General features: G+C 27.1%; 55 protein-coding genes and 10 tRNA genes (1 of these 65 running past the window's edge). 5 read left to right on the top strand and 60 right to left on the bottom strand.

Annotation, left to right across the window (positions count from 1 at the left end; genetic code table 11):
- The 10 genes from AYC59_RS00330 to AYC59_RS00285 form a co-directional block, all read right to left on the bottom strand.
- Window positions 1-620, bottom strand: partial view of a polysaccharide lyase 8 family protein gene (locus AYC59_RS00330; protein WP_066894012.1) — the beginning only. 1,744 nt of this gene lie to the left of the window's left edge; only the first 620 of its 2,364 coding nucleotides appear in the window; its start codon is at window positions 618-620; its stop codon lies off the left edge, out of view.
- A gap of 35 nt (window positions 621-655) precedes the next feature.
- Window positions 656-2,218 carry a type 2 periplasmic-binding domain-containing protein gene (locus AYC59_RS00325; protein WP_066894009.1) on the bottom strand — a complete coding sequence of 521 codons (1,563 nt, stop codon included), beginning with the start codon at window positions 2,216-2,218 and terminating at the stop codon, window positions 656-658.
- Between the two features lie 45 nt (window positions 2,219-2,263).
- Window positions 2,264-3,142: a carbohydrate ABC transporter permease gene (locus AYC59_RS00320; RefSeq protein WP_066894005.1), complete on the bottom strand. Its 879-nt coding sequence runs from the start codon at window positions 3,140-3,142 to the stop codon at window positions 2,264-2,266.
- A gap of 37 nt (window positions 3,143-3,179) precedes the next feature.
- A complete protein-coding gene (locus AYC59_RS00315) occupies window positions 3,180-4,085 on the bottom strand; it encodes an ABC transporter permease (protein ID WP_066894002.1) in 906 nt (301 codons plus the stop codon).
- A 31-nt stretch (window positions 4,086-4,116) separates the two neighbouring features.
- The gene (locus tag AYC59_RS00310; RefSeq protein WP_066893999.1) at window positions 4,117-5,259 is read right to left on the bottom strand and encodes an anaerobic sulfatase maturase; all 1,143 of its coding nucleotides are present in this window, start codon (window positions 5,257-5,259) and stop codon (window positions 4,117-4,119) included.
- 11 nt (window positions 5,260-5,270) lie between these two features.
- Window positions 5,271-6,710: a sulfatase family protein gene (locus AYC59_RS00305; protein WP_066893996.1), complete on the bottom strand. Its 1,440-nt coding sequence runs from the start codon at window positions 6,708-6,710 to the stop codon at window positions 5,271-5,273.
- Window positions 6,711-7,263: 553 nt separating this feature from the next.
- A complete protein-coding gene (locus AYC59_RS00300) occupies window positions 7,264-7,494 on the bottom strand; it encodes a hypothetical protein (RefSeq protein ID WP_066893993.1) in 231 nt (76 codons plus the stop codon).
- 5 nt (window positions 7,495-7,499) lie between these two features.
- The gene (gene rpsI / locus AYC59_RS00295; protein WP_066893990.1) at window positions 7,500-7,892 is read right to left on the bottom strand and encodes a 30S ribosomal protein S9; all 393 of its coding nucleotides are present in this window, start codon (window positions 7,890-7,892) and stop codon (window positions 7,500-7,502) included.
- An 11-nt stretch (window positions 7,893-7,903) separates the two neighbouring features.
- Window positions 7,904-8,338: a 50S ribosomal protein L13 gene (rplM, locus tag AYC59_RS00290; protein WP_066893987.1), complete on the bottom strand. Its 435-nt coding sequence runs from the start codon at window positions 8,336-8,338 to the stop codon at window positions 7,904-7,906.
- A 155-nt stretch (window positions 8,339-8,493) separates the two neighbouring features.
- Window positions 8,494-9,183, bottom strand: a complete 690-nt coding sequence (locus AYC59_RS00285; protein WP_156445419.1) for an IS30 family transposase — start codon at window positions 9,181-9,183, stop codon at window positions 8,494-8,496.
- 580 nt (window positions 9,184-9,763) lie between these two features.
- Between AYC59_RS00285 and AYC59_RS00280 the strand changes: the two genes are divergently transcribed.
- The gene (locus AYC59_RS00280) at window positions 9,764-10,285 is read left to right on the top strand and encodes a hypothetical protein (protein WP_066893982.1); all 522 of its coding nucleotides are present in this window, start codon (window positions 9,764-9,766) and stop codon (window positions 10,283-10,285) included.
- A 410-nt stretch (window positions 10,286-10,695) separates the two neighbouring features.
- Here AYC59_RS00280 and AYC59_RS00270 read toward each other — a convergent pair whose 3' ends face one another.
- The 3 genes from AYC59_RS00270 to AYC59_RS00260 all read right to left on the bottom strand — a co-directional run bounded on the left by AYC59_RS00270 (window position 10,696) and on the right by AYC59_RS00260 (window position 18,542).
- The gene (locus tag AYC59_RS00270) at window positions 10,696-10,962 is read right to left on the bottom strand and encodes a replication initiation protein (RefSeq protein ID WP_066893974.1); all 267 of its coding nucleotides are present in this window, start codon (window positions 10,960-10,962) and stop codon (window positions 10,696-10,698) included.
- A 264-nt stretch (window positions 10,963-11,226) separates the two neighbouring features.
- Complete coding sequence (locus AYC59_RS00265; protein WP_169792199.1) at window positions 11,227-16,242, bottom strand: autotransporter domain-containing protein; 5,016 nt, start codon at window positions 16,240-16,242, stop codon at window positions 11,227-11,229.
- A gap of 11 nt (window positions 16,243-16,253) precedes the next feature.
- Window positions 16,254-18,542 carry a hypothetical protein gene (locus tag AYC59_RS00260; RefSeq protein ID WP_066893969.1) on the bottom strand — a complete coding sequence of 763 codons (2,289 nt, stop codon included), beginning with the start codon at window positions 18,540-18,542 and terminating at the stop codon, window positions 16,254-16,256.
- 214 nt (window positions 18,543-18,756) lie between these two features.
- Here AYC59_RS00260 and AYC59_RS00255 point away from each other — a divergent pair, with 214 nt between their 5' ends.
- Both AYC59_RS00255 and ilvA read left to right on the top strand, forming a co-directional pair.
- The gene (locus tag AYC59_RS00255; protein WP_066893965.1) at window positions 18,757-19,479 is read left to right on the top strand and encodes a GntR family transcriptional regulator; all 723 of its coding nucleotides are present in this window, start codon (window positions 18,757-18,759) and stop codon (window positions 19,477-19,479) included.
- A gap of 2 nt (window positions 19,480-19,481) precedes the next feature.
- Window positions 19,482-20,690: a threonine ammonia-lyase gene (ilvA, locus tag AYC59_RS00250; protein ID WP_066893962.1), complete on the top strand. Its 1,209-nt coding sequence runs from the start codon at window positions 19,482-19,484 to the stop codon at window positions 20,688-20,690.
- Window positions 20,691-20,733: 43 nt separating this feature from the next.
- Here ilvA and AYC59_RS00245 read toward each other — a convergent pair whose 3' ends face one another.
- From AYC59_RS00245 to AYC59_RS00135, 23 genes are all read right to left on the bottom strand, one after another.
- The gene (locus tag AYC59_RS00245; protein WP_066893960.1) at window positions 20,734-21,663 is read right to left on the bottom strand and encodes an alpha/beta hydrolase; all 930 of its coding nucleotides are present in this window, start codon (window positions 21,661-21,663) and stop codon (window positions 20,734-20,736) included.
- 88 nt (window positions 21,664-21,751) lie between these two features.
- A tRNA-Phe gene (locus AYC59_RS00240) sits at window positions 21,752-21,827 on the bottom strand.
- 1 nt (window position 21,828) lies between these two features.
- Window positions 21,829-21,915: transfer RNA gene (locus AYC59_RS00235), tRNA-Ser, on the bottom strand.
- A gap of 28 nt (window positions 21,916-21,943) precedes the next feature.
- Window positions 21,944-22,018 (bottom strand) — tRNA-Glu (locus AYC59_RS00230).
- A 10-nt stretch (window positions 22,019-22,028) separates the two neighbouring features.
- Window positions 22,029-22,105: transfer RNA gene (locus AYC59_RS00225), tRNA-Ile, on the bottom strand.
- Window positions 22,106-22,110: 5 nt separating this feature from the next.
- Window positions 22,111-22,187: transfer RNA gene (locus AYC59_RS00220), tRNA-Arg, on the bottom strand.
- 39 nt (window positions 22,188-22,226) lie between these two features.
- Window positions 22,227-22,302, bottom strand: a tRNA-Lys gene (locus AYC59_RS00215).
- 4 nt (window positions 22,303-22,306) lie between these two features.
- Window positions 22,307-22,382: transfer RNA gene (locus tag AYC59_RS00210), tRNA-Gly, on the bottom strand.
- Window positions 22,383-22,402: 20 nt separating this feature from the next.
- A tRNA-Met gene (locus AYC59_RS00205) sits at window positions 22,403-22,479 on the bottom strand.
- Between the two features lie 5 nt (window positions 22,480-22,484).
- A tRNA-Leu gene (locus AYC59_RS00200) sits at window positions 22,485-22,570 on the bottom strand.
- 156 nt (window positions 22,571-22,726) lie between these two features.
- Window positions 22,727-22,803 (bottom strand) — tRNA-Met (locus tag AYC59_RS00195).
- A 116-nt stretch (window positions 22,804-22,919) separates the two neighbouring features.
- Window positions 22,920-24,647: a phospho-sugar mutase gene (locus AYC59_RS00190; RefSeq protein WP_066893957.1), complete on the bottom strand. Its 1,728-nt coding sequence runs from the start codon at window positions 24,645-24,647 to the stop codon at window positions 22,920-22,922.
- A 13-nt stretch (window positions 24,648-24,660) separates the two neighbouring features.
- On the bottom strand, window positions 24,661-25,950 hold the full coding sequence (locus AYC59_RS00185; protein WP_066893954.1) for a murein hydrolase activator EnvC family protein: 1,290 nt from the start codon (window positions 25,948-25,950) through the stop codon (window positions 24,661-24,663).
- A gap of 1 nt (window position 25,951) precedes the next feature.
- Window positions 25,952-27,001, bottom strand: a complete 1,050-nt coding sequence (locus tag AYC59_RS00180) for a cell division protein FtsX (RefSeq protein WP_066893951.1) — start codon at window positions 26,999-27,001, stop codon at window positions 25,952-25,954.
- A 13-nt stretch (window positions 27,002-27,014) separates the two neighbouring features.
- Window positions 27,015-27,941 (bottom strand): transketolase family protein, encoded by a 927-nt coding sequence (locus AYC59_RS00175; protein WP_156445418.1) that lies wholly within the window; start codon window positions 27,939-27,941, stop codon window positions 27,015-27,017.
- 7 nt (window positions 27,942-27,948) lie between these two features.
- Window positions 27,949-28,758 carry a transketolase gene (locus AYC59_RS00170; RefSeq protein ID WP_066893946.1) on the bottom strand — a complete coding sequence of 270 codons (810 nt, stop codon included), beginning with the start codon at window positions 28,756-28,758 and terminating at the stop codon, window positions 27,949-27,951.
- 14 nt (window positions 28,759-28,772) lie between these two features.
- A complete protein-coding gene (locus AYC59_RS00165) occupies window positions 28,773-30,092 on the bottom strand; it encodes an MFS transporter (protein WP_066893943.1) in 1,320 nt (439 codons plus the stop codon).
- Between the two features lie 53 nt (window positions 30,093-30,145).
- Window positions 30,146-31,063 (bottom strand): alpha/beta hydrolase, encoded by a 918-nt coding sequence (locus AYC59_RS00160; protein WP_066893940.1) that lies wholly within the window; start codon window positions 31,061-31,063, stop codon window positions 30,146-30,148.
- Window positions 31,064-31,077: 14 nt separating this feature from the next.
- Entirely contained in the window at window positions 31,078-32,226 is a 1,149-nt protein-coding gene (locus AYC59_RS00155; RefSeq protein WP_066893937.1) for a nucleotidyltransferase family protein, read from the bottom strand.
- Between the two features lie 150 nt (window positions 32,227-32,376).
- Entirely contained in the window at window positions 32,377-33,306 is a 930-nt protein-coding gene (locus AYC59_RS00150; protein ID WP_066893934.1) for an alpha/beta hydrolase, read from the bottom strand.
- Between the two features lie 112 nt (window positions 33,307-33,418).
- Window positions 33,419-34,930 carry an ABC transporter permease/substrate-binding protein gene (locus AYC59_RS00145; protein WP_066893931.1) on the bottom strand — a complete coding sequence of 504 codons (1,512 nt, stop codon included), beginning with the start codon at window positions 34,928-34,930 and terminating at the stop codon, window positions 33,419-33,421.
- Window positions 34,927-35,664 (bottom strand): ABC transporter ATP-binding protein, encoded by a 738-nt coding sequence (locus tag AYC59_RS00140; RefSeq protein ID WP_066893928.1) that lies wholly within the window; start codon window positions 35,662-35,664, stop codon window positions 34,927-34,929. The genes AYC59_RS00145 and AYC59_RS00140 overlap by 4 nt, the downstream gene beginning before the upstream one ends.
- A gap of 19 nt (window positions 35,665-35,683) precedes the next feature.
- A complete protein-coding gene (locus tag AYC59_RS00135; protein ID WP_066893925.1) occupies window positions 35,684-36,307 on the bottom strand; it encodes an alpha/beta hydrolase in 624 nt (207 codons plus the stop codon).
- Between the two features lie 54 nt (window positions 36,308-36,361).
- Between AYC59_RS00135 and AYC59_RS00130 the strand changes: the two genes are divergently transcribed.
- The gene (locus AYC59_RS00130) at window positions 36,362-36,946 is read left to right on the top strand and encodes a uracil-DNA glycosylase family protein (protein WP_066893922.1); all 585 of its coding nucleotides are present in this window, start codon (window positions 36,362-36,364) and stop codon (window positions 36,944-36,946) included.
- A gap of 18 nt (window positions 36,947-36,964) precedes the next feature.
- Here AYC59_RS00130 and truA read toward each other — a convergent pair whose 3' ends face one another.
- The 7 genes from truA to glmU are packed head-to-tail and all read right to left on the bottom strand — an operon-like array spanning window position 36,965 to window position 42,719.
- Window positions 36,965-37,699, bottom strand: a complete 735-nt coding sequence (gene truA, locus AYC59_RS00125) for a tRNA pseudouridine(38-40) synthase TruA (RefSeq protein WP_066893919.1) — start codon at window positions 37,697-37,699, stop codon at window positions 36,965-36,967.
- Window positions 37,700-38,296, bottom strand: a complete 597-nt coding sequence (locus AYC59_RS00120; protein WP_066893916.1) for an HAD-IB family hydrolase — start codon at window positions 38,294-38,296, stop codon at window positions 37,700-37,702.
- The gene (locus AYC59_RS00115) at window positions 38,274-39,338 is read right to left on the bottom strand and encodes a GspE/PulE family protein (RefSeq protein ID WP_066893913.1); all 1,065 of its coding nucleotides are present in this window, start codon (window positions 39,336-39,338) and stop codon (window positions 38,274-38,276) included. The genes AYC59_RS00120 and AYC59_RS00115 overlap by 23 nt, the downstream gene beginning before the upstream one ends.
- 26 nt (window positions 39,339-39,364) lie before the next feature.
- On the bottom strand, window positions 39,365-39,820 hold the full coding sequence (locus AYC59_RS00110; protein ID WP_082752588.1) for a viral A-type inclusion protein: 456 nt from the start codon (window positions 39,818-39,820) through the stop codon (window positions 39,365-39,367).
- Window positions 39,810-40,382: an L-threonylcarbamoyladenylate synthase gene (locus AYC59_RS00105; protein WP_066893910.1), complete on the bottom strand. Its 573-nt coding sequence runs from the start codon at window positions 40,380-40,382 to the stop codon at window positions 39,810-39,812. Before AYC59_RS00105 ends, AYC59_RS00110 begins: the two co-directional genes overlap by 11 nt.
- Window positions 40,379-41,365 carry a ribose-phosphate diphosphokinase gene (locus AYC59_RS00100; protein WP_066894050.1) on the bottom strand — a complete coding sequence of 329 codons (987 nt, stop codon included), beginning with the start codon at window positions 41,363-41,365 and terminating at the stop codon, window positions 40,379-40,381. The genes AYC59_RS00105 and AYC59_RS00100 overlap by 4 nt, the downstream gene beginning before the upstream one ends.
- Window positions 41,366-41,384: 19 nt before the next feature.
- Window positions 41,385-42,719 (bottom strand): bifunctional UDP-N-acetylglucosamine diphosphorylase/glucosamine-1-phosphate N-acetyltransferase GlmU, encoded by a 1,335-nt coding sequence (gene glmU, locus AYC59_RS00095; RefSeq protein WP_082752586.1) that lies wholly within the window; start codon window positions 42,717-42,719, stop codon window positions 41,385-41,387.
- A gap of 123 nt (window positions 42,720-42,842) precedes the next feature.
- Between glmU and AYC59_RS00090 the strand changes: the two genes are divergently transcribed.
- Window positions 42,843-43,145: a DUF6693 family protein gene (locus AYC59_RS00090; protein ID WP_066893907.1), complete on the top strand. Its 303-nt coding sequence runs from the start codon at window positions 42,843-42,845 to the stop codon at window positions 43,143-43,145.
- A gap of 289 nt (window positions 43,146-43,434) precedes the next feature.
- Here the strand turns inward: AYC59_RS00090 and tnpA are convergent, their stop codons facing one another.
- The 17 genes from tnpA to murC all read right to left on the bottom strand — a co-directional run bounded on the left by tnpA (window position 43,435) and on the right by murC (window position 57,592).
- On the bottom strand, window positions 43,435-43,881 hold the full coding sequence (tnpA, locus tag AYC59_RS00085) for an IS200/IS605 family transposase (protein ID WP_066893904.1): 447 nt from the start codon (window positions 43,879-43,881) through the stop codon (window positions 43,435-43,437).
- Window position 43,882: 1 nt separating this feature from the next.
- The gene (locus AYC59_RS00080) at window positions 43,883-44,917 is read right to left on the bottom strand and encodes a rod shape-determining protein (RefSeq protein WP_066893901.1); all 1,035 of its coding nucleotides are present in this window, start codon (window positions 44,915-44,917) and stop codon (window positions 43,883-43,885) included.
- A gap of 2 nt (window positions 44,918-44,919) precedes the next feature.
- A complete protein-coding gene (gene frr, locus AYC59_RS00075; RefSeq protein WP_066894044.1) occupies window positions 44,920-45,477 on the bottom strand; it encodes a ribosome recycling factor in 558 nt (185 codons plus the stop codon).
- 16 nt (window positions 45,478-45,493) lie between these two features.
- Window positions 45,494-46,210 (bottom strand): UMP kinase, encoded by a 717-nt coding sequence (gene pyrH, locus AYC59_RS00070; protein ID WP_066893898.1) that lies wholly within the window; start codon window positions 46,208-46,210, stop codon window positions 45,494-45,496.
- Between the two features lie 67 nt (window positions 46,211-46,277).
- Window positions 46,278-47,162 carry a translation elongation factor Ts gene (gene tsf, locus AYC59_RS00065; RefSeq protein WP_066893895.1) on the bottom strand — a complete coding sequence of 295 codons (885 nt, stop codon included), beginning with the start codon at window positions 47,160-47,162 and terminating at the stop codon, window positions 46,278-46,280.
- Window positions 47,163-47,185: 23 nt separating this feature from the next.
- Entirely contained in the window at window positions 47,186-47,956 is a 771-nt protein-coding gene (rpsB, locus tag AYC59_RS00060; protein WP_066893892.1) for a 30S ribosomal protein S2, read from the bottom strand.
- Between the two features lie 198 nt (window positions 47,957-48,154).
- Window positions 48,155-49,237, bottom strand: coding sequence for a cell division protein FtsZ (ftsZ, locus tag AYC59_RS00055; protein WP_066893890.1), 1,083 nt, complete (start codon window positions 49,235-49,237; stop codon window positions 48,155-48,157).
- A 12-nt stretch (window positions 49,238-49,249) separates the two neighbouring features.
- A complete protein-coding gene (locus AYC59_RS00050; protein WP_066893887.1) occupies window positions 49,250-49,903 on the bottom strand; it encodes a cell division protein FtsQ/DivIB in 654 nt (217 codons plus the stop codon).
- A gap of 239 nt (window positions 49,904-50,142) precedes the next feature.
- The gene (gene mnmE, locus AYC59_RS00045) at window positions 50,143-51,510 is read right to left on the bottom strand and encodes a tRNA uridine-5-carboxymethylaminomethyl(34) synthesis GTPase MnmE (protein WP_066894041.1); all 1,368 of its coding nucleotides are present in this window, start codon (window positions 51,508-51,510) and stop codon (window positions 50,143-50,145) included.
- 38 nt (window positions 51,511-51,548) lie between these two features.
- Window positions 51,549-52,304, bottom strand: a complete 756-nt coding sequence (locus AYC59_RS00040; protein ID WP_066893884.1) for a Jag family protein — start codon at window positions 52,302-52,304, stop codon at window positions 51,549-51,551.
- The gene (locus tag AYC59_RS00035; protein WP_066893881.1) at window positions 52,304-52,975 is read right to left on the bottom strand and encodes a YidC/Oxa1 family membrane protein insertase; all 672 of its coding nucleotides are present in this window, start codon (window positions 52,973-52,975) and stop codon (window positions 52,304-52,306) included. Before AYC59_RS00035 ends, AYC59_RS00040 begins: the two co-directional genes overlap by 1 nt.
- Window positions 52,976-52,990: 15 nt before the next feature.
- Window positions 52,991-53,200, bottom strand: coding sequence for a membrane protein insertion efficiency factor YidD (gene yidD, locus AYC59_RS00030; RefSeq protein WP_066893878.1), 210 nt, complete (start codon window positions 53,198-53,200; stop codon window positions 52,991-52,993).
- Complete coding sequence (gene rnpA / locus AYC59_RS00025) at window positions 53,172-53,522, bottom strand: ribonuclease P protein component (protein WP_066893875.1); 351 nt, start codon at window positions 53,520-53,522, stop codon at window positions 53,172-53,174. The genes yidD and rnpA overlap by 29 nt, the downstream gene beginning before the upstream one ends.
- A 43-nt stretch (window positions 53,523-53,565) precedes the next feature.
- The gene (gene rpmH / locus AYC59_RS00020; RefSeq protein WP_066893872.1) at window positions 53,566-53,700 is read right to left on the bottom strand and encodes a 50S ribosomal protein L34; all 135 of its coding nucleotides are present in this window, start codon (window positions 53,698-53,700) and stop codon (window positions 53,566-53,568) included.
- 96 nt (window positions 53,701-53,796) lie between these two features.
- Window positions 53,797-55,392, bottom strand: a complete 1,596-nt coding sequence (locus AYC59_RS00015; RefSeq protein WP_066893869.1) for a hypothetical protein — start codon at window positions 55,390-55,392, stop codon at window positions 53,797-53,799.
- A gap of 11 nt (window positions 55,393-55,403) precedes the next feature.
- Complete coding sequence (gene murB / locus AYC59_RS00010; protein WP_066893866.1) at window positions 55,404-56,255, bottom strand: UDP-N-acetylmuramate dehydrogenase; 852 nt, start codon at window positions 56,253-56,255, stop codon at window positions 55,404-55,406.
- Complete coding sequence (gene murC, locus AYC59_RS00005) at window positions 56,252-57,592, bottom strand: UDP-N-acetylmuramate--L-alanine ligase (protein WP_066893863.1); 1,341 nt, start codon at window positions 57,590-57,592, stop codon at window positions 56,252-56,254. The genes murB and murC overlap by 4 nt, the downstream gene beginning before the upstream one ends.
- Window positions 57,593-57,671 lie beyond the last annotated feature (79 nt).

Raw genomic sequence — 57,671 nt, 5'->3', positions numbered from 1 at the left:
GAAACTCTTTCTTTAGGTGAAGTAGAATGTTGTGCTGCCACACTTGATCCTGAATGTGTTGCCTTAGGTTGAAAATATTTTGAAGCATTTGTTAATTTAGTTATTAATTCTTTAGGTATATCACCATACATTATTACACCTATCTCATTAATACTTTTAGGGATACCTATTTCCCACTGCCACCAATTCCCAAGTTCAGGCAAATCTTCATGATATGCATTTTTATTTAACCATTCTAATGATTTAATGATAGTTTGCTTTAATTCTTCATTTTTATAATATTTACTCCCCGGCATCATATATGCTTTTGACATTGATTTTACATTTTCAAAAGAACTTAACACTTGTGCCCCATTTTTCATATTTTTTAAATCAGTAAACAAACCTTCACTATTTTCTTCTTTAATTATTTTATTTAACGCTTTTTCAGCATTAGTTTCAATTTGAACTATATATTTTTCTATATCTTTCTTAGTTTGATTATCTGGATTTTCAGGTAATCCCATAATTATTTCAAACCATTTTTTTCTTACTTTATCAAATTCATTTTTTTGATTAAAACTAAATGAAATTGAAGTAGTTAATAATATTGCTATAATAAACAATAGAATATTTTTCATTATATAACCACTCTCCTTTTTAAAGACCATTTTACCTATTTCATAAATCTTGCATAAGCTACTTTTTGGATTTCTTGAGCTCTATTTAAACCTATTTCATTTAATCTCTTAATATAGTTATCCCAATCTTTTTCTACATCTGAAACACCAAGTATCCATTTTTGTGTCATTTCTTCTGTATATGTTCTTAATTGTGTATCTATCTTTAAGAATTCTTTTGCTTCTTCTTTTGTATATTTTAAAACTGGTAAATCTTCTTGTATAACATTAGAGTTTATATATAGATCTACTGCAGCATTTTGTCCTGATAATTGTTTTTCTGCTTCTGCATCTTGGAACATACCTAATCTATATTGAGCTCCTGTTGCTCTTAATACCGCTAATGGATTCTTACCTTCTGGATCTTTTAGAATCTTATCTGTAAATACAGGTTTTCCATCTACCATATTATAGTCTTGTCCTTCTACTCCAAAATTCCATAATCTTCTTCCTGCTTCTGAATACCAGAAATCAAAGTATTTAATAAGTTCCATAGGATTTTTAGCTGCTGATGTTATACCCCAACCTCCCATATATGTTGGTCTAACAAATAATGTTTTATTATTTCCTTTATATTCTGGTGGTAACATAACAGAAAAATCAAATCCAGGTATTTTTGAAGCTAATTTATCATTATATGATCCAGTGCTTGAGAACCAGTCATTTGTAAATCCTCCTAAATTATTTGAAAGCATATAATCTCTTGAACCCATACCTCTTGTAAATACTTCTTTATCTATAAGACCTTCTTTATACCATTTAGCAAGTTGTATCATAGCTTCTTTATATTCTTGTTGTGCTGGACCATATTTAGGCATTCCTTTATCATCATACCAAACGACACTTACCTTAAATATATCTGCAAGCCCCATCATTATCTTTCTTGTAATATTTCCTCTTAAGAATAAAGGTACTTCATCTTTTTTACCATTTCCATTAGGATCCTTATCTCTAAATGCTACAAGAGTCTTATATAGTTCATCTACTGTTTTTGGTTCTTTAAGATTTAATTTTTTCAACCAATCTTTTCTTATATAATAACCTTGTGTTGTTTTTAAATTAAAGTAATCATTATAGTTAGGTATAATATATATATGTCCATCAGCTGCTATAGCATCTTTCTTATATCTAGGATTTTCTTCAAAGAATTTCTTTAAATTTGGGGCATATTTATCTATTAAATCTTCAAGAGGTATAAGTCCTCCTTCCATTCCTAAGTTTTCAAAATCAGAAACACGTTCATATGCGATTATATCTGGTAAACTTCCTGAAGATAACATTAAATTATATCCTTGAACTTCATCACTTTGATTTTGTGATGCAACCCCTACAAGTTTTATATTTGTTTCTTCAAAAGCTTTTTTAAACACAGGTAATTCCCCATCTATTGCTTTACCTTGGAAAATAGCAAATATTGTTGCTTCTCTAGGATCTTTAGTAATTAAATTTCCTGATAATTTTTCTCCCCCTGCTGTTTCTTGATTAGATTTTTCATTTTTACAACCTAATAAAGTTAATGAACAAACCAAAGCCATGATTAACATTTTTTTCATTTTCATCTTCAATTCCTCCTAAAATATTTATTTTTATTTTTGTTTTTATTTTTATCCTTTTACTGCCCCTATTGCTACACCTTTCTTAAAGAATTTTTGAATAAATGGATATATTAATAATATAGGTACAAGCGATAATACTATTACTGCATATATTATTGTTTGAGGAGAAGTAAGACTTTCAGGTGTTATTAATTGTGATGCTTCTCCTGCCATACTTTTTTCAACTATTAATTTTTTCAAAAATACTTGTAATGGAGCTTTTTTATCATCAGTAAGCAATACCATAGTCCAGAAATATCCATTCCAACGTGATATAGCATAAAATAATGAAACTGTTGTTATTGCTGAAGTTGATAATGGTAAATATATATGTGTCATTATCTTAAAATGTGAAGCCCCATCAATTCTTGCTGATTCTTCTAAAGATTTAGGTACAGATTCAAAAAATGTCTTTAAAATTATTACATTAAATGTGTTTATTGCAAATCCTAATATTACTCCACTATAACTATTTATTAATCCTAAATCTCTAAAGTTTAAATACTTAGGTATCATTCCAGGATCAAACCACATTGTTATAACAACTAAAATAATTACTACTTTTCTAAATTTTAATTCAGGTTTTGATAAAACATATGCACCTGTTATTGTAAATAACATACTTACTGTAGTCCCAACAACAGTTATAAATATAGAATTCCCATACGCTCTCCATATACCAGGAATTGCTGCTGCACTTTTAAATGCTTCAAAATTAAATCCTTTAGGAAACAAAGTAACTGCTCCAATTTCTATAAAATATGGTTTACTAAATGATGCAGAAAACACATATACTATAGGATACAGGAACATTACAGCAAAAATAGTTAATAGGATATAGTTTAACGTATAAAATATCTTCTCATCAATTCCTTTTCTTATCTTCATTCTATTTTCTCCTTTTTAACTTATAAATTTTTACAAATTACCATAAACTTGAGCTAGATACTTTTTTACTCCATTTATTAGCAGTATAAACAAGTATAAATCCTACAAGTGCATTAAATAAACCTACTGCTGTTGCAAGACCAAAATCTTGTTGCAACATACCTGTTCTATATACATAAGTGCTTATAACATCAGATGTAGAATAAGTTGCTGGTTGATAAAGTAATAATACTGTTTCAAATGCAACATTTAACATACTTCCAACTTTTAAAACTAACATAATTACAATAGTAGGTATTATACCTGGTATAGTTATATATCTTAGTTGTTTAAATTTATTTGCACCATCAATTTTTGCAGCTTCATATAACTGTTCATCAATTGTAGTAAGAGCAGCTAAATATATAACAGCATTAAATCCTGTGTTTTTCCACATATTAAGTCCTGTAAATATACCCCTAAAATATTCAGGTTTAGATAAAAAATACACTTTTTCAAATCCCATTTTTTCTAACATTAAATTAATTACTCCAGTACTTGGAGATAAAATATTTGTTGCTATACCTACAGCAACTACAGCTGCTATAAAATAGGGTATAAAAGAAGCAGTTTGTACAAAAGATTTAAATAATTTATTTTTAACTTCATTAAGCATTAATGCTATTATAATTGCAAAAGGAAATTCTAAAAATAAACTATAAATATTTATCATAAGTGTATTTTTTAAAGTCACATAGAAATATGGACTTGTTAAAAATTCAGTAAAATTCTTAAATCCAACCCAGTCACTTCCCGATATACCTTTAAATAAACTGTAATCTTTAAAAGCTATTAAAAGTCCATACATAGGTTTATATACAAATACTGCATACCATATAATAAAAGGTAACAATAACAAATACAAAGAAAGCTGATCTCTATTAAATTTGCTTTTTAACTTCATTTCTCCTCCTTAATTTATTTATAATATTTATTTATGCATTTTTAATATTTTCTTCTCTTATTTTTTTAGTTATATTAACTATTTCAATTAGTCTTTCTAAATTTTTATCTAAAAAAGATTTATATGCTGCACAAAATTTATTTTCATATTGTTTTGTATTCTCATCAAGTTCTTTATATCTTCTACATCCTCCTCTACATATCTTTAAATATTTACAACTTTTACATCTATCACTTTTTTTCAAAGAAGATATATAGAAATCGGCTGCTTTTTGATTAAACAATATCTTTTCAAAAGGTTCTTCAGTAATATTTCCTAATTTATATTCATCTAAAACATAAAAATCACAAGGATATACATCGCCATTTGATTCTACAACACTATTTACACTACAAAATCCCATCATATCACAGGATTCAGGATGACCTCCATAAAGAATTCTTATTAGATTATCAAAATACCTTATGCTTATAAAATCTCCTCTTTTAAAATCTTCATACCATAACTCAAATATATCATTTAAAAACACGCCATAATCTTCTGCTGTTAATGTATAATCTTCTTGTCCTGGTTTATTAAAATTATCAATACAAGGTATAAATTGCATATATCTAAAATCATTCTCTTTAAAAAACCTATAAACTATTTTCCCGTTTTGAGCAACCAACTTATTTATAACACACAAAATATTAAAATCTATTTTATTAAACTTTAATAATTCAGTTGCTTTCATTACCTGATCAAAGGTTCCTTTATTTCTTGCACTTTTTCTAAAAACATCATGTATTTCTTTATATCCATCTAAAGATATACCTATAAGATAATTATTCTTTTTAAATAATTCCATCCACTTACTATTTAATAAAGTCCCATTAGTCTGCATAAAAAATGATGTCTTTATATTTTTAGTATTATACATTTCTATAAATTCATGTAATTTATTATAATACTCTATTCCAACTAGTGTCGGTTCACCTCCTTGAAATATAAAATTAACCATACTTTCTGAATATTCAAATGCTTCTTTTACTAACTTTTCTAAAACATCAAATTTCATAGGTCCATAATTTCTAACTATTCTATTATCTGCAACATCATGGTAAAAACAATACTTACATCTTAAATTACAACCACTTGAATAAGGCTTTATTAATAAGTTTAGTGCTCGTCTCATAATTTCACCTCTTATCTTGTTTTATTATCTCCAGAAAATATAAATTTAGAACGATATTTACCAAAACTATCTCTAGAATAATTTCCCCATTTACCCGCAAGTTTCTTTTGACCTCCTCCATAAATAGGCAATGTTGCTCCATCAATTTCCTTATTAATATGATCTAAAAACCATTCTTCAAGTTCTAATCTCATTTTATCAATAACTTCATAATATATTTCATTATCAATTTCATTTATATTTTCATTAGGATCTTTTTCAAGATCATAAAATTCATAAGGTCCATCTGGATATCTATGAATATATTTATATTTCCTATTTCTTATCATCCTTGTAGGTCCATATTCATCATATATAACAACACTTTCATCATCGTTAATAGACTCATTATTTAAAATATCAACAAAACTTTTACCCGGATAATTAACTTTATCATCTTTATTATCCTCTATTTCTAAATATTCTAATAATGTTGATCTAATATCATAATGACTTAATACATTATCTACAAGTTCAGAATTAGTTTTACCTTCCTTATACACTATAAAAGGAACTTTAACAGATGTATCATACATATTTAAAGGACTTGTACCATTTCCTTTACCAAATATTCCATGGTGACCCATATTCATTCCATTATCACTAGTAAATATAATTAAAGTATCTTCTAGAATCTTTTTTTCTTCTAATGTTTTTAATACCCTCCCAATATTTGCATCCATTGAAGTCAGTGCTGCAAAATATCCTTTTAAAATATTTATTCTTTCTTCTTCACTACCTTCAAAAGTTTCTGAAATTTTCCAAGGATGATACGGTTCTCTTGGACACGATTCAAATTTACAACCATCATATAATTTTAGAAATTCTTTTTGATGATTTCTACTATCCCATGGTGAATGTGGAGCTGTATAGTTAATACTTAAGAAGAAAGAATTTTCATCTTCATATGTTTTATTTAAAAATTCTATTGCATAATCAGTTATTTTATCAGTTATATACTCTTCTTCATAAATTAACTCTCCATCTTTATACATAGGAGCTCCATAATAAGGACCTCCTCCCTTTTGATGAGAATACCAATGTTCAAATCCTTTTTGAGGTGTATCTGCAAGTCCCATATGCCACTTACCACTCATACAACAAATATATTTATTTTTTGATAAAATATCTACAAATGTTGATTGTCCTTGTAAATAATCTTCTGTTGTTGTTCCATTCTCCCATTCATCAAGCCAATCATGTATACCGTGTTGTGAAGGTATTCTTCCTGTAAATATAGAAGCACGTGCTGGAGAACATACAGGAGATACACAAAAGAAATTTTCAAATATTTTCCCATTTTTTGCTAATCTATCTATATTAGGTGTAATGGCATCTTTATTACCATAACAACCTAATGCCCATTCCCCTAAATCATCTGCAATAATTAATATAACATTATTTTTTTTCATAGTTAATAGCCTCTTTAAATAAAATGAATGAATAAAATTTTAATTGGAAGCGTTAATAATTTTTTATGTGTACCGTTTTCTAAAAACGTGATATTTTTTTTGTACTTTTAATATTTAATTTCAACATTTAAAGTACAAAATAAACGTAATCAGAGAGAGTATTAGTATATATACTAATAAAATTCTCTCTCCATTTTGTTAATTTTCTTCATAACTCTTCCTTTTAGAAACCGTTTTACTAATTCCAATAAAAGTATACCCCAAATATCTAATATGTCAATAGGCAAAGTAAAAAAATATCAAAAATAATTTTGTACATATTTTTATTGAATTATTATTATAAATAAAAAAGGCTGAAAAATAAATTCTCAACCTTTAATATATATTAAATATTTTATTTCTTTAAATCTGAAATATGTTTTTGTATTTCTTCCATTTTTTCTGCAGTTAATGGATAATATCTTAATAATATAACTGATACTATCCATCCAAGTATTGGAAGTCCACAGAATAAGAATATTACTGCATAGAATAATTGTGGAGTATTAGGATCTCATATTTGAGGGAATCCATTAGTATGTCCTATAAATTCTACTACAAGTCCTATTATTGTTGTTGATAAAGAAGAAATTAATTTATCTACAAATGATAATAATGTTCTCATCATACCAGGTATATATCTTCCAGTTCTGTAAGTTTCATAATCTTCATCTCCTAATACATTTACCTTATATATAAAAATCGCACAATATTGTTGTGCGATTATATATTTCAAATATTTCATAAATATTATCTTTTTGAGAATTGTGGGCTTCTTCTTGCTTTTTTCTTCCCGTATTTCTTTCTTTCAACCATACGTGAATCTCTTGTTAAGAATCCAGCTTCTCTTAAAGCAGGTTTTAATGATTCATCATTTAAAACTAATGCTCTAGCAATACCTAATCTGATTGCTCCTGCTTGTCCAGTATTTCCACCACCGTGTACATTAACTCTTACACCAAATTTATTTAATGTAGATGTTAATTCTAATGGTTGTTCAACTATTTTAGCTAAAATTTCTCTTCCTGTAAAGAATTCTCTCATATCTTTTCCATTGATTACTATTCCTGTTTCTCCTGGTACTAATATAACTCTTGCTACTGAAGTTTTTCTTCTACCTGTTCCTAAATATCTTAAACTCATCTAACTACCTCCTATATTTCCAACTTTGTAGGTTTTTGAGCTTCATTTGAATGAGTTGGTCCTACATTTAGTTTTAATCTATTAATCATTTGTCTTCCTAATTTGTTTTTTGGAAGCATTCTTTCAACAGCTTTTCTTAAAACATCAGTTGGTTTTTTAGCAAGCATTTCTTCTAAATTTCTAGTTTTTAATCCACCAGGGAATCCACTATGTCTGTAGTATTTTTTATCTGTTAATTTTTTACCTGTTACAGCAATTTTTTCAGCATTTACTACAACAACGTAATCTCCACCATCAACGTGAGGTGTATAATTTACTTTATCTTTACCCATTAATTTTTTAGCAATTTCTACTGCTACTTTTCCAAGTACTAATCCTTCAGCATCAACTAAATGCCAATTTCTTACTACTTCTTCTTTTTTTAACATTTTTGTATCTTTATTCACTTATTTTCCTCCTATTATTGTTATGTGAATAACGGTTCCTTTGTGGGAAAGGAATTTTTACTATATTAGTATATACAATTTCTAGCCTATTGTCAAGCATTTTTTCTTGATATTGTATATTCCTAAATTAAAATAATAAGTGTCACAAAATTAATTTAAATTAGATTTAAAGCACTATCATAAATGTTTTGAGAAGTTGAAGAATTAAAAATTTTTCTTGGATAGTTATTCATAAAATTTTGAATTTCTTTAACTTCTTTTTTTGTTATATTATCCATAGATACCCCTTTAGGTAAAAATCTTCTTACAAATTTGTTATTAGCCTCATTACTACCTCTTTCATTAGAACAATAAGGATGAGCAAAATACCAAATAACACCTAACTTAGCAATTTCTTTAACGTTAGCAAATTCAGTTCCATTATCAGAAGTAATAGATTTAATAAGATATTTTTTAGACTTTATAATTTTCTTTAATTCTTTGACTACATTTTCATTAGTTTTTGAATTAATAATTCTAACAATATTTAATCTAGAAACTCTTTCAGTAAGTGTTAAAATAGATTTATTAGCACCAACTCTAGTAGCTATAACAGAATCAATTTCCCAATGTCCAAGTTCTTCTCTTTTGTTAATTTCTAGAGGTCTTTCTTTTATACTTACTCCACCTAATTTTTCAACTTTTTTATTATGAACTTTTTCTTTTTTGCTTTTATATATTATTTTATTATTCTCTTTTTTATAACCCATAAATTCAAAAATATTTTTATTTATGTAATTGTATAGAGTTTGCAAAGAAAAATTAACGTAAAATTTCCTTTTAGCTAATTTAGGATTAGGATCTATTTTGTTCTAATTTCTTTATTAGTTATATTTTTTATATATTGAACATTAGAATACTGGCTAGAGTAAACAGATACTAAATTAAGCATTGAGTCTTGTTTATGTATGGTAGCACATTTAATTTCTCTTCTAATAGTTCTTTCAGACTTATTTAAAGTTTTTGCTAAATACTTAAAAGTTTTTTTCTTTTTACCAAAAAGTTTGTTTAATACATTAACTTTATTTTCTTTTAAAATGTGTTCAATAATTACTCTATATTCATATTTTAAGTGAGTATATTTCTTTACTTTATTTTAATTTAAATTTGTGTTATTATTAATCATGGATATACGGTTCCTTTCTTTATATTTGAGCATTTAAGATTGTACTGTATATCCTATTTTTTTCAACTAATTTTGTGACACTTACTATTTTAATTTAGGTTTTTTTGAAGCATTTTCATTTTTAATTGACAATTTAAAGTATATATAAAATTGATGCTTAATATTAAAAACATATATTTGACTTATAATTTTTCTAAGTGTATACTAAGTATAATAAGTTCCGGAACAAATTTATAAATTAAAGAAAAGAGATGATTAAAATGGAAAATTTTAAAAAATTAATATTACTAGGACTTATTGTAGCAACACCTGTTTTTAGTTTTGCTAATGTAAATGAAGAAACTCCAGAAATTAAACCAGTAAATATTAATACACCTAAGTTGCCAGAAGATCAACCATTAAAACCAGATTTTAAATTTGATGATGAAGACCCTCAAGGTAGAATTAGAACGGGTGCCGCTATAATAGGGGCTGTTGTTGGGGTTATTGGTGGTTCTAGTGGTGGATTAATTGGAATAGGTACTGGATTTATAGCTGGTACTGTAGCTGGTGATAATTTTGGAAGTGCACTCGAAGCAGGATTAACATATATTACAGGAGATGATTATACTAAATGGAGTGTAGATGCTCCTAAAAATATCCAAGAATTAAAGAAAAAAGATGAATTTAAAAAAGAGTCAGATAGATTAGGTGAAATTATAAAAGACAAAAATAAACAAAACGAGCTACTTGGTATTAATGGTAATGAAAAGAGCAAAAAATATGTCAATATTGAAAAATAAAATAATATATTTATTAATCGTAATTTTTTGTATTATTCATTTTCCTATAGCTGTTATCAATATATTAAGTTATCTTTTTAAAATTAATAATAATCAATTTAATTTTATTTTTTCTATAATTTCAACTATAACTATTGCTTATTTAAGTTTAAAAATTTATAAAAAAATAGATGTTAGATAATAAAAAGGAAGAATTACTCTTCCTTTTTAAATTTCTTTATATTTAACCAACCGTTTAAATTCATTGATTGTAAAAGTTTTTCTACCATAACAGTATAAATTATCTACGTAAGTTATTTTAATTTTATTATCTTCAGTTAGATTAATGTTATTAATTGTACAAGTATAAATTTCATTATTATAATTAAGTTTAAACTCTAAATCTATATATTGTTCTAAGTTATCTTTAGTTATAAACTCTTCAACCTTATTTCTATCAAATACTTTTTGGCTTTCTCTTTATCAAATCTAAACTTAAACCCTACTACTTTAGGCCTAGCACCACTAGATTTATATTTCTTTTCAACTTTAAGATTATACTCTTTAAGTTCTTCTTTGATAGGTTTTAAAACTTTTTCATCTATTTTACTTATTATGTATTTTTCTGGTATGTCTAACAATCTTCTAAATTCTTCTATATCAACATACCAGAAACCAGTGTTTCTATACTGCTTCATACTTCTATAAAATTCTTTAGTATATGTCTATTTAAATTCTACAAACTCTTCTAATTCAAATCTAATAAAGTTAGATGTTAATTAATTCAGTATATATTTAAAATCTTTATTCCAAACTCCCTCTAGTGTTTGAGTTTCTAAATTTATAATACTATTTTTATAATCTTTTATATATGTTTTATTATAAAATGTATTGTAATATGCTATTTTAAAGTGTTTTGGTTATCCCTTGATTGTTGGAATATATAATTCTTGATAAAACCATTAAAATTGATAATTTAATCCTAGTGCTAATTTTTGTGTTGTTAAATTTTTATTACCATAATTTACTCTTAAAGTTAAATTATTTGTAGGGTTAATATTTAATCCTACTCCAAATCTAAAGTCATTATCAGAAAGTTTTATAGATTCTACTTCATTTTTAATTTCTTCAAATTCAGCAGATTCAACTTTTAATTTTAATGTAGGATCTGTTAACCATTTTGTATATGAAGCATCAAAGTTTAAACCAAACATATCATTTATTTTATATGTTGCATCAAGTCCTAATCTTGCTGAAACTTTAACATTTGCTTGAGTATTGTATTTAAGACCTAATAAAGATTCATTTTCCATCTTCTTAGTTTCTGCATTGTATTTTTCTTCGTTATATTTACCAAATATAAATGTATATAGATCTAATCCTACATATGGTTTAATACTTCCTTTATCATTTATATTAAATCTATAACCACCATTTAAATGTGTAGATAAAGTAAATTGATTTTGTGTATGTTCTGTTCTTGTTTCAAACATAAAGTCTTTAACAACATTTTTAAACATAACACTTGTAGATATTATACCATCTAATTCAACATTATTTTTACTATATCTTCCAAGTAAATTTGCACCTAGTGCGTTATATTTTGTTGATGCAATATCATCTTGACTTACATCACCATTTATATATTCAGCTGTAGCAAATACTTTAGTATCATCATTTCTATAACCTAGTCCTACATTTACTCCATTTACTCTTGTATTAATATCAAATTTACCTACACTATCTTTAGTTATATTAAATTCATTTAAATTATTTGCAATAACAGTTAATTTTTTATTACCTAAATTTTGATTTAATAGTTTATTATTTTCATCTAATTTAAGACTAGAAACAGTATAAGCTGATAATAATGAATCAGCAAGAGCTTCTCCATTTATTTTCTTAGCATCTTGAACATTTGCATAAAGTATAGTATCTAGTGCATCACTTATTTTTTCAAGTGAATGTGTTCCAGGTTTTGGTTTACTTCCATCTGCTGCACCTTCTTCAGCTTTTTCAGCTAATCCTAACTCTTCTAATTTTTTATTTAATTCATCTAAGAATGGAGGTTTATCTCCACCAGGTCTTTTATCTTCTGCAGGTTTTGAGAATCCTCCAAGAAGTAATGACGCCGTAAGTTTATTATCTTTATATTCCATTGCAAGACTTAATTTTTCACTTATAGGGAAAGTACCAAGTTTAACTCTTCCTTCTATCATTTCTCTAGTAGTTTTTGCTTCAAATAATGGTTTTGATTTTCTTTGAGTAAATCTACTTACAATATTACTTACCCCTCTACTTTTAATAAGTTCTATATTAAAGTCATCTGTATATGTTAAGTCAAGCGCTGCTGCTGAGAAATTAGATTCTGGAGTAACATATGTTTTAGATCCTCTATATGGTACATATTTAGATACTGCATCACTATCAGAGTAAGAATAAACTTCTCCTTTATTTACTAATGTTCCAAATATAGACTTAAGATCTTTTACTTTTTCTTTATCTTTTATGTAAGTATGGTTAATATCTAATTTTAATTTAGCACCTTGTTCTACATAATGATTAGATTGAGATCCTCCTCTTACAATAAGAGTTCCTTCTTGTACTACTGTATCTCCTTTATATGTATTATTTCCAGATAGCATTAATGTACCCTTACCTTTTTTAACAAGACCAGCATCTAAGAATAATTCTCTTTCTTCAAATGGTAAAGATTGTAAATACTCAACTATTTTATCTTGATATTTATTACGAGCAGCCTCTTCTCCTTGCTCTTTACCTATTTTTTCTATTTCTTCAACATCTTTATCCCCAATTTTATTTCTAGAAATCATATGTTGAAGAACATCAAATGATCCTTCTATATCATTTTCAAAGTTATATACTCCTGATTTAACATCAGCTATAAAGTTTTCTGCTCCAACTTCATGAGTCAATGCTTTTACAAATCTTGCAGGCCCTTTATATGCCTTTTCTTTATCAAGTAATCCCCAACCTATATTTTCATCAACTCCATATATACCTTGAAGTAATCTCTTACCATTTTCACCTTGTAATACAGCAAAATCATCCTTTGCTGTAGTTAATAGTGTTTGTTTAATTTGATGAGCACTCATCCAAGGGAATAATTGTTGAACTTTAGCCCCAACTGCAGTAACACGTGGAGCAGCAAAACTTGAACCAAATTCTACATTTAAACCATCTTCTGGTTTTTCTATAGTTTTACCTTTATTATCTATTTTAGTAACATATACATACTCACCTTCAGCAGCTATAGCCCATAATTTAGATTCTCCAGCTCTTGTAAGTGAGAATATTGTATCTTTATGTCCATTTTTTGAAGAGTAATTTTCAACATAGATAATTTGATTTTCTATTTCTCTTTCATATTCTCTTGTATATTGTTCAGGATGTCTTCTAATATTATTTAATTCTTTAACAAGTGAAATGTAATAATCATACATACCTGTTGTAATTTTTTTCTCTTTAATAAATTTAACACCTACTGAACCTATTCCATAATTTAAGAAATTATCTTTAGAACTTGATCCATAAGGACTTAACTTACTTGCAACACCTACTACTTCTAACAGATTTTTTCTATATGAATAATCATATTTATAGTCTTTACCTTCAGCTTGAGCTTCTTTTTGACCTAAGTAATTTATCATACTAGGTACACTTCCTAAATTATTATTATATTTTAAATTAGGATCTAAGAATAAGTTTTTCTTACCTTTTGCATCAAATGAAGTTAAATCTACTTTAGCTGCATTATATGTATTACCCATTGATCTTATCATTAAGACATCATGATTTGCAGCTGAAAATTCTTTAGCATTTGATATAGCTTGTTCTAATATATTTTTTCTAAATTTAACTAATTTATCAAAATCATTTTTATTTATTTTATCTTTAGACTTAAAGTAATCATAAAGATCTAAAGCGTTAAAATATTCTCCTTGACCTTTTGAAATATTTTCATTTAAAGTTTCTTTTTCAGATTTTAACCAAGCCTGTATCATAAATCTATATAAAGGATTTTCATTATAGTAATTTGTAGCTTTTTGTTTTTCATCATCACTCATAGCTTCAAGAGCAGCAAATTCATTAAAGTTATGGTCTGCTCCATAAGACATATTAACTAATTTAATATTCTTATTTTCATCTAATATTTTAGGTAGGTAATTCCCTACTTTAGTAGGATTTACACTTCTTCCATCTTTCATCCCTATAGAAACTACATGGAAATTAATGTCAGTATAAGGGATCTTATCTTCCTCAGTTATACCTCTCATTTCCATACCTTTTTCACGTATGAAATCATAATATTTTTTCAAGTATTCACTTTTTTGATCATCTGTTAAAGTAACCTCAGTACCACCTATAGGCTTATACTTACCTTCTATAGCTGGTTGTAAGTATTGTTTTCTCATTTTATTAATATCATTTTGTATAACTTGGAACTGAACCTTATCAGGGTTAGCTTCAACTATACTAGTCATTAAAGTATCGATTAAATCATTTAATCTTTTATCAGATATTCTATTTTTATCACTTAAAGGTTTATTTCCTTCAAGACCTATAGCTGCAATTTGGTTAGCACGCCAGAAATATGAACCAGAATAACTTAATTCATCTATCATAGAACCTATAACAGTAGCTCCATGTGTTCTTTCTATAGCAGATAATTTCTTCTTATACTCTTCCTCATTTTTAGCCATATCTTGGTAATCAAATTTAGGATCTGTATAATATGGTGTTTGTCTATAAGTTCTTTTTTCTATTTCAGGTGATAAATCAAAGAATGAGTTATCTGTAACTAAAACTGTAGGTCCATTAAATCCAACAAAAGCTTCATCTTTTTTAGAATAAATAACTTTACCATCTTTTATTATTTCTCTTACTACCTTATGTTTACCTACTGTAGGTGTATCTTTAGATTCATCTAAAATTCTTGTAACAAAACGTAATCCTTCATTATTCTTTTTAGATTCATCAAATAAATGATTATCATTTTTATCTTTTTCTTTTGCCGCTTGAGTTTCACTTAATAATCTTGATACTTTATATTCATCAAAACCACCTAAAACTTCACTTCCATCACGACTAAATCTTAATGATTGTTTAGATAAATCTGATAATAGCTCATTATATTTACCATTGTAGTCTTCTATTTTATCTCCAAATACTACCTTTTTCTTTATAAATCTATCTCTTTCTGAAGTAAATCCATTAACTCTAACTCTTACATCTACTTCAAATTCTCCTACCATATCATCTAAATCTTCATATTTATAGATACTTTTATCATTTTTTTCTAATTTAACTCTACTTATATCAGGAGCTGCAACATCTAAAGAAATTCTTTTATTATCCAACCCATTTTTAAGATCTTTATATCTTGCAACATCAGGATAATATTTTTTTACAACTTCAACCGGATCTATTTCTTTAATTGATTTATTAATTTTTACAGTTCTTTCTTCTCCAGTATCAGTACTTCTTAAAGTTACATAAACAAATTTCTTGCTTTTATCAACTATAGTTTTTTGATTAATTTCTTTAGGAATACTAGTATCTGTCCCATTATATTTAGGGTTCTTTATTTTACTTATTGTAACTTCATATTTATCATCAGATGCATCAGGATATTTAGAATAATCTGTATCTGTTTCTTTTAAGATTATGATATCATTTGAAACACGTGTTCTATACTGTATTGTTTCACTATCAATATACTGATTATCTAATTGTTCCCCTTTGTATAAGTAATCTCCTCTTATATCAAAATGTTCACTTCCATAATTTTCAGTATAATCAGGAAGTGTTGTATCTTCTGATTTATAGAATACTACTGTAGGTCTTGGATTTCCAGCACCTACTTCAACTGTATTATTAGTTTTATTTGAAACACTTGAACAACTTGTTAATGCAACTAAACCAAAAACAACTTGAGCTATATTTTTAAATTTCATTCCTTTTTCACCTACCATTTATAGTTTAATTCAAATCCTAATTTTGGAGTTATTTTTCTTAATTTAAACTCTCTATCTTGAGGACCATAAGTATCTTTATCTGTTCTATTTTTATCTGTTATTTTATTTAAAACTAATTTTGAAAATTCTATAGGTAATTCTACTTTACCTTTTACTGATAAATTATCATTAAAATTATATTGTAAACTTGTATTAGGTGTAATTATTACCTTTCCACCTATATTGTACTTAATATCTCCAGGTTCTGAAGTTATTAAATCTATTCTCTTTTCAATATCATCTTCTTCTGAATTTCTAAGTTTTGCTTTTTTCTCTTTTACAAGACCTATTAAATCTAATTCTGTATCTAATTTTATAGAATTTTCTAAATCTATTTTATTTATCTTATTAGTATGTTTTAATTCAGCATCAAATGCATATCTTTGAACTGTTAATAATAATTTAGCTTCATTAGTAAAGTTTCTCTTAGTTGGATCTAGCATCTTAATATCATAATCCTTAAACACATTATGCCCATTTAAATCTGTAGTACTTGAATTTTCAAGTGAATTCCTACTTGGTGTAGTCGGTTTAGGATTTTCTGCAGGATAATGAATTTCTGGTTTATCTATAATATTAGGCTGTTCCGGTTGTTCTGGTTTTGCCTTAGGTGGTATATATGGAACACGTCCTCCATCTAATAAATAACCAAACTCATATTCATTATTTAAACCTAAATGTGAACTTAAAGTTAATTTATTGTCCTTTTCTTGTAATAAAGTATAGTCTAATCCACCTTTAAGATTATATTTACCTTTTAAAGTATCTAAATATATTCTACTTTGAACGTCATTAACGGTTGAAATTTCTACTGTATTTCCTCCAACTAATGTTAAGTTTAATTTTTCATCATATTTATATTTACTATCTAATTTTTGTTCAAATTTTCCTGTTATTTTTGAAACTACATCTGTCAATAATGATAACTCTGTATTATTATTAACTTCAAATTTAGCTTCTAAATTATTTTTGTTGTATTCTACCTTTGTATTTAAATCAAATGTATATCTATTTACGAAATAATCCATTCTAAATATATTTTTGTATAAAGGGAAAACTAATTTAGTGTTAGCTTTAAATTCAGGACTTATTTTAAAGTCTCCTAAATTTAATTCTGTTCCTAACCCTAAAGTGTATGTTGGAACTATAGCAGCCCATAATACATTTTGATTATTTCTCACATAATGTGCACTTTCTGCCTTATTTTCTAAAGCAAGTTCATTTTTTAAATTAAGTTTATATCCCTTAACTAAAAATTGATTATTTGCACTTCCTTTTAAATTTAATTCTAATCTATGATTTTCTATTTGTCTTGTATCTAAGTATCTTGGTCCTCCGATATAGAAACCATCATCTTTAAAATTAGCACTTATTTCATAGTTATCTTTTAAATCACTACTTTTTTCTGTGTTTAAAGTATATTTAGCATATGCTTTTTGTTTGTATCTTCTAACAAAATTATCTAAGAATAAATATTCTTCATTATCTTCATTTTCTTTTCCTTCAACATAGGCTTGTGCTAAAGATCTTAAATTAAAATTAAAATCATGATTAAATTCTAATTTTGATTTATCTGTAATATCATAACTCAATTTAGAAACTGTCTTAAAGTATGGATATCCTTTTGAATAATCAACAACACGATTAGCATAGTATTCTGTATCATTACTTAATGTTAAATTATTTATAGGTTTAAAACTTACACCTGCATTTAACTTAACATCTCCACCTAAATATTTATGATCTTTATCTTCTATATATTCATAATCATATGTTTTTTCAGCAACAATATTATTCTTATCTCTAGCCATTTTTCTAAAATAGTTATCTAAATAATATTCAAACCCTGCTTTACCAGATAATTTACTCTCTTTATTAGGATTTTCCCAATTTACAAATAACTTACCTTGAACATCATGATTTTTACTTTTTCTACTTTCCAACTTGTTATATTGTTCATTTGACCAATCATCAATCAAAATATTTTTTCTACTTGATTTTAAAACAGTTCCAAACTTAATTCCATAATCTTTTTCTGATAAATTAAGATTAGCTAATTCTAAATTGTATCCTGTTTCACTATAATCAAATCTTTTTTCATTTAAATCACTTGTTGTTTCATCATCTTCATAAGATTTAAACTTAACATCTAAATCTCCACCAACTTTCAAATTACCTTCTAATGCAAAAGAAGCGCTTGAAGCTACTATTAAAGAAGCTATTAATAATTTTTCTTTCATAAATTAAGTATGATATTATCATACTCTCCTTTCTTATAATTTTCTTATTTTTCACATTAATTAACATTATATAACAAATAGGTATTTTTGTAAAATATATTTATTATATACATATCATAAATTGTATTTATGATTAAATGTTATCCAATTTTTAATTTTTTATGAACTTTTCTTTCTATTTATGGTATACTATTTGTATTAGGAGGTGCATTTCTTGAAAAAAAATGAACATATTTACTATAATATCTATACAGAATTTAAAGATAAAATATTAAACAAAGAGTTAAAACCAGGAGAAAAACTAGACTCTGAAAGAAATTTATCAATAAAGTACAATGTCAGTAGGAATACTATAAGGCATATGTTTAACTTACTTGAAAAAGAAGGATATATTTTTAAAATTCATGGAAAAGGTAACTTTGTTTCAACAATTAAAATGAATCAAAATTTAGATACCTTTTATAGTTTTTATGAAAATATTAAGGCTTCAGGAAAAATACCTAGCTCTAAGATAATAAAGCACAGCATAGAAAATGCAACTGTTGAATTATCAGAAATATTCAAAATACCTATAAATTCAAAATTAATATATTTTGAAAGACTTAGATTAATGGATAATATTCCTATAATTTTCGAAAGAACCTATTTACCTTTAAATAGATTTCAAAATTTTAATCCTCTAGATTTAAATTTTAAATCTATGTATAATATTTTTGAAAATGAATTTAATGTAGTTTTTTCAAAAGCAACAGAAACATTAAAACCAATAATGATTTCTGATAAACAAGAACTTTTTAATTTAAATTTAGATAAAAAAACTATAGGGATGCAAATAATTAGAACAACTTTTGAAAAAGAAAAAGTAATAGAATATACTATATCTAATATAAAGGATAATGTATTTGAATATAGAATAACACTTAATAAAGGATGGTAATTATGATAACTTTAAAAGATATACAAATAGCACAAGAAAATATTAAAGATTCGATTAAAAGAACTCCATTAATTGAATGTCCCCTATTAAATCAATTAACAAAGGCTAATGTAAAATTAAAACTAGAAAATTTACAAAAAACAGGTTCATTTAAAGTACGTGGTGCACTTAATAAAATACAATACTTAACTGAAGAAGAAAAAAATCGTGGAGTAATAGCATCTTCTGCCGGTAACCATGCTCAAGGTGTTGCACTAGGTGCACAACAAGAAGGAATAAAAGCTACAATAGTAATGCCAAAATTTGCACCTATTTCAAAAATTATAGCAACACAAAGTTATGGTGCTAATGTTGTTTTAGAAGGTGATACTTTTAATGACGCCTATCTACATGCAGTTAAATTACAAAAAGAAACTAACGCTGTATTTTTACATGCTTTTGATGATGATATCATCATAGCTGGACAAGGTACTTTAGGTTTAGAAGTTTATGAAGACTTTAAAGATGTAGATATATTATTATGTCCTGTTGGTGGTGGAGGACTTATGGCTGGAATTGCTGTTGCTTTAAAAGAAAGTAATCCTAATATTCAAATTATAGGGGTTGAAGCAGAAAATATCCCTTCTATGAAAAAAGCACTAGAATCTGATGCTCCATTACTTGTTACAGGTCCTCAAACTATAGCTGATGGAATAGCTGTTGGACGTGTCGGAGATAGACCTTTTGATATATTCAAAAAATATGTAGATGATGTAGTATTAGTTAATGAAGATGAAATTTCACAAGCAATTTTATTCTTACTTGAAAAATCTAAAGTTGTTGCTGAAGGAGCAGGAGCTACAGCACTTGCTGCATTATTATTTAATAAAATAGGTAATGTAGAAGGTAAAAATATAGCTGTAGTTATATCTGGAGGTAATATAGATATAACAAACATTGAGAAAATAGTAAATAGAGCTCAAATCATACAAAAGAAAAGAGCAAAATTACATATACTATTAAAAGATAATGTAGGAGAACTTTCAAAAATAACAAACATAGTTTCTGAAAATAAGGCAAATATACTTTACTTAAATCAAACTAGATATTCTCACAACTTAAAAACTAATGAACAATTACTAGAATTAGTAATTGAATGTGTTGATAGTTCTCATTTAACTGCAGTACTTGATAACCTATCTGATAAAGGAATAGAATATAGTTTAGTATAGCAATAAAGACGCATATCGATATATACTTCAATATGCGTCTTTTCTATTTAAAATATTTATTTAAAAATTTATCTATATAACCCCAATATTCTGTGTAATCTTTACCTGCAGCTTCACAATGACCTCTACCTTCAAATATATGTATTTCTTTTGGTGATGTTAATAACTCATACGCTATATGAGCATTACTTGTTGGGACAAAATCATCACTACCTCCATGCATAATCATAGCAGGAAGTTTTGTGTTTTTTAATGCATCAGTTGCATCTACTTCACCAAATGAATAACCAGCACGTAATTTTGTAACAAAATTAGCTGAAGGTATTATAGGGAAATATGGTAACTTAAACATTTTCTTTAATTGATATGTATATTCTTCCTCAAGTTTAATATATCCACTATCTTCTATAAATGCCTTAACGTTATCAGGTAAATTTTCATCAATAGTATTCATAATCGTTGCAGCTCCCATACTTTGACCAACTAATAGTATATCAGGATTATTATATTCCTCTGATATATATCCTATCCATTGCCTTAAATCTTTAGAATCATAACCTGCCATACCAACATAATTTCCTTCACTTTCACCATGAGCCATTAAATCTGGAGCAAATATGTTGTATCCTCTTCTATAAAACTCTATAATATGGTCAACTATACCTCTTGCTTCACTTGCAAATCCATGTACAACTATAACCCATTTTTTAGATCTAGGATTTATAAATTCATACCCTTTTAACTTTAAACCTGTAGCTTTGGATATAATCTCAACATCCTTTTTATTTTTATCAAACCATACTTTATTTTTTTGTAAATTCATATCATTTTTATTTTTTTCAGCAAATATTTTAACAGCTTCTGTTTTTAAACCATCTTTATTAATTGCATAATTATAAAAATAATTACCTGCACAGCTTAATATTGAAAGAACAACAATCATAAATATACTAAACTTAAATATACCTTTCATAAATTCCTCTCTTAAAGTAAAAGTGTGAGACTCTAAAAGAATCACACACTTAATATATCATTATTTAATTTTCTATATATAAAAAAAATGGTGCCCAGACGCGGAATCGAACCACGGACACAGGGATTTTCAGTCCCTTGCTCTACCGACTGAGCTATCTGGGCATGGCGGGTGGACAGAGATTCGAACTCTGACAGCTTGCGCTTTCGCCGGTTTTCAAGACCGGTCCCTTAGCCATTCGGACATCCACCCAAATGAATATTTTGTTTTTAAAAAAAAATGGTAGGCCCTAGGAGAATCGAACTCCTGTTTTTAGGATGAAAACCTAATGTCCTGACCACTAGACGAAGGGCCCATAAATAAAATGGTGGATCCAGCTGGACTTGAACCAGCGACCACACGGTTATGAGCCGTGTGCTCTAACCAACTGAGCTATGGATCCATAAATGGCGTGCCTGAAGAGATTCGAACTCCTGGCCCACAGCTTAGAAGGCTGTTGCTCTATCCTACTGAGCTACAGGCACATATATACGACCATCTTCTGTTTCTACAAAAAAATTAAATGGTGAGTCATACTGGAATCGAACCAGTGACACCTTGATTAAAAGTCAAGTGCTCTACCGACTGAGCTAATGACTCACACTGGAGCGGGAAACGAGGCTCGAACTCGCGACATTCAGCTTGGAAGGCTGACACTCTACCAACTGAGTTATTCCCGCATATTGGTAATTAATCTTTTTGGTTGCGGAGGCTGGATTTGAACCAACGACCTTCGGGTTATGAGCCCGACGAGCTGCCAGACTGCTCTACTCCGCGATAAATGGTGCCTCGGGCCGGACTCGAACCGGCACGGGGTTGCCCCCACAGGATTTTAAGTCCTGTGTGTCTACCATTTCACCACCAAGGCATATCTCATAGAGACATTAATTATATTATCATATTCTATTTTATTTGTCAAGTATTTTTTTGTTTTTTATTTTAAAACATCAACTACTTTCCTTCAAGACAATATTTATTATATATCATTTTGATTTTTTTGTCAAGCATTTTTTTAGAAAATGAATGGTGCCTAAGAAAGGATTCGAACCTTCGACCCTGCGGGTATGAACCGCATGCTCTAGCCAACTGAGCTACCTAGGCACATTGACAACAAGATTATTATAACAAATATGGGTATTTAAGTCAAGATTTTTTTCTTCTTTTTTTGTTATTTTTTTAAAATTATAGAAAAAGCACCACTTTCGTGATGCTTTAACTTATTTTATACTATATAAAACTTCTAATACTTGTTTTTCAAATACTTCTAATTTTTCTTTAGATCTAGCTTCTACTTCATCTTTAACATAAATGTAAAGTTTAATTTTAGGCTCAGTTCCTGAAGGTCTTAATGTATACCAACTTCCATCTTCATAAGAAACTTTAACCGCATCTGTAGCTTCAACATCTATCTTAGATTTAACTCCAGTTTCTACATCTAAAACTTCTTGTACTTTATAATCTGTTACTGTTTTAACCTTAGTTCCATTTATTTCTCTTGGGAAGATATTTCTAAATTCAACCATCATTCTCTTAATTCTTTGTTGACCTTCCATACCTTCTAATACTACTGAAATACCTTTTTCTTTATAGTATCCAAATTGTTTAAATAATTCTTCTAATACATCTATTAAAGTTTTTCCTTGTTTTTTATAATATCCAGCCATTTCTGTAAGCATAAGTGCAGAACTTACTCCATCTTTATCTCTTACAAAAGTCCCTATATTATATCCTATACTTTCTTCATATCCAAAAATATAGTTTTTTTCTTTACTTTCTTCATACATATTAGCTATAGCACAAATGTTTTTAAATCCAGTTAAAACACTCATAACTTCAATTCCATAACTTTCTGCTACTGCTTGTCCCATTTCTCCTGTAACTATAGATTTAACTATAACTGGATTACTTGGGAATATATTTTTTTCTTTCATAGTAGAAACTATATAGTTAATTAATAAAACTCCTGTTTGGTTACCATTTAAAGGAACTATCTTTCCTTTATGCATAACTTCAACTGCTAGTCTATCACAGTCAGGATCTGTAGCTATTAATATATCAGCATCTTTTTCATATGCTAATTTTTCAGAATATTCAAATGCTTTTAAATCTTCTGGATTAGGATATACAAGTGTTGGGAAAGTTCCATCTGGAGCTTCTTGTTCTTTTACAACATACACATTTTTATACCCTTTTCTTTCAAGTACAGTTCTTACTGGTACATTACCAGCACCATTTAATGGAGTATATACTAATTTAATACTCATATCTAATTCTTCTGGTCCTCTTAAAGATGTATTCATAACTTCAGCTAAAAATGCTTCGTCAACTTCTTTACCTATCATAACTAAAAGACCTTTTTCAATAGCTTCTTCTTTAGTTAAAGTAACATAATTTGTAAATATATCTAATTTTGAAATTTCTTCAAATACAGCATCAGATATATTAGATTTTATTTGTGATCCTTCTTCCCAGTAAACCTTATATCCATTATAATCTTTAGGATTGTGACTTGCTGTAATATTTATTCCTGAAATACATTTATAGTATCTTACTGTATAAGATAATTCAGGTGTAGGTCTTAAACTATCAAATAAATAAGCACGAATACCATTACTAGCCATAACAAGTGCTGCAATTTCTGCAAATTCTGGTGAAAATATTCTACAGTCGTGTGCAAAAGCAACTCCTCTATCCATTGCTTCTTGTCCTTCTTTTTTAATAACATTAGCTAAAGCTTGTGTAGCACGAGCTATAACATATTTGTTCATTCTATTAGTACCTGCTCCTAATTTACCCCTTAAACCTGCTGTACCAAATTCTAATTCTTGATAGAATCTATCTTCTATCTCTTTTTCATCACTTGAGATATCTAACAATTGTTTTCTTAAATCATTGTCTAATCCTTCATAAGTTAACCATTCATTATATTTTTTCATATAACTCATAATATATCCTCCATTATAAATAATTTGCTGGGTTTACATAATTTACACCTTTTCTTACCTCAAAGTATAAATTAGGTTCTTTTGTAACACTATCTCTTCCTAAAGTTCCTATAACTTGACCTTTAGTTACTTTTGCTCCATTTGCAACTTTAACTGATGATAAATTTCCATAAACTGTAATAAAGTTACCATGATCTATCATAATTACTGCTCCAAGACCTTTTAAAGATCCTGAATAAAGTACCAATCCTGAATCAGAAGCTTTAACACTTTGACCAAGACTTCCTCTAATTTCTATACCTTTACTTGTAATACCTGGAGTTTTTTCTTGTCCATATCCAACAACAATGCTTCCACTTATAGGCATAATAAAGTGTCCTGTACCTTTTGGTTGTTCTACAACAACTGCTGGAGTTGTAGGTGTTGTTGTTTTACTTCCATTACCATTTTGATTATTTGAAGATTTGTTTTTAGCTGCTTCTGCTGCTGCTTTTTTACGAGCTTCTTCTTCTCTTTTCTTAGCCGCTGCAATAATTGCATTAATTTGTTGATTTAATCTTTTCTTTTCTGCAATTAAGTTAGCATTATTTTTTTCAATAGTAACATTTTCACTCTTAAGTTTACTTTGAATAGCTTGTAAATTTCTAACTGCTTGGTCTTTACTAGCTTTAGCATTTCTTAATTCATTTCTTTTACCTTCAAGCTCTTTCTTTTTCTTTTCAACTTCTCTGGCCTGTGTTTCTTTTTTGACTTTAAGTTTTTCTTCTTCTTTCTTATGAACCTCTACTTGAGATTTATAACTTTCAATACTTTTAATTTTATTATCTTCTTGACCTAAAATCTTTATTAAATCTGATTGTTTCTTAGATTCCTCTGCTGTATTTATATTTCTTTGATATACTTTTGCATTTAAAACCTTGTTCCAAACTTTAATTTTATTTTTATATTCTTCTTTCCCTACATTAATTTTTTTAGTACTTTCCTCAATTTTTTGTATACTTGAATTTATTTCTTGAGTACTTTTACCTATACTTTTAAGTAGTTCAATATATTCACCTTCAATAATATTATATTCAGATTGTAATTTATTAATCAAGTTATTAAGATTAGCAATTTCTTTTTTAGCATCAGCTTCACTTTTTTGAGCTGTTGTTATTTTATTCTTATTTGTATTAATCCTAGAAGTATTATCCTTAACTTGTTTATCAATCTGTGTTATTCTTTTTTGATTCGATTCTATACTTGTATTAGAAAGAGTTATCAAAGAAAAAATACTAAGCGTAAGTAGTATCTTTTTCTTCATACTACTCCTCCTCTCCTAAATCTTCAAAGTCTTCAGACTTTTCTTCATTTAATTTTAACATTTCTTTTAACTTTTCTATTTCATTTACTTTTTCTTCAGCTTTTGCTTCTTTTTCTTTAGATTCTTCAACTATTTTATCTTCATATGCTTCTTCTAACTCTTCAGCCTCATTTTCATAAAGTTTTTCATAGTATGATTTTTTGAAATATTTCCCTAAAGTTAAGTAATTAATTATTAGAGAAAGTAATACAGTTAATGCTAATACTATACATAAAACATATATTTCTTTATCCATAGTTGAAAATACTACATTTTCTAAAGTAGAATTCTTAACAAGTTCTATTATACCTTCTCTTATGTAAGTATATGCATAATAGCTTGCTACTCCTGATATTAAAATAGCTATCAATGATTCTATAAAGAAAGTTGTTCTAATAAATAATCTTTTTTCACCTTTTATTAAACTTCTATATATTTCAGTTTTTCTTGTTTTAACATTAGCTACTGATATATTGTATAACATTATTAATGCAAAAGCACCTAATGCAATACAAGCATATTTAATAAATGAATCTAAATTATTACTGAAAGCTACAGTTTGGTTTATAACCTTAGCTCTTAAGTCTAATGAATCTATTTCATTAAGTTCTGTTAATTTATTTTGTAAATCATCTGCGTTAACATTCTTGTTAAGGTATATAAAGAATGCATCCTCAAGTGGATTAGCTTCTGAGCTTAAATCAACATTTAATTCTTTTTCTATTGATTTTAAAGCTACGTCTTTTGATATATATCTAACAGAAGAAACACCATTTATTTCTAATAACTTTGTTTGTAATCCACTTTTTTCTTCTTCTGTTATATCTTTTAAATAAGCAATTACTTGATTTGATTGCTCTGCTTTTAATCTATATGAATCAAGATTTATAGCACCAAAAACGAATATATTAATTAAACTAAATATTAACATAAATGATACTATAGAAGAAAAGAAAGTTCCTTTCTCAGCTTTAATATTTTCAAAAACCCCTTTAAATAGCCTTTTTAACATTTATTCCTCCAAACTAAATATTTTTAAGAACCAACTCAACTAAGCTTGAAGCTCTTAAACCATATTTATCCAACATAACATTTCCATCTGCACTTTGTCCAAACACATCATTAATTCCATGTCTAATAACTTTAACTGGGTGATTTGATGATAAGAACTCAGATACAGCACTTCCAAGACCACCTATTATTGAATGTTCTTCACTAGTTATTACTAATTTACATTCTTTAGCTGCTTTTAAGACAGTTTCTTCATCAAGTGGTTTAATAGTTGACATATTAATTACTCTAACATTTACACCTTTTTCTTTTAAAGTTTCTGCAGCTTTTAATGCCTCACCAACTAAAAGTCCAGTAGCTATTATAGCAACATCATTACCTTCTGTTAAAGTACTTGCTTTACCTATTTCAAAATTATATCCCTCGTTATATATATCTGCAACTGGTAATCTTCCAAGTCTAACATATACAGGCCCTTCATATTTAGCAGCAGCAAATATTATCTTTTCAGTTTCAGTAGCATCTGCTGGTTGTAAAATAACCATACCTGGTATAGCTCTCATTAAAGCTATATCTTCTACTGATTGGTGTGATCCACCATCTTCACCAAGTGATATTCCTGCATGTGTTGGGCATATTTTAACATTTAATTTTGGATATGCAACTGAGTTTCTAATTTGATCAAATGCACGTCCTGCAGCAAACATTGCAAACGTTGATGCAAATGGTATTTTACCTGTAGTTGCCATACCTGCTGCTGTTCCTATTAAATTCGCTTCTGCTATCCCTACATTTATATGTCTTTCAGGGAATTCTTTTTGGAAGAAAGTTGTCATAGTAGATTTTGATAAATCTGCTTCTAATACAACTACATCCTTATTTTCTTTTCCTAATTTAACTAATGCTTCTCCATATGCTTGTCTAGTTGCTTTCATTCTAATTCTCCTCCTATTTCAATTCTTCCATAGCTTTTTCAAATTCTTCAAGACTTGGTGCTTTACCATGCCATCCACCATTATCTTCCATGAATGAAACACCTTTACCTTTATGAGTTTTAGCAATAATTACTGTAGGTTTACCCTTAGTATTACGAGCCTCTTCTAAAGCTTTTCTAATTTGTTCAAAATCATGTCCGTCTATATTTATTACATGCCAATTAAATGCTTTAAACTTATCAGTTAAAGGTTCAACAGGCATAACTTTTGAAACATTTCCATCTATTTGTAAATCATTTGAATCAACTATTGCTACTAAATTATCTAAATTAAAGTGAGCAGCTGACATAAACGCTTCCCAAACTTGTCCTTCTTGTAATTCTCCATCTCCTAAAATTGCATATACTCTATATGGAGCATTAGAAAGTTTAGCTGAAATTGCCATACCTTGTGCCGCTGATAAACCTTGACCTAAAGATCCAGTAGACATATCAATACCAGGTAATTTCTTTAAATCTGGATGTCCTTGTAAAGGTGACCCAAATTTTCTTAATTCTGTAATAAGAGATTTTTCAATATATCCTTTTTCCATCAATACAGAATAAACTGCAGGAGCTGCATGTCCTTTACTTAAAACTAATCTATCTCTTTTAGGATCTCTTGGATTTTTAGGATCTACATTTAATTCTTCAAAATATAGAACAGCCAAAATATCTGCTATAGATAAAGATCCTCCTGGATGTCCTGATTTTGCGTGATATATCATTTCCACAATATTTCTTCTAATTTTTTTTGAAATTTCTTTTAATTCTAAAATTTCCATAATTGCCTCCAATATTATATTTTATTTTTTTTAAGATAATAACATATATACGATATTATTAAGAATACTACCGCAAGAATTAACGTAACATTTACTCCAAGAGTAGTAGTTCCTCCAACTTTTGAACCTAGTGTTAATAATAAAGTAGTTGATACAAGTTGAACAAGCAATGCAAGTTTCAAGAATAATCCTTGTATACCAAACATCATACCTTCTATTCTAACTTTATACTTTTCTGATATATTATTAGATATTTCACTAAGCATAGCAGGTGGGAATATAAACGCTGATCCACTTACTCCTATACCTATTATTATAAACATCAAGTAAAATATTATCATATTACTACTTCCTAAGAATACTAAACCTAATGTTCCTACTATAATTAAAACTAGATCTAAAAGCATTATTGTTCTATAATCATATTTTTTACACCAATATTGCGTAACTGGGAAAAATACTGCTGCAATTAAGAATAATATTGCAGTTGGTATCATAGCAAATCCCTCTGTCTTACCTAAAACTTGTACAACATAGAATATTACAGAGTTTCTAATAATATTAAATCCTGAGAAAAAGAAGAAAAATCCTAAGAAATATAGCATTATTTCTTTCTTCTTAAGAAATGCAATCGAATCCATAAATTTAACTTGTTCTTTTTCTTCTGGAAGAGAAGAAATTTGAGATTCTTTTAATCCAAATATAGAAATTAAAACAAGTATTGCACTTATTACAGAAAATCCTATAACCATTATTCTCATAGATTCATTAAAGCTTCCATTTTTACTTATTAACCAAGTTAATATTTTTGTACTAAATACTAATGGAATTGCAGTAAAAATAAGTCTAAATATCGATTGTACTGTAGATAATTTTAGTCTTTCTTCTTTATTTGAACCCAAATCAGCAACAAGAGCATTATATGGACCTCCTACTAAAGTATAGGCAGTAAAATATATACTTCCTATTACTGCTAAATAAGCTGTTATTAAAATAGGTGATGAGCCTATTGGATAAAAGAACAATACCATAGAAATTGCTAGAGGTATTATACCTATTAGCATAAATATAGACCTTCTTCCAAATTTAGATTTAGAATTATCCGATAAATATCCAACAGCAGGATCTGCTATTGCATCAACAAGTCTCATTACAATAAAAGCTATAACAAGATATTTAGGTTGTAATAAAGATGTTATTCCATAATCCTGAATTGCTTTTTCTGGTGGTAGGTAGAAGTACTGAACCCATTGGTTAAATACCTGGTCTAGTATAAAATATGCTACTCCGATACCATAAAACCAGTATGAACTTTTACTTAGTTTTTTACTCATATTTTATCCTTTCATTTTTTCTAGTATTACACTACATTTTACCACAAATTCTACTAATAATTCAAAAAATTTTGTATGGTAGAAGTATATTCCCATTTATATTGTAAATATATTCTAACATGCTGTCCTTTTCTAAATGCTTTAAATTCAGGTTTTATAATATTATTATCATTTTTACTTTTTTCCTTTATTATTTCATATTCTTCTTTTATCATATTATATGGAGTTACAACATCTTTTTCTGATTGTAATATTAATGTAGGAACTACACCTAATAATTTTGAGAGTTTTAAATCATATAATTTATTATCAATTCTACCATTAAATATTTTTTGAACATATTCTGTAAATATATATGGAAGTCTTACCCCACCTATAGTGGAATATTCATCAAGTAATTTTTTCACATTAGATACTGGCGAATCTAATATTAGTTTTTCTATAGTTATCTCCTTATTTCTTAATTCTTCTTTATACATATATGGAACTATAGCAGATCCCATACCACCTTGAGAAAAACCATATAACACAAAATTTTTAGTCCCGTATTTTTCATTTAACATTAATACTGCATTTTTAATATCTCTTGAAAAATAATAGCCAAAAGCAGTCCTTGCCTCATCTGATTTACCAGAATTTCTTAAATCTGGTAAAAATATATTATATTTCTCATTAAGTTGCATATCCTTAAATAATTGAAGAAATTTAAGTGTAAATATTCTGTTATTTTTTCTCCCATGAGATATTACCATAGTCTTTTGGGCACCTTTTACAGGAAGATACCAACCATATAGATTTAAACCATCTGATTTAAAATCTATTTCATAAAAAGGTATATCAAAAACAGCAGGTGAATATTTACCACATATAAATCTATTTTTACTTTTCATAACAAATTTTAAAGAATCTTCAAGAGTTTCTTTAGGGTATTTTTCTATTTTATCTATATACATTTGTGTTATACTAAACATTTACTTTTATTACCTCACTTTATATACTTTACATTTAATTTTTCATTTTTATTTAAAAGTAAACTAGAAAGAATAAATGAATTTTTTTCAAGTTTAATTTTCTTACCTTGTATATTCTTTTCAATGTCTTTCCAATTAACATAAATTTTATCATCATTTAAACTTTTAATATATTTAGCTCCCTTTTCATTCATACTTAATACTCTTACATATTCTATATTATTATCTATAGAAATATCATCTCTTGATATATCCAGCAAAACGTTTAAAATTAATCTTTTAACTCTATTTTTACTGATATTACGAGTTACAATCTGAGATATAAACTCATCAAAATCCTTTGATTTATTTATATATCTAATCACCCTATTATAAATGGTATCATTAAAATCATATACTTTTATTATTTCTTTCTTTGATTTAACATTGATAATATACTTGAATATTTTAAAAATCTCTTTATTTGCGCTTTTTATATCATTTACATTTTTATATAAAATGTCAAAAGTATTGCTCGGGATAAATTTTTTAATTTTTTCATCATATATATTATTTCTAATGTATGATGCAGATGCCATATTTTCTAAACTATAATCACTATTATAGTCTACACTTTTTCTTTTTATACCTATATATCTCATATTCATCTTATTTCTTAATATACTTCTAATATATGAAATAGCTAATATATTATTTGATTTATATTTATCAGATAAATTATACTCACTTAAAACTAGTTCATGTGATTTAATATAGCTATATCCTTCTTTTTGATATTCTAATAGTTTATTAATATATTCTTCTTTATTTTGTATTTCAATTATTTTTTCAATATCTGATATATCATTTTCTTCTATACCAAAAACTTGATAGTCAACTTTCATAACTTCTAATATTTTGGTAGAAAATTCAGAAAATATATCTGCATTTTGTATAGCATAGTAAGCTGGCAATTCCACAACTATATCATATCCATTTAATATAGCAAGTTCTGCCTTATCAAATTTTGAAAGCAAAGAAACCTCTCCCCTTTGTACAAAATCTCCACTAACTACAGCTATTAGTACATCTGCACCTAATTGTCTAATTTTTTCTACCTGATATTTATGACCATTATGAAAAGGATTAAATTCTGCAACTACTCCAAATACCTTATTTTTCAATACACATCACCATCAATCTTCATATATTTTAGTATAACATAATGGGAAAATAAAGACAAATAAAAAGAAGAGCATATATTATATTAAAATTCATCATAATTTTAATCGATTTGATATATACTCTCCTACATATTCTTTAACATCAAAACATTATTTAAAATATTTATTTAAAAAGTTATCTACATATCCCCAATATTCATCAGTATAAAGTTTTTCTGCCTTAACATGTTTAGCACCTTTAAATATATGTAATTCTTTAGGCGAAGAAATTAAATCATATATTTTTTGCCCATGAATAACAGGAACAAATGTATCATCTTCACCATGCATTACTAAAGCCGGTAGTTTTGTTTCTTTTAATGCCTTAGTTGCATTTACATCTCCTAAGAAATAGCCTGCCCTTATTTTTGTAACAACACTTGCTGCAGGTATTATAGGAAATGATGGTAATTTAAATAACTTTTTAAGTTGTCCTGAAAATTCTTCATTTAAACTTAAGTATCCACTATCTTCTATAAATCCTTTAACATTAAAAGGTAGATTTTCATCTAAACTATTCATAACAGTTGCAGCACCCATACTAACACCAAAAAGCATAATATCTGGATTATTGTATTTTTTTGAAATTAACTCTACCCATTGTTTTAAATCTTTTCCATCAAAACCTCCCATAGTCAAATATTTACCTTCACTTTGACCATGTGCATTTAAATCAGGTAAAAATACATTATATCCTCTGTCATAAAAACCTTTAGCAAAAGTTGCTACTCCTTTTGCACTTTCTGAAAATCCATGTACTACTATTATCCACTTATCACTTTTATCATTTTTTATTTCATATCCAACCAGTTTATGTCCTGTAACATCAGATATCATATCAATAGAATTTTTATTATCTTCAAACCATTTAATATTTATTTCTTTTCTAGGATCTTTTATTCCATCATCATCCTGACCATTAACACGAGTTTTAGGAACTTCATTATTTAAGGCAAAATTGAAAAAATAGTTTCCAACAAATCCTAGAGCTAAAATTAAAACTATCGATGTACCAATTATCCATTTTAAAAATTTCTTCATTTCTTCCTCTTTCTTCTCTAAAATATATGTAAGTTTAACATTTTATTTTATATTTGTAAATAGACAACTTGATACTAATGTAATATTTTTCTATTTTCTTCTCCCAAATTTATTATTTTACTAACCCTTCCTTTTTAAGATAATCATGAGCAACACTAGCTGCACTTTTACCTTTTACTTTAACTTCATAATTCATATTAATCATTTCTTCTTCTGATATTTTCCCACTTAACTTATTTAACACTTTTTCTAACTCTGGATATTTTTCTAATGTATCCTTTCTTAATAATGGTGCTCCTTGATAAGGTGGAAATATATTTAAATTATCTTTTAATATAACTAAATCATATTCTTTTAATTCACTATCAGTTGAATAAGCATCTATTATTTGAACATCATCATTATTTATTGCTTGATATCTAAGTGATGGTTCTAAAGTCTTAACTTTTAAATTTATTCCATAAATATCTTTTATACCCTTATTCCCATCTTCTCTATCATTAAATTCTAATGTAAATCCTGCTTTTGAACTATTTACTACCTTTTTTAAATCTGATATGTTTTTTAAATTATTTTCTTTTGCAAACTTGTTTTTAACTGCTACCGCATAAGTATTTTGATAAAGCATAGGTTCTAAGAATATTAAATTATCCTGTTTTAATATACTATCACGAGCTATTTCATAAACTTGCCTTACATCATTTGAAACTTTAGGGGCTTCTTTTAATAAGCTAGATGTTATAGTTCCAGAAAATTCTGGATATATATCTATATCACCACTTTTTAAAGCCTCATAAAGAAAACTTGTTTTTCCAAAATTTGGTTTTAAAGTAACATTTAAATCTGTTTCCTGCTCTATAAGTTCTTTATACATGTTAATAATTATTTCTGGTTCAGGACCAAGCTTTGCTGCTATTATTATATTTTCTCCCATCATTTTTTCTTCAAAGAAAGGAATAAATGACGCAAATACACTAATAGTTAAAATAAGCATAGAAAACATTATAGTTCTAATTGAAGACTTTTCAAGTATTTTTATAACCATATTAAATAATATGGCAAGCAATGCAGATGATACAGCTCCTATTAAAATTAAATCAACATTATTTCTATCTATACCAAGAAGTATAAAAGAACCTAGTCCTCCAGCTCCTATTAATGCTGCAAGTGTGGCAGTACCTATTACCATCACAGCAGATGTCCTAATACCTGAAATAATCACAGGCATGGCAATAGCTATTTCAAATTTTTTTAATTTTTCAAATCTTGTCATACCAAAAGCTTGGGCTGCTTCTTGTAAAGTAGGATCTATATTTTTTAAACCTGTAACTGTATTTTGTAATATAGGGAATATAGCATAGATAACTAAAACACAAACTGCAGGTGGTGTCCCTATACCAAAAATTGGTATAAGTAATCCAAGTAATGCAAGTGATGGTACAGTTTGAAATATCCCTGTAATTTGTAATACCATATCTCTAATTTTATCTTTATTAACTATGATTATAGCAAGAGGAATTGATATAATTATAGCGATCAATAAAGAAACCAATGATATTTGTAAATGTTCTCCTAAAGCCTGTAACCACTCAAAAAATCTTTCTCTAAAAACCTGTACTATCATAATTTAACCTCACAATCTAAACCATCAAACATTTTAATCACAAAATCATTTACAGGATTTTTCTTTATTTCACAAGGTGTTCCAGCTTGCAATATCTTACCTTCACTCATAATAGCTATCCTATCTGCTAAAATCATCGCTTCATTCATATCATGAGTAACAAATACTATAGTCATTTTTAAATCAGAATGTAACTTTTTAATCATTTCTTGTAAATTAGATCTTGATATAGGGTCAAGTGCTGAAAAAGGTTCATCCATTAATAAAACTTTAGGTTCTGCAATTATTGCACGAAGTATGCCTATTCTTTGTTGTTCTCCTCCTGATAATTCCTTTGGATATCTATTTAAATACTTATCTGGATCTAAACCAACTCTATTTAATAATTCTATTATTTTTTCTAACCTTTTCTCTTTTTTCCAACCTTTCATTTCAGGTATAAGCTCTATATTTTCTTTAACTGTAAGATTAGGAAATAAAGCAATTTGTTGTAATACATACCCTATATCTAACCTTAAATCTCTGACTGGTGTATCTAATATATTTTTATCCTGAATCAAAATTTTTCCTTTTGTAGGTTCTATTAATCTATTAATCATTTTAATAGTAGTAGTTTTACCGCTTCCACTACTTCCTACAAGAACTAAAAATTCTCCACATTTTATTTCAAAACTTTCTATCTCTACAACTACATTCCCTTTATATTCCTGTATAACATTTTCAAATTTAATCATTAAATTATACCTACTTTCGCTACTTACTTTCTATCCATTTAAGTATATCATTCATTACTTCTTCTTTATTTAATTCATGTAATAATTCATGTCTTGAACCATCATATATTATAACTGTAGTATTTAAACCTTCTGATTTCATAATACCATCTAATTTTTCTATACCTTTTCCAAAATTACCTAGTGGATCTTTCCCACCAGATATGAGTAATATAGGTAAATCTTGCCTAATTTTTTTAATATTTTTTCTTTTTCTAACATAATTAGTAAGTTCAAATATACCTAAACTCATATTAACAGTTGGAATAAATTGCCTATATTCATCACTTAAGACTTTTTCTACTTCTTTTTCATCTCTACTTAACCAATCTCCTTTAGTTTTAGTACTGCTCCCTAGCATTTTATTTAATTTTTCTGTTGTAAGTAAGTTTAAAAACTTACTTCTATAATTTCCACCTTTAAAAATTTTAACAATTTTACCAAGAACTACATATCCATTCTTATTTAAAAATTTAGCAAACTCATCATAATTTTCTATATATTCAAGCATTCCATGTACTATCTGTACTACTCCTTTTGGATTTTCTATGCTCCATTGCATTGTATGAATACTATCTTCTCCATAAAAATATTCTTTTTTCATCTTACTTCCTTTCATTTTATGTTATAATAATATAAACTAAACTAAGGTGGTATTATGAATAAAAAAATAGAAAAAATTTTTGAAGAAATAAAAAATGATATAGAAAATAAGGAATTCACAGATAAAGGTATAGATCCTCTATTTTCTGCTCCTTATAATGCAAAAATAGTAATTGTTGGACAAGCTCCTGGTATAAAAGCACAAGAAAGAAGAATATATTGGAAAGATAAAAGTGGTGATAAATTAAGACTATGGATGGATATAGATGAACAAACTTTTTATTCAACTGATAAAATAGCTATAATACCTATGGATTTTTACTATCCAGGTCGTGGTAAAGGTGGAGATCTTCCTCCAAGAAAAGATTTTGCTGCTAAATGGCATCCTAAAATCTTAAAAGAATTACCAAATGTAGAACTATTTATACTAGTTGGTAAATATGCTCAAGATTATTATTTAAAAAATATATCTAAAGAAAATTTAACACTAACTGTTAAATCATTTAAAGAATATTTACCTAAATATTTTCCTATAGTTCATCCATCACCTTTAAATATTGGATGGCTTAAAAAGAACCCTTGGTTTGAACAAAATGTTCTACCAATATTAAAAGAAAGCGTTAAAAAGGCTATGAAGTAGTAAATACCTTACTACTTCTTATTCTATATTATATAAATATAGTCCATTACCATCTGCAACAAACTTTTTAATATCTGGATCTGGATTTTCAAAATTTTCTTTTATATACCTTATATCTATTTTACCCTCATATATTGCAAGTGTAGTTCCTATTATTATTCTAACCATAGTTTTTAAAAAACTATTACCTTTTATATACACGTATACTCTTCCATTTTTTTCTATTGCATAACATTCATATATACATCTTACCGGATTTTTATTAGCTTTATTATCCTTTTTAGAAAAACTTGAAAAATCATGTTCTCCTTCAAATTCCTTTAATATCTTATTAAATTTTTCCACTTCTATATCATATTCTATTCCTGATATATATTTAGTTTCAAAGGGATTTATCCTTACTCTATTATCCAAAATATATTCATAAACACGTATATTTGTGTCATATCTTGAGTTATATTCTAAATCTACATATGAAATATCTATTATTTTTATTTCATAATCTGAATATTTTTCTATTTTTTTCTTCATAATATCAAAAGGTATATCTCTTTTAATTAAGAAATTAGAAACCTGCATTTTTGCGTGTACTCCTCTATCTGTTCTACCTGAACTAATCATATTAACTTCTACATTAAAAGAATTCTTTAATATATTTTCTATAGTACCTTGTACAGTTTTCTTCTCTTTTTGTCTTTGAGATCCATAAAAACAACTTCCATCATATTGATAAACTATTTTAATATTTTTCATCTAATACTCCAAAACTTCTTTAATACCTTTTTTAATAAAATATTTTTCTTTTGCTAAATCAAATAAAGGTTTATCTGACATACTATCCGAGTAGAACTTAATGATTTCAAAATTTTCTAAATATTCTTGAAGCCTATAAACCTTTTCTACACCCTTACAATTACTACCTTCTATTTTACTAATGAAATTATCTTTTTGTTTTACAAACTCTGTAGCTATTAATTTATCAAATCCTAGCTCCTTAGATATTTCTTCTAAAAAAATACTTGGAGTTGCTGATATTAATATCAACTCATCTGATTCTAATTTATTTACCTTTATTTCATCACTAATCCAAGAAAATATTTTTTTATTATTTTGTTTCCAAAATTCTCTTATTTCATTTTTTAATAATTCCATATCTATATTATCTAATATCTTAAAAAATATTTCTTTTGATCTTTTTAAATTTTTATTATAATAAAATAAGGATTTTATAACATATGGAAGACGTTTAATATATTTTTTATTTCTTTTCAAAAAAAATCTCATAAAATCTGTAGATGTTTCTCCACCATAAATTGTTTTATCAAAATCATATACTACTATTTTTTTCAAAATATATCCTTTCTAGTCTTTCTAATTCATCTTCTATTGTAGAAAAACTATTTTCTTTTAATTTTTTCTCTATAACAGACCTTTCTAAATTTTTAGAAAATATCTCTCTTGTATTTTCATCTAAAACTAATATTTCACTAACACAAAGTCTTATACTTTTACTATCAATTCTTACTAATCTTTGAGAAATTATACCTATTAAACAATCTAATATCAAATATTTAGGAATCTTCATATCTATTAGTCTTGTAAATGTAGATACAGAATTGTTAGTATGTAATGTAGCCAAAACTAAATGTCCTGTTAGAGCTGCACGTATTGCAATTTCTGCAGTTATTTCATCTCTTATTTCACTTATTACTATAATATCTGGATCTGATCTTAATGTTGTCCTTAATACTTTTTCAAATGTAAGTCCTATTTCTTCTTTTATCTGTATTTGTACTATACCTTCAACCTTATTTTCAACTGGATCTTCTATACTTATTATCTTCTTATCTCCACTATTTAAATAATTTACTAAGGATAATAAAGTTGTTGATTTTCCACTACCTGTAGGCCCTGTAACAAGTATAAGTCCATACATTTTAGATAACATATATTTGATCTTTTCTATCTTATCATCATTAAATCCTAATCCTTTAAAACTAATATCATTAAGAGTAGTATTTAATATTCTAAGAACTATATTTTCTCCATATATAGTAGGTAAAGTAGCCATTCTAATATCATATTTATTTTTATCATATATATATGAAAAAGATCCATCTTGTGGCAATCTTTTTTCTGCTACATTTAATCTAGACATAACTTTAAATCTTGCAATTAATTCTGAAGGTAAAATATTAGAAATATTAATTTTTTCTAATATTCCATTTATTCTATATTCTAGACTTACTTCTTTATTTATTTCCCTTATGTGTATATCAGATGCTTTATTTTCAATACCGTATTTTATTATATCTTCTGATAATTTTATAATATTTGTAGACAAAAAACAACTACTTTTTAAAGTAGTTGCATCTTTATTATTTATTTGCATTATTTTAACTCCCCCTTTAGATTAATCTACTTTAAATCCTCTAATAATGCTTCTGTTTGTTTTTGCATTGTTGAAAACATCATTTTTTTAGCAAAATTATACCATTTTAATTTTGATTTCTCAACTTCTAATCCTTTAACAACATCTTTCATTTGTCTTACTAATAAATCTTGTTCATCAAATGAAACTAAAAGTTTTTTTTCTTTTGGCCATTTTTCTTTCTTACCTATTTGTAAAGATTTTTCTACATAGTTAAAGAAAGAAAATAGGTTAGGTAATTGATTTTGATAAATTTTCATTTGTTTTTTCATTTCACCTATCATTTGTAACAAATACTTTTGTGAACTTTTAGATAATGTTAACTCTTTTTTTCTTTTAGCTTTACCTATTCTTTGTAATATAGATACCATACTTGCTTGATTTTTTGCATTTATCATATCCATATCTGTAATATTATTAGGATTTACTACTCTATTTTTCAAAGGTTTCCTCCTTAATTTTCTCTATATTATCTATTTTAAAATTTCCTTTTCTAACTTCAAATATCTCATTTTCTATTATCTTATATATACTTGAAGATGTACCACTTAACCCATTGTCGTTTTTAATAACTATATCAACATTATTAATTATTTGAGAAGAAATATCTTCAAATCTTATAGCTGCATTTTCACCACTTAGGTTAGCACTACTAGTCATAAGTATTCCACCTGCATCTTCTATTATTTTAAGTGCAATATCATTTGATGGCATTCTTACACCTATATCATCACTATACCCTAATTTTTCTAAAAAATCTACATTAGCTTTAGAAATTATGGTTAGTTCTCCAGGAAAACACTTATCTATTATATTATATACCAAAATATTTTCTTCTAATATTTCATAAGCTTTTTCCTTACTTGAAACTAATGCTACTATTTTTTTATTTCTATCTCTTTTTTTTATTTCATACAATTTATTTAATGCTTCTTTATTTGGTTTTACACCTATTCCATAAACTGTATCTGTAGGAAATAGAATAACATCTGTTTCATTTATCATTGTAAACCTTCAGACATATCTAAATTGTGTGGCATTTCAAATAAGTCACTTATTGGTTCTTCAACGAATATTCTATTTATTGTTTCAGCAAACATAGACGCTGTTGAAACTACTACTAATTTTTCAAATTTTTTACTTTCTGGTAATTGAATAGTATCTGTAACAACTACTTTATTAAACGCTGAATTTCTAAGTCTTTCTATTGCTTGACCTGAGAATATTGGATGAACTGCACAACCTACTACTTCTTTTGCTCCAGCTTTCATTATTGCTTCAGCTGCATTACAAATAGTTCCTGCAGTATCAATTATATCATCTATTAAAATAGCTTTTTTACCTTTAACTTCTCCTATTATATTCATAACTTCTGAAACATTTGCTTTTTCTCTTCTTTTATCTATAATAGCAAGAGGCATTCCTAACCATCTAGCAAGAGATCTTGCTCTTTTTACTCCACCTACATCTGGAGAAACTATAACTGAATCTTCAGCTGTAAATCCTGCATCAAAGAAATACTTTGCAAATAAAGGAAGTGCTTCCATATGATCTACAGGTATATCAAAGAATCCTTGTATTTGTCTTGCATGTAAATCCATAGTAACTACTCTTGTAGCTCCTGCAACTGTTAATAAGTTTGCAACTAATTTAGATGTAATCGGCTCTCTTGGATAAGCTTTTCTATCTTGTCTTGCATATCCATAATATGGTATTACAGCTATTATCTCAGCAGCAGATGCTCTTTTTAAAGAGTCAATAAACACTAATAACTCCATTAAACTTTCATTTACTGGTTCTGAAGTTGATTGAATAACAAATACTTTACATCCTCTAACTGTCTCATTTGATTTTGCAAAAGTTTCACCATCTGAGAATTTAACTATATTTCTATCTCCCAGTTTAACACCTAGTTTATCTGCAACTTTTTGTGCAAGTTTAGCACTAGAAGTTCCAGCAAAAACTTTTATTTCATGATTATTATACATCAAGATCCCACACTTTCTTTTATTTATTTTCTTTATTAACTTGTTTAGCTCTTCCAAATACTATATTACCATCAGGAACATCTTTAGTTATAACTGAACCGGCTGCAGTTAAAACATTATCTCCTATTTTTACAGGTGATACTATTATGCTATTACTTCCTATAAATGCATTTTCTCCTATAGTTGTTTTATGCTTATTTTTACCATCATAATTACAAGTTATAGTTCCTGCACCTATATTAGTATCTTTACCTATTTCACTATCTCCTATGTATGTTAAATGACCACATTTAACACCTTCGTGTAAAGTAGATTTTTTTATTTCAACAAAATTCCCTACTTTAGAATTTTTCTTAAGCAATGCAGCTGGTCTAAGATGTGCAAAAGGTCCTATTGAAACATTATCTTCAACTTTAGATTTTTCTATAACACTTAATTCTATTGTTACATTATCACCTATTATAGATCCTTCTATTCTTGTCCCTGAATATATATTACAATTAGAACCTATAATTGTTCCTTTTTGTATATATACATTTGGATAAATTACTGTATCAATACCAATTTTTACATCTTCTTCTATATATGTAGTACTTGGGTCTATAAGAATTACACCATCTCTCATTAATTCTTTATTTTTTCTATCTCTTAATATACGTGATGCTTCTGCTAATTGTTCTTTTGAATTAACTCCTAACATTTCATCCTTATCTAAAAGTAAAATGCTATCTACTTTATAGCCCTCATTTACCATCAACTTAACAGCATCAGTTAAAAAATACTCTCCTTTAGAATTGTTATTATCAAACTTATCTATAATACTCATTAATGCTTCATATTTAAACATATATATTCCCACATTAATTTCATTTATTTGTTTTTCTTCTAAACTTGCTTCACTTTCTTCTCTTATATCTACTACCTTATTATCTCTTTTTATTATTCTACCATAACCAGTAGGATCAGAAAGTAAACAAGAAAGTATAAGTCCATCTAAGTTTTCATCATATAACTTAGATTTCATATTATTAATAGTTTCAACTGTTAATAAAGGACCATCACCATTACAGATAAGAACATCATCACCATATTCTTTTATTTTATCTTTAGATATCATAATTGCATGAGCTGTACCTAGTTGTTCTTTTTGTTCAATATATTCAACATCAGGTAATTCTTCTATTATTTGTTCTTTTAAATATCCTAAAATTAATATATTTTTAGAAATATCTGATTCTTTTAAAACATTATTAACTTTAGTTACCATAGGAATTCCATTTACTCTATGCATAAGTTTAGATATATTTGATTTCATTCTTGTACCTTTACCTGCCGCTAAGACTAGTGAAATCACAAAACCACCTACTTTTTTTCATTCTTATATTAATTATATCACTTTTAAGTGTCTTTTTCAATATTGCATTTAAATGCATTTCGTGATAATATTGTAGATATTAAACATCTTTGGAGGTATTATATGAATTCAAAATTTGAAGGAAGCTACATAAATTATTTTATAATTTCTATACTTAACACTATCTTATGTACTATAACTTTTGGAATTGCAACTCCTTGGGCTATTTGTAATCTTGAAAGATGGAAGATAAATAACTCTATAGTTGATGGCAAAAGAATGTATTTTGATGGTACTGGTTCTAAACTTTTTGGTAAATTTATTATATGGTACATTTTAATATTAATTACTTTAGGATTCTACAGCTTTATTTTCTTTGTAAAATTACAGCAATGGAAAGTAGAACACACTCATTTTGTTGAATAATCTATATCTCTATTAGGTGGTGCTAATATATTTTCAAAATTTGAAGGAAGTTATACAAACTATTCTATAGTTGATGGTAAAAGAATGTATTTTGATGATACTGGTTCTGAACTTTTTTAAAATGTTTATTATGGTTACTAATAATCATATTAACATATATTTTTGAAATCTTAATTGTATATGTATTATTCCAAAAATGAAAGGTTAAACACACACATTTTCTTGAAGAAAGTACTGTATTGATATATAAATAGGCGTTTAGAGTATTTACTCTTAACGCCCATTTTTATTAATGTTCGTGACCGCAACCACAACTATCACAATTATGATCAACTATATCACATTTAATTTTTGTTTTAATATAATGCATTATCATGTCTTTACTTGGAACACCTTCTGTTATTAAAAAATATGTTTTTTCCCAAAGCGCTCCATCATGTAATAACTCTTCAACATTACTAAATTCTTTCTTTATTAATCTTGAAGTCGAACTCTTATATGCGTTTATAAACTTAGATATTTCACTTTTAGGATGTGCCTTAAATTTAATATGAATATGATCTAATTCATAACTATAATCATATAGCTCTATAAGATAAGATTTTGAAATTTGTTCAAACTTATCTATAGCATATTTAACAATTTCCTCATTAAAAATTGGTGTTCTATTCTTAGTAACTAATACTAATTGATAATAAAGTGCAAAAACAGAATGATTATTTCCATATATTTCCATATCAATTTTCCTTTACTAGTAATGTTTTCAATAATTTTTGGTTATCAAAGGCATATGCTCCACCTATTGCTACTGAATCTAGTGGATTTTCTGGTACTATTACCGGTATTTTAACACTTTCAGATATTAATTTATCAAAATTTTTAATTAAGGCTCCTCCACCAGTTAAAACTATACCATTATCTAATATATCTGATGCAAGTTCTGGAGGACACTTACCTAATACTTCCTTAACTGCTGAAATTATTTCTTGTAAAGAACCTATTATTGCCTCTTGAACTTGATTAGATGATATTTCTAATTCCTTTGGACTCTTCGTATTAATATCTAATCCTTTTATTACAATTTTTTCATTTTCACTTTCAGGTACAGTTATAGCTGTCGAAAGTGTTTTCTTTATTTTTTCTGCAGTTCTGTCCCCTATATTTATATTAAGTCTTTCCTTAACATACTTAACTATATCTTCATCTAGCTTATTACCAGCTATTCTAACAGATTTTGAAACAACTATTTCATCAAGTGAAAGTATAGCAATATCTGTTGATCCTCCACCTATATCTATTACTATATTACCATTAGGATGTGAAATATCTACACCCGTTCCCATTACTGCTGCACGACCTTCTTCTATAAGATAAATAGACTTTGCAATTTCGACTGCATTAAATAAGGCTCTTTTTTCAACAGTAGTTACCTCTATGGGAACACAAATTATTACTTCAGGTTTAAAAGGTGATACCCCATAAACTTTTTTCATGAATAAACTTAGCATTTCACGTGTAGAATCTAGATCAGAAATTACACCATCTTTTAAAGGCTTTATTACATCTATACTATTAGGATTTTTCCCTAGCATTTCACGTGCTTCATGTCCAACAGCAACAATTTTTTGTGTTTTCTTATCTCTAACTATAACTGAAGGTTCATTTAAAACTATCTTTTTTCTTTGTTTATCAAAAAATAAGACATTAGATGTTCCTAAATCTATAGATATCTGTTTTTTTACTCTTAAAAAATTAAAAAAACGATTAAACATAACTATATACTCAACAATTCTTTTTCTTTTTTAGCAAATAATTCATCTATTGCTGTTATACATTTATCAGTTAATTTTTGAATTTTTTCTTCTGCAGATTTTAATTCATCTTCTGTTATTTCAGAATCTTTTTCCATTTTTCTTACTTTATTATTATAGTCTTTTCTAACATTTCTTGCTGCAACTCTTCCTTCTTCAGCTTCTTTTTTTACAAGTTTTACATATTCTTTTCTTCTATCTTCAGTAAGTTCAGGTACAACAAGTCTAATAATTCTACCATCATTTGATGGATTAAATCCAATATTTGCTGCAAGTATCGCTTTTTCTATAGTTGGTATTAAAGATTTATCCCAAGGATCTACCACTAATAATCTAGCTTCTGGCGCTGATACTGTTCCCACTTGATTTAATGGAGACATTTGACCATAATAATCAACTGTAATTCCATCTAACATAGAAACATTTGCACGTCCTGCTCTAACATGAGAAAAATGTGTTTTTGTACTTTCTATTGTTTTTTCCATTTTTTCTTCAACTTCTAATAAAAGTTCATCTAACATTAATATATCATCCTTTCTAATCATTTGAAACTAAAGTTCCAATATTTTCACCTTTAACAAATCTTAACATATTTCCGTCTTCTAATGCATTAAATACAATTATAGGCATATTATTTTCTCTACATAACGAAAGTGCAGTAGCATCCATAATTTTTAAATTTTTAGTTAATGCTTCTGTAAATGATACCTTTTCATATTTAACAGCATCATCAAACTTATTAGGATCTTTATCATACACTCCATCAACATTAGTTCCTTTTGCAAGTATATCTGCATTTATTTCTATAGATCTTAATGCTCCACCTGAATCAGTTGTAAAGTAAGGATTTCCAACACCTGCTGCAAATATTACTACTCTTCCTTTTTCTAAGTGTCTTATAGCACGTCTTCTAATATATGGTTCTGCAACTTGAGGCATATTTATCGCTGTTAAAACTCTAGTTGGTACACCACCAATTTTTTCTATAGTATTTTGAAGGGCTAATGCATTCATTACAGTAGCAAGCATTCCCATAGTATCACCTGTTGATCTATCCATACCTGCTTCTTCTGCAAATTTACCTCTCATTATATTTCCCCCACCTATAACTATTGCAAGTTCTGCTCCAGCCTCATGAATTTGCTTTATTTGTCTTGCAAAGCTATTTAAAACTTCATCTGAATAACCAAATTCCTTATCTCCTGCAAGAGCTTCTCCACTTAACTTTAATAATATTCTTTTATACTTTAACATAAAAATTCCTCCAGGTATATTAAGAAAGAGTTTAATACCTTAAACTCTTTCTTCTCTATATTATTTTTTATTTGTTTGAACTTGCTATTTGTGCTGCAACTTCAGCTGCGAAATCTGTTTCTTCTTTTTCAATACCTTCTCCAACTTTAAATCTGAAGAATGCTTTTACTTCAGCAGGTTTCATGAATTCTTGAATTGATACTTTATCATCTCTAACATATTTTTGTTCTAATAATGCATTTTCTTCATAGAATCTTCTCATTTTACCTTCTAAGATTTTTTCTATTATAGCTTCAGGTTTACCTTCTTCTAATAATTGAACTCTTGCAATTTCTCTTTCTCTTTCTAAGTCTTCAGTAGTTACTTCATCTCTATGTAGGTAAGCTGGATCCATAGCTGCTATATGCATAGCAACACCTTTTGCTTTTTCAACATTTTCAGGAGTATTTTCACCTTTAATATCTACTAAAACTCCAATTTTTCCACCTAAGTGAATGTAGTTTACTACAAATCCTTCACTTTCTACTAAAGCTATTCTTCTTATATTTAAGTTTTCTCCAATTTTTGCAATTAATTCTGTTAAAGCAGCTTCAACTGTTTGTCCATCAATTTGTAGAGCTTTTAATTCTTCAACAGTTTTAACTTTATTATCTAAAGCTAATTCAACTAATTTATTTCCAAAGTTTTTGAAATCATCATTTTTTGCAACGAAATCTGTTTCAGAGTTAAATTCAATAATAACTCCTACATTTCCATGTTCTCCACCGAATACTAATCCTTCTGCTGCTACTCTTCCTGATTTTTTAGCTGCTTTAGCTATACCTTTTTCTCTTAACCAGTCAATTGCCTTTTCTATATCTAACTCAACAGCTTCTAATGCTTTTTTACAATCAAGCATTCCAGCTCCAGTTCTTTCTCTTAATTCTTTAATTAATGCTGATATTGATGACATATCTGTCCCTCCTATTTATTGTCTTATTCTAATTCTTCTTTTTCAACTACGAAGTTTTCATCTATTACTTCAGCAGTTTCAAGTTCTGTTGGAACGTAATCTTCTTCAACTCCACCATTAGCTTCAACAACTGCATTTGAAATTACTCTTGCAAATAATTTAATTGATCTTATAGCATCATCATTTGCAGGTATTCTGTAAGTTACTAAGTCTGGGTCAACATTTGAATCTATTAAAGCTATTACAGGTATTCCAAGTTTAGCTGCTTCTTCTAATGCTAAGAATTCTTTTTTAATATCTACTACGAATAATGCTGCAGGTAATTTATCCATACCTTTAATTCCACCAACATTTTTTTGTAATTTAACCATTTCTTTTCTTAATAAAGCTGCTTCTTTTTTAGTGTATGCTTGATCTAAAGTCCCATCTGCATCCATTTCTTCTAATTCTTTTAATTTAGCAACTCTTTTTTTGATAGTTTCAAGGTTAGTTAATAATCCTCCTAACCATCTTTCGTTAACGTAGAATCCTCCACTTCTTTCAGCTTCTTCTTTTACTGCTTCTTGAGCTTGTTTTTTAGTCCCTACGAATAAGATTTTTCCACCTTCACTTGCGATTTCTCTAACAAATTCGTATGCTCTTTCTGTTGAAGATAAAGTTTGTTGTAAGTCTAAAATGTGTAAACCATTTCTTTCTGCATAAATATATGGTTTCATTTTAGGGTTCCATCTTTTTGCTTGATGCCCAAAGTGAGCTCCTACTTCTAAAAGTTCTTTCATTGAAATTACTGACATTTTTTGTCCTCCTTAAATTTTTTGGTTTTACTTCCACCTATGTCCATTTGCAAATCTATATTTATAGCACCATACAAACAGAAAAAACAAGGTGTGTTAATTTCCTATAATATATTACACTAAAAGACTGTATTTGTCAAGGTTTTTAAACTAAAAAGAACATACAAAAATATCTTGTATGTCCTAATTTATATTATATTAATCTAATGTTGGTAAAGTTACTGTATACTCAGGATTATTATTACTATTTTCTTCTGGTTTTACATATTCTCTATTTGATACAACATTTGATAATGGTTTTACGTCATCTTCAAATCCTGTAGCAACTACTGTAACTTTAGTATCAGTACTTGTTTCATCAAACATTACTCCAAGCATTACATCTAAATCATCATTTTCTGAGAATTTAATTACTTCATCAACTATTTCTTCAAATTCAACAAATTCTGCATCTGCAGGTAAAGTAATATTAATTAATGCTTTCTTAGCACCTTTTAAGCTTCTATCAAGAAGTGGATTTTCAACAGCGTATTTAACTGCTAAGATTACATCTTCTCCTTCTTTAGCTTCTCCTAAACCTATTACTGCATCTCCTGCATTTTCCATTACTGTTTTAACGTCAGCAAAATCTATATTAATCATTCCTTCTTTAGTTATGATATCTACTATACCTTTAACCGCTCTGTATAAAACATCATTTGGTGCATGGAAAACATTTCTTGCTTTCATACCTTCAGCATTATAGTTTTTTAATCTGTCATTAGGTATAACTATTAAAGTATCTACATATTTTCTTAATTCATTAATACCATATTCAGCATTTCTTCTTCTTGATGGTCCTTCAAATTTAAATGGCATAGTTACTATACCTATAGTTAAAATTTCTAATTCTTTAGTAACTTCAGCTACAACAGGTGATGCTCCAGTTCCTGTTCCTCCACCCATTCCAGCAGTTATAAATACCATGTCTTGATTAGCTAATTGTTTTTTAATTTCATTTCTCATTTCATTAGCATATTCTTTTGCTATTTCAGGTTTTCCTCCAGCTCCTAATTCTGCTAAAGGTATTTTAATATCAGCATTTTTACCATCTAAATCTTGGTGATCTGTATTAACAGCTATATATCTAACTCCTGTAATATTTTTTTCTTTCATGAAGTTAACGGCGTTTCCACCACCTCCACCTACTCCAACTATACTAATTTTAGCTCCTTTTATTTCATTATTACTATTGTAGTTTGCACTACTATACATATTATTCATTCCATAATTATTTTCCATACTTCCTCCTGATTACTTAACTATTATATCCTTAAATCTTAAATCAATATATTCAATATCTTTATTAACACTTTCATCTACATATATCTTATATGCAATATTATATTTTTTCAAACTCACATTTTTATCAATATATACATTAGTTCCATCTAATAGAGTTAAAATATACATTTTATCTCCCTTATATATTTCTGAAATAGTATTGTAGAATTGTGTATCTCTTAAAGTTTTTAACATAATCTTAAATTCTTCTATTTCATCTTCCTTTGGAATATTAATTATTGGAACTCCAGTATCCTTAATTTCTTTATATAAAGCAAACAAATTAAGACCTTCGTCTACATAAAAATAATTTCCATTAGAATATACTATAGCAATAGGTTTTCTTTCCTCTATTTTAATTTTTATTGTATCCGGAAACTTTCTTGATATTTTAGCACTTTCAACTCTAATATCATCCTCAATTATACCTTCTAACCTACTTGCATTAATATAGAATAAAGAATCTCCTTTAATATTATCTAATTTTTTAACTATATCATCTTTTACAAGATTATAGTTTCCTTCGATTTGAATATTTTTAACAATAAAAAAATCACTTTCTATGAATAAAAAAGTACAATATACAAAGAGTATTAGAAAAAATAATCTAACTATATTTTTCAAAATTTTCCCCTTCCATATCAATATATTATATTAAAGTATACAATATTTAAAGGCATTTGTCTACTAAAATTATTGATATTGTAGTTTAAAATAAAAATATAATAAAAAAGTCAAAAAATATATTTATTTCATTAAAAGTTGGCATATAATTTTTTAAAAAAATTAGGTCGTAAAATCCTTATTAATAAAGTAATACAACCTATTTTCATACTAATTTTTTTCAAATTTAAATAATTTTACTATTTCCCTACACAGAATTTGGCAAATATATGATCTAGAACATCTTCACTAGTAATTTCACCTGTAATTTCAGAAAGTGAATCAAGTCCTTCTTTTAAATCTACAGATATTAAATCAAGTGGAAGACCCATATCTATAGTTTCAAATATATTTTTAATAGATTCTTTTGTCTTTTCAAGAGCAGTTTTGTGTCTAATATTTGTTAATATTAATTTTTCTGATGTATCTTCTATATCATTATCTGTAATATAGTTATATATTTTTTCTTCCATATCTTCTATACCTATATTTTTTTGAGCTGATATTTCAACAACATTTTCTAAATTATATTTACTTATATCTAACTTTCTTTCTAAATCTATTTTATTTAATAACACTATTACTTGTTTACCTAGTGCCTTTATTTTTTCAATAACCTTACTATCTTCTTCATCAAGAGTTCTTGAACTATCAAGTACAAGTAAAACAAGATCAGCCACTTCAATTAATTCTAAAGATTTTTGTACCCCTATATTTTCAACTATATCTTCTGTTTCTCTAATACCAGCAGTATCAACTAATACCAAAGGTATTCCTTTAATATTTATTATTTCTTCAATAATATCACGTGTAGTTCCTGGAATATGAGTAACTATAGCTCTTTCTTCTTGAAGTAAAGTATTTAATAATGTAGATTTACCTACATTAGGTTTACCCACTATTACTGTTTTTATCCCTTCTTTTATCTTTTTACCTTTATCATAAGAATTAATTAAAACATCTGCTTTAGAGTATACATTCTCTAATTTTTCTCTTAACTCTTTAGGAAGGGGATCATCTATTCCCTCTTCAGGATAATCCATAACTACATTTACGTGTGCTGTTATATCTAAAAATGCTTCTTTAAATTCCTTTATTTGGTCTCTTAAACTACCCTTTAGCTGATCAAGAGATAAAGAAACCGATCTTTCTGTTTTACCATGAATAATATCTATAACAGCTTCTGCTTGAGATAAATCTATTCTTCCATTCATAAAAGCACGTTTAGTAAACTCACCAATTTCAGCAAGTCTTGCTCCTTTTTTTAAGGTTACTTCAAGTATTTTTTTAGTAGTTACATATCCCCCGTGACAATTTATTTCAACTATATCTTCTGTAGTATATGATCTTGGTCCCTTCATTCTACTAACCAAAACTTCATCTATTAACTTATCTCCATCATAAATATGTCCATAATTTAATTTGTAGTTTCCTAAATCTTTACCCTCTTTAATAGGTCTAAAAATTTTATCTAATATCTCAAAGGCCTTATCTCCAGAAATTCTAACTATACCTATACCTGATTCTCCACGAGCTGTAGAGATTGCAGCTATTGTATCAAACATCAACATATTCCCTCCAAAATAAGAGCCCAGAGGGCTCTTAACTATTTTTTATTCTTCAATTTAATTATTAAACATCTTTTTGGCTCTACTCCAACACTTACTGTTTCAAGTCCAGGAATTTTACTAATTTCCTCATGAATAATTTTTCTTTCTCTTGAATTCATAGGATTTAACTTTACTTTTCTTTGTGTTTTTAAAACATTTTTAGCTGTCTTATTAGCAAGTTCTCTTAAAATTCCTTCTCTTTTTTCTTTATAATTATTAGAATCTATAAAGATCTTAACATGTTTAAATTCTTCAAGTGACATTAATAAATATTCTAATGATGAAAGTGCAATTCCTTTTTCCCCTATAATATATCTAATATCATCACCAACTAAATCTATGTTATATACATTATCTTTAACTTTAATACTTTCTATTTTAACATCTAAATTAGAAACAGCAAGAAATTCTTTAATAACAACATTTAGTCTTTCTGAAATTTTTATATTTTTTTCTACTTTATTTTCTTTATTTTCTACCTTTTTAGGCTTTTCCACCTTTTCTAAATTAACTTTAACTTCAGGCTTATTAACCTTTTCATTTATTTTTTCTTTTTTAGGAGATTTATTAGTTATTTCAGATTTTTTAACTATTTTAACTTCATACTCTCCATCTTTAAAGAAAAATAAGAATTTAAAAGGCTTACTTAATTCAACTATTTCTATAGCCTCATCTTCATTTAAAGTTAACATATTTTTTACTTTTTCTTTTAATTCTGCTTCACTTTTTGAACGTAATATTAATTTTTCCATTATTTATTTCTCCTACTAAGTACATAATATTGTTGTAGTACTGATAATACTGAGTTAGCTAAGAAATATAGGTTTAAACCTGATGGTTGTCTATAGAATATAAATAACATCATTATAGGCATAGTATACATCATAGTTTGCATAGATTGAGTTGTAGCATCTTTAGCTTCACTTCCACCAACTTGCATCATTTTTTGTTGCCATAAAGTTACTATAGCTGTAAGTATAGGTAATACATTTATAGAAATTGATCCTAATTTTATTAAAGCATCAACTTCTGATAATTTAAATCCTAAAAATGAAGCATCTATCGGTATAGCTCCATCTCTAAATGCGGAATATAGCGCAACAAATATAGGTAATTGAATTAATACGGGTAAACATCCTCCAGCAGGGTTTACTTTTTCTTGTTGATATAATTCAACTGTTTTTCTATTTAACATTTCTTTATCATTACCATATTTTTCTTTAAGTGCGTCTATTTTGGGTTGAAGTTCTTTCATTTTTAACATAGACTTTTCTTGTTTCAATGTTAAAGGTAACATTGCCAATCTAACTATACAAGTTGTAAGAATTATAGCTATTCCATAACTTCCTACCAAATTATAAATAGTATTTAATATAGCTACAGCTATATCTACTAAAAAAGGTACCTTTAAAAAACCTAACATATATCATTTTCCTTTCTACACTAAAGGGTCATAACCTCCATCATTGAAGGGATGACACTTTGATATTCTTTTTATAGCTAAATATGTTCCTTTAATTACTCCATATTTAATAACAGCTTGTTTTGAATATTCAGAACAAGTTGGATGAAATCTACATGCACGTGGAGTATATCTAGATATGTATCTTTGATACAAACTAATTAGAAATATTACTATTTTTTTCATTTCTATTTCTCCTTAATATGTTTAATAAATCCTTTTCTATATCTATGTATTTAATTTCATCAAATTTATCTTTAAATATACTTTTAATAACTAAAATATACTCAAAATTTGGTTTAAAATTTTCTAAATTTAACCTTATAGCTTCTCTCATAAGTCTTTTTGCACGAGATCTATAAACTGAGTTTCCTGCTTTTTTACTAGCAACTACACCAAATTTTTGCTCATTTGATCTATATTCAAATAACAATATATATTTACCATTTATCCTTTTTCCTCTGTTATATACTCTATTGAATTCCTTATTTTTTCTTAACTTATTCATATTTAGCTCCATCTTTTAAAAAAAACCGGTTAAATAGTACCGGTTATGCAGATAATTTAGCTCTTCCTTTTGCTCTTCTTCTACTAAGAACGTTTCTTCCACTCTTAGTTTTCATTCTTAATCTAAATCCATGATCCATTTTTCTTTTTCTCTTATTTGGTTGATATGTTCTTTTCATCTTATTTTATTTCCTTTCTTTTTTAAAACATTGTAATACATTCTCTATTTTATACCAAAACAGTATCTTTGTCAAGCATTTTTCTTTTACAAGTTATTACCAATTATATTTAAGAATAAAATCTGTTTTTATTCCTGTACTTTTATAACCATTAATATCAAAATTAATAGGCGTTGATATTTTACTATCAAAGTTCAAATTATTACTTAATCTCAAATTTAATCCTAATTTAGGTTCTAAAATAGCATCTAGTGTTTTAGCTAACTTAATTTTTCCTGAAAATTCTGGAATAATAGAAAGATCTCTATTTATCATTTGTTCATATTTAGCATTTGTCTCTACTTTAATATATTTATCAAATTTAGAATCTTTTTCAGAATAAACTCCACCTAATACTGTAACAAAATCAAATTCTCCATTTTTAATTCCTTTATATTTAGCCATTAATTTCGTTCCAAAATAATGTGTATTTATCTTTTTATTATCCATTTTTTGCTTTTGTAATTTAGCTAAATATTCTTTATAATTCTCTTTAGATTTTTCTTTATATTTATTTAATCTTTCATATTGTTCTCTTAAAGATTCTAATTGTTGTGCTTTTAATAATTCAGCCTTACTTAATTCAAGCCTATTTTCTCTTAGCTCTTTATCTTTATTTTTTAATTTTGCTAACTTATCTACAAGCACTGGTTTTTTTTCTAAAACAATTTTATGTTTTTCTTCAAGTTCTTTTTGTTTATCTTTTAATTCTTCTTGTTTTCTTTGTTTTTCAGTTTGATTAGTTTCTGACTCTATTTCAGCTTCTATTTCTTTTATTCTTTGTTTTAGACCTTCCTCTTCTTTTAACAAAGAGTCTACTTCATTAGCTAAAGTTACAATTTCTTTTGTAATAGTATTTTTTTCTTCAATAAGTATTTGTTCTATATCTTTTGTACTATGAATTTTTTTATCAAGTTCTCCCATAGATTTTGAAACAATACCTATGTTTTTTATATATTCTGATGTTAATTTTTTCACTACTAAGTTATACTCAGATAATTGTTCCCATAATGATTTATATAATTTTTTCGCTGAATCTTTTTCAATAACATTTTGATATAAAAGAGCTGCTTCTAATTCTAATCCTTCTATACCTAAATATTTACCATATAGTTCATAAGAATGAGATAATATTCCATTATTTAAAGTTTTATCTTCATTAAATAATAAATCCTTATAATCCAACTTATTGCTATTTATAGCATGATTAACAAGAATATTTGCACCTATTTCAACCTCTGGTATAGGTTTATAACTAGAACTTATTTTATGACTTAATTGTATATTCTTTTTATTATTTGGTAATTTCACATTTAAGTTATATCCTATATATTTCTCATACCCTATATTCCCCTCTAATTCAGTTTCACCTTTTGTCATATATTTTGCTTTAATATAGTTATCTATATAATTAAATTTTAAATAAATATTTGAATTATCCTTCATACTTTGTAAAATATTTCTAGATTTAGTTTCTACATCTGCCCCAATCTCCAAAACAGGAAATTTAAGATTCGTTTTTAATCCCACCTTTGATTCATTCTTCTTATTTTCAATTTCATAACTATTATTGTTATAAAACTCAAAACTCCCATTTACTTCTGCAACTGTTAAAATTTGTAACAATGAAATTGCCAATAACATTTTTCTCATAACTTCTCTCCTTATTTTAATATAATTATTTCTGTTTCTAATTGTATATTAGTTTTTTCTAACACAACTTTTTTTACATCTTCTATCAATTGTAATATGTCATTAAATGTTGCATTTCCCAAATTAGTAACAAAATTAGGATGTATAGGTGATATCTGTGCATCTCCAACCCTATATTCCTTAAGTCCACAGTCAGATATAAGCTGTGCTGCAAATGTTCCTGTCGGATTTTTAAATGTTGACCCAAGATTTGGTAAATGTAGTGGGTGCTTGTTCTTTCTTTGATTTAATTTATCTTCACTTGCTTCTTTATCAAATCCTTTTTTCAATTTAATTAAAGTAGATACAACTAGCCATTTATTTTCCTTTATTAACGTACTTCTATACTTAGATCCTAGCTCATCTTTACTTAATACCCTTATACCTACACCTGGTTCAAAAACTTCTACTTCTTCAACTACATCAAAAATTTCTGTACCATAAGCTCCAGCATTCATATTAGTAATTCCACCAAAACTTCCAGGTATACCGCTCATATTCTCTATTCCAGATAAATCTTCATCACGCATAAAATCTATGAAATCAAAAAAATCTACTCCTGCATATGCTCTTACAAAATATGTACCATTTTCAACTTTTTCTATTAATATATCTTTCATATCCTTTAAAGTAACAAATGAAATATCTAAATATGAATCAGAAATTAAAGTATTAGTTCCATTCCCTATAACAAATATCCTATTTCTTGTATTAAATACTTCTAATAATTCATTTTTATCTTCTATAAATATTAATTCCTTTGCAATACCTCCAACACGCATGTTAGAATAGTCTTTCATTGAAATATTTTCTAAAATTCTCATTTTAGCCTCCTTACAAATTCATGTGCAAAACTAGAAACACTACCTGCACCCATAAATATGTATACTTTTCCTTTTTTATCTTCTTTTAATAATTTTTCTATTAATTCCTCTTTAGAATAAACATCACAATGATTCCCTATTAAATCTGCTAATTTTTCAGAACTTACATCATATATATTTTCTTCACTTGCTGAATATATAGGTAAAAGAGATATACTATCTGCCTCTTTTAAACTATTGGCAAAGTCATTTAAAAAGAAACTTGTTCTACTGTATCTATGTGGTTCAAAAATAACATTAATTTCCTTTTTTTCATTCATTTTGGCTGCACGAATAGTTGCTAAAATTTCTGTTGGATGATGTGCATAATCATCAATAACTCTAAAGTCTTCATCATATATAACTTGATATCTTCTATTTGCTCCTCTAAAGTTTTCAATTTTATTCTTAACATCTTCCAAATCAAGTCCTTCTTCATCAGCAATAAATATAACTGCAAGAGCATTAGAAACATTATGCATTCCCGGTATTGATAATTTAAATTCTCCAAGTGATTCTCCATATTTTACTACTTCAAATATAGTTTGTGAATTTTCTGTTCTAATATTTTTAGCATATATATCAACTATATCAGCATTTTCTTCGTCAACTGAATAAAATGCTATATTATCTGAATCTAAGTTTCTAACTATTTCGTTGTCAAAACATGCAACTACAGTATCTTTAGTTTGAGAAACAAATTTTTCAAATGATTTAATAATATTTTCTAAATTACCATGAAATTCAAGATGATCTTCTTCAATATTAGTAATTATTGAATAATATGGGTGCATGTATAAAAATGAATTATCACTTTCATCTGCTTCAGCTATAAAATAGTCTGATTTACCCACTCTAGAATTTGATGCAATTTCTGGTATTATTCCACCAACTGCTATATATGGGTCTTCATTCAAAAAGGCAACTGATGCTAAAGATGAAGTTGTTGTTTTCCCATGAGTTCCGGCAACTGCTATACCTAAAGGCAATTTATCCATAATTTCAGCAAGTAATTCTCCTCTTCTCATCATCTTTATCCCTTTATTTTTTGCATACATATACTCAGGATTATTTTCCTTTATTGCCGTAGAATATACATACATATCTATCTCTTTATTACTAATATTTTCTTCTTTTTGACCTATATATACCTCTATACCTTTATTTCTTAATACAGAAGTAATATCTTTTTCTACTATATCTGATCCACAAACTGTGTAACCAAGATCTTTAAGTATTAGTGCAAGTCCACTCATACCTATTCCATTTATTCCACTGAAAAAAGCTTTTTTAGACATATAGCCTCCTCAAATATTTAATATATTTATTATACTATTTTTAATGATTTTTTTCAAATAAAAAGCAAAAAAAAAGGAA

The sequence above is a fragment of the Pseudostreptobacillus hongkongensis genome (assembly GCF_001559795.1).
Classification (GTDB): domain Bacteria; phylum Fusobacteriota; class Fusobacteriia; order Fusobacteriales; family Leptotrichiaceae; genus Pseudostreptobacillus; species Pseudostreptobacillus hongkongensis.
The sequence above is the reverse complement of the archived record's forward strand: the minus strand, read 5'-3'. Positions and strand labels throughout refer to the sequence as shown.

Bases quoted from the DNA above. Each gene is read 5' to 3' on its own strand.
- AYC59_RS00325 (WP_066894009.1), bottom strand. From the start codon at position 2,218: ATGAAAATGAAAAAAATGTTAATCATGGCTTTGGTTTGTTCATTAACT.
- AYC59_RS00320 (WP_066894005.1), bottom strand. From the start codon at position 3,142: ATGAAGATAAGAAAAGGAATTGATGAGAAGATATTTTATACGTTAAAC.
- AYC59_RS00315 (WP_066894002.1), bottom strand. From the start codon at position 4,085: ATGAAGTTAAAAAGCAAATTTAATAGAGATCAGCTTTCTTTGTATTTG.
- AYC59_RS00310 (WP_066893999.1), bottom strand. From the start codon at position 5,259: ATGAGACGAGCACTAAACTTATTAATAAAGCCTTATTCAAGTGGTTGT.
- AYC59_RS00305 (WP_066893996.1), bottom strand. From the start codon at position 6,710: ATGAAAAAAAATAATGTTATATTAATTATTGCAGATGATTTAGGGGAA.
- AYC59_RS00300 (WP_066893993.1), bottom strand. From the start codon at position 7,494: ATGAAATATTTGAAATATATAATCGCACAACAATATTGTGCGATTTTT.
- rpsI (WP_066893990.1), bottom strand. From the start codon at position 7,892: ATGAGTTTAAGATATTTAGGAACAGGTAGAAGAAAAACTTCAGTAGCA.
- AYC59_RS00280 (WP_066893982.1), top strand. From the start codon at position 9,764: ATGGAAAATTTTAAAAAATTAATATTACTAGGACTTATTGTAGCAACA.
- AYC59_RS00270 (WP_066893974.1), bottom strand. From the start codon at position 10,962: ATGAAGCAGTATAGAAACACTGGTTTCTGGTATGTTGATATAGAAGAA.
- AYC59_RS00265 (WP_169792199.1), bottom strand. From the start codon at position 16,242: ATGAAATTTAAAAATATAGCTCAAGTTGTTTTTGGTTTAGTTGCATTA.
- AYC59_RS00260 (WP_066893969.1), bottom strand. From the start codon at position 18,542: ATGAAAGAAAAATTATTAATAGCTTCTTTAATAGTAGCTTCAAGCGCT.
- ilvA (WP_066893962.1), top strand. From the start codon at position 19,482: ATGATAACTTTAAAAGATATACAAATAGCACAAGAAAATATTAAAGAT.
- AYC59_RS00245 (WP_066893960.1), bottom strand. From the start codon at position 21,663: ATGAAAGGTATATTTAAGTTTAGTATATTTATGATTGTTGTTCTTTCA.
- AYC59_RS00190 (WP_066893957.1), bottom strand. From the start codon at position 24,647: ATGAGTTATATGAAAAAATATAATGAATGGTTAACTTATGAAGGATTA.
- AYC59_RS00185 (WP_066893954.1), bottom strand. From the start codon at position 25,950: ATGAAGAAAAAGATACTACTTACGCTTAGTATTTTTTCTTTGATAACT.
- AYC59_RS00180 (WP_066893951.1), bottom strand. From the start codon at position 27,001: ATGTTAAAAAGGCTATTTAAAGGGGTTTTTGAAAATATTAAAGCTGAG.
- AYC59_RS00170 (WP_066893946.1), bottom strand. From the start codon at position 28,758: ATGGAAATTTTAGAATTAAAAGAAATTTCAAAAAAAATTAGAAGAAAT.
- AYC59_RS00165 (WP_066893943.1), bottom strand. From the start codon at position 30,092: ATGAGTAAAAAACTAAGTAAAAGTTCATACTGGTTTTATGGTATCGGA.
- AYC59_RS00160 (WP_066893940.1), bottom strand. From the start codon at position 31,063: ATGTTTAGTATAACACAAATGTATATAGATAAAATAGAAAAATACCCT.
- AYC59_RS00150 (WP_066893934.1), bottom strand. From the start codon at position 33,306: ATGAAGAAATTTTTAAAATGGATAATTGGTACATCGATAGTTTTAATT.
- AYC59_RS00145 (WP_066893931.1), bottom strand. From the start codon at position 34,930: ATGATAGTACAGGTTTTTAGAGAAAGATTTTTTGAGTGGTTACAGGCT.
- AYC59_RS00140 (WP_066893928.1), bottom strand. From the start codon at position 35,664: ATGATTAAATTTGAAAATGTTATACAGGAATATAAAGGGAATGTAGTT.
- AYC59_RS00135 (WP_066893925.1), bottom strand. From the start codon at position 36,307: ATGAAAAAAGAATATTTTTATGGAGAAGATAGTATTCATACAATGCAA.
- AYC59_RS00130 (WP_066893922.1), top strand. From the start codon at position 36,362: ATGAATAAAAAAATAGAAAAAATTTTTGAAGAAATAAAAAATGATATA.
- truA (WP_066893919.1), bottom strand. From the start codon at position 37,699: ATGAAAAATATTAAAATAGTTTATCAATATGATGGAAGTTGTTTTTAT.
- AYC59_RS00115 (WP_066893913.1), bottom strand. From the start codon at position 39,338: ATGCAAATAAATAATAAAGATGCAACTACTTTAAAAAGTAGTTGTTTT.
- AYC59_RS00105 (WP_066893910.1), bottom strand. From the start codon at position 40,382: ATGATAAATGAAACAGATGTTATTCTATTTCCTACAGATACAGTTTAT.
- AYC59_RS00100 (WP_066894050.1), bottom strand. From the start codon at position 41,365: ATGTATAATAATCATGAAATAAAAGTTTTTGCTGGAACTTCTAGTGCT.
- AYC59_RS00090 (WP_066893907.1), top strand. From the start codon at position 42,843: ATGAATTCAAAATTTGAAGGAAGCTACATAAATTATTTTATAATTTCT.
- tnpA (WP_066893904.1), bottom strand. From the start codon at position 43,881: ATGGAAATATATGGAAATAATCATTCTGTTTTTGCACTTTATTATCAA.
- AYC59_RS00080 (WP_066893901.1), bottom strand. From the start codon at position 44,917: ATGTTTAATCGTTTTTTTAATTTTTTAAGAGTAAAAAAACAGATATCT.
- frr (WP_066894044.1), bottom strand. From the start codon at position 45,477: ATGTTAGATGAACTTTTATTAGAAGTTGAAGAAAAAATGGAAAAAACA.
- pyrH (WP_066893898.1), bottom strand. From the start codon at position 46,210: ATGTTAAAGTATAAAAGAATATTATTAAAGTTAAGTGGAGAAGCTCTT.
- tsf (WP_066893895.1), bottom strand. From the start codon at position 47,162: ATGTCATCAATATCAGCATTAATTAAAGAATTAAGAGAAAGAACTGGA.
- rpsB (WP_066893892.1), bottom strand. From the start codon at position 47,956: ATGTCAGTAATTTCAATGAAAGAACTTTTAGAAGTAGGAGCTCACTTT.
- ftsZ (WP_066893890.1), bottom strand. From the start codon at position 49,237: ATGGAAAATAATTATGGAATGAATAATATGTATAGTAGTGCAAACTAC.
- AYC59_RS00040 (WP_066893884.1), bottom strand. From the start codon at position 52,304: ATGGAAAAATTAATATTACGTTCAAAAAGTGAAGCAGAATTAAAAGAA.
- AYC59_RS00035 (WP_066893881.1), bottom strand. From the start codon at position 52,975: ATGTTAGGTTTTTTAAAGGTACCTTTTTTAGTAGATATAGCTGTAGCT.
- yidD (WP_066893878.1), bottom strand. From the start codon at position 53,200: ATGAAAAAAATAGTAATATTTCTAATTAGTTTGTATCAAAGATACATA.
- rnpA (WP_066893875.1), bottom strand. From the start codon at position 53,522: ATGAATAAGTTAAGAAAAAATAAGGAATTCAATAGAGTATATAACAGA.
- rpmH (WP_066893872.1), bottom strand. From the start codon at position 53,700: ATGAAAAGAACATATCAACCAAATAAGAGAAAAAGAAAAATGGATCAT.
- AYC59_RS00015 (WP_066893869.1), bottom strand. From the start codon at position 55,392: ATGAGAAAAATGTTATTGGCAATTTCATTGTTACAAATTTTAACAGTT.
- murB (WP_066893866.1), bottom strand. From the start codon at position 56,255: ATGAGAATTTTAGAAAATATTTCAATGAAAGACTATTCTAACATGCGT.
- murC (WP_066893863.1), bottom strand. From the start codon at position 57,592: ATGTCTAAAAAAGCTTTTTTCAGTGGAATAAATGGAATAGGTATGAGT.